The 57,671-nt window shown below is 35.5% G+C and carries 51 protein-coding genes (2 of these 51 cut by a window edge); 37 read left to right on the forward strand and 14 right to left on the reverse strand.

Annotated features, from left to right (window positions below; genetic code table 11):
- The 7 genes from F1003_RS10230 to F1003_RS10260 all read left to right on the forward strand — a co-directional run.
- Positions 1-43: the 3' portion of a VPS10 domain-containing protein gene (locus F1003_RS10230; protein WP_155089329.1), read on the forward strand. 2,951 nt of this gene lie to the left of the window's left edge; the window shows 43 of its 2,994 coding nt (coding positions 2,952-2,994); its start codon lies off the left edge, out of view; the stop codon is at positions 41-43.
- Between the two features lie 85 nt (positions 44-128).
- Positions 129-746 (forward strand): recombination mediator RecR, encoded by a 618-nt coding sequence (gene recR, locus F1003_RS10235; protein WP_155089330.1) that lies wholly within the window; start codon positions 129-131, stop codon positions 744-746.
- Between the two features lie 7 nt (positions 747-753).
- The gene (locus tag F1003_RS10240) at positions 754-1,851 is read left to right on the forward strand and encodes a glycosyltransferase family 2 protein (protein WP_155089331.1); all 1,098 of its coding nucleotides are present in this window, start codon (positions 754-756) and stop codon (positions 1,849-1,851) included.
- Positions 1,852-1,938: 87 nt separating this feature from the next.
- Entirely contained in the window at positions 1,939-3,282 is a 1,344-nt protein-coding gene (locus F1003_RS10245; RefSeq protein ID WP_155089332.1) for a dihydrolipoamide acetyltransferase family protein, read from the forward strand.
- 130 nt (positions 3,283-3,412) lie between these two features.
- The gene (locus tag F1003_RS10250; RefSeq protein ID WP_155089333.1) at positions 3,413-4,189 is read left to right on the forward strand and encodes a 3'-5' exonuclease; all 777 of its coding nucleotides are present in this window, start codon (positions 3,413-3,415) and stop codon (positions 4,187-4,189) included.
- A 110-nt stretch (positions 4,190-4,299) separates the two neighbouring features.
- On the forward strand, positions 4,300-4,911 hold the full coding sequence (locus F1003_RS10255; RefSeq protein ID WP_155089334.1) for a fumarylacetoacetate hydrolase family protein: 612 nt from the start codon (positions 4,300-4,302) through the stop codon (positions 4,909-4,911).
- Positions 4,912-5,253: an Hpt domain-containing protein gene (locus tag F1003_RS10260; protein WP_155089335.1), complete on the forward strand. Its 342-nt coding sequence runs from the start codon at positions 4,912-4,914 to the stop codon at positions 5,251-5,253.
- On the opposite strand, the gene F1003_RS10265 is transcribed toward F1003_RS10260, so the two are convergent.
- Entirely contained in the window at positions 5,254-6,285 is a 1,032-nt protein-coding gene (locus F1003_RS10265; protein WP_155089336.1) for an acetamidase/formamidase family protein, read from the reverse strand.
- Between the two features lie 94 nt (positions 6,286-6,379).
- Here F1003_RS10265 and F1003_RS10270 point away from each other — a divergent pair, with 94 nt between their 5' ends.
- The 7 genes from F1003_RS10270 to rimO all read left to right on the forward strand — a co-directional run bounded on the left by F1003_RS10270 (position 6,380) and on the right by rimO (position 13,083).
- Entirely contained in the window at positions 6,380-7,627 is a 1,248-nt protein-coding gene (locus F1003_RS10270; protein WP_155089337.1) for a competence/damage-inducible protein A, read from the forward strand.
- 68 nt (positions 7,628-7,695) lie between these two features.
- Positions 7,696-7,932 (forward strand): 50S ribosomal protein L28, encoded by a 237-nt coding sequence (gene rpmB, locus F1003_RS10275; protein WP_008271039.1) that lies wholly within the window; start codon positions 7,696-7,698, stop codon positions 7,930-7,932.
- A 26-nt stretch (positions 7,933-7,958) separates the two neighbouring features.
- On the forward strand, positions 7,959-8,141 hold the full coding sequence (rpmG, locus tag F1003_RS10280; protein WP_008271040.1) for a 50S ribosomal protein L33: 183 nt from the start codon (positions 7,959-7,961) through the stop codon (positions 8,139-8,141).
- Positions 8,142-8,190: 49 nt separating this feature from the next.
- Positions 8,191-8,343: a DUF4295 domain-containing protein gene (locus F1003_RS10285; protein ID WP_155089338.1), complete on the forward strand. Its 153-nt coding sequence runs from the start codon at positions 8,191-8,193 to the stop codon at positions 8,341-8,343.
- 287 nt (positions 8,344-8,630) lie between these two features.
- A complete protein-coding gene (ftsY, locus tag F1003_RS10290; protein ID WP_155089339.1) occupies positions 8,631-9,605 on the forward strand; it encodes a signal recognition particle-docking protein FtsY in 975 nt (324 codons plus the stop codon).
- Positions 9,606-10,022: 417 nt separating this feature from the next.
- Complete coding sequence (locus F1003_RS10295) at positions 10,023-11,702, forward strand: amidase family protein (protein ID WP_155089340.1); 1,680 nt, start codon at positions 10,023-10,025, stop codon at positions 11,700-11,702.
- Positions 11,703-11,778: 76 nt separating this feature from the next.
- A complete protein-coding gene (gene rimO / locus F1003_RS10300; RefSeq protein WP_155089341.1) occupies positions 11,779-13,083 on the forward strand; it encodes a 30S ribosomal protein S12 methylthiotransferase RimO in 1,305 nt (434 codons plus the stop codon).
- Positions 13,084-13,141: 58 nt separating this feature from the next.
- On the opposite strand, the gene F1003_RS10305 is transcribed toward rimO, so the two are convergent.
- The 9 genes from F1003_RS10305 to F1003_RS10345 form a co-directional block, all read right to left on the reverse strand.
- On the reverse strand, positions 13,142-14,122 hold the full coding sequence (locus F1003_RS10305) for a cadherin repeat domain-containing protein (protein ID WP_155089342.1): 981 nt from the start codon (positions 14,120-14,122) through the stop codon (positions 13,142-13,144).
- Positions 14,123-14,422: 300 nt separating this feature from the next.
- Positions 14,423-14,965 (reverse strand): DUF4287 domain-containing protein, encoded by a 543-nt coding sequence (locus tag F1003_RS10310; protein ID WP_155089343.1) that lies wholly within the window; start codon positions 14,963-14,965, stop codon positions 14,423-14,425.
- A 122-nt stretch (positions 14,966-15,087) separates the two neighbouring features.
- A complete protein-coding gene (locus F1003_RS10315) occupies positions 15,088-15,414 on the reverse strand; it encodes a hypothetical protein (protein WP_155089344.1) in 327 nt (108 codons plus the stop codon).
- A 3-nt stretch (positions 15,415-15,417) separates the two neighbouring features.
- A complete protein-coding gene (locus F1003_RS10320) occupies positions 15,418-16,128 on the reverse strand; it encodes a flavodoxin family protein (RefSeq protein WP_155089345.1) in 711 nt (236 codons plus the stop codon).
- 64 nt (positions 16,129-16,192) lie between these two features.
- Complete coding sequence (locus tag F1003_RS10325; RefSeq protein WP_155089346.1) at positions 16,193-16,567, reverse strand: VOC family protein; 375 nt, start codon at positions 16,565-16,567, stop codon at positions 16,193-16,195.
- Positions 16,568-16,713: 146 nt separating this feature from the next.
- The gene (locus F1003_RS10330; RefSeq protein ID WP_155089347.1) at positions 16,714-17,175 is read right to left on the reverse strand and encodes a hypothetical protein; all 462 of its coding nucleotides are present in this window, start codon (positions 17,173-17,175) and stop codon (positions 16,714-16,716) included.
- Positions 17,176-17,276: 101 nt separating this feature from the next.
- The gene (locus F1003_RS10335) at positions 17,277-20,111 is read right to left on the reverse strand and encodes a M16 family metallopeptidase (protein WP_155089348.1); all 2,835 of its coding nucleotides are present in this window, start codon (positions 20,109-20,111) and stop codon (positions 17,277-17,279) included.
- A 21-nt stretch (positions 20,112-20,132) separates the two neighbouring features.
- A complete protein-coding gene (locus F1003_RS10340; RefSeq protein ID WP_155089349.1) occupies positions 20,133-20,822 on the reverse strand; it encodes a hypothetical protein in 690 nt (229 codons plus the stop codon).
- A 9-nt stretch (positions 20,823-20,831) separates the two neighbouring features.
- Entirely contained in the window at positions 20,832-23,312 is a 2,481-nt protein-coding gene (locus tag F1003_RS10345; protein ID WP_155089350.1) for a M14 family metallopeptidase, read from the reverse strand.
- 139 nt (positions 23,313-23,451) lie between these two features.
- Here F1003_RS10345 and bshC point away from each other — a divergent pair, with 139 nt between their 5' ends.
- Positions 23,452-25,047 (forward strand): bacillithiol biosynthesis cysteine-adding enzyme BshC, encoded by a 1,596-nt coding sequence (gene bshC, locus F1003_RS10350; protein WP_155089351.1) that lies wholly within the window; start codon positions 23,452-23,454, stop codon positions 25,045-25,047.
- A 2-nt stretch (positions 25,048-25,049) separates the two neighbouring features.
- Here the strand turns inward: bshC and F1003_RS10355 are convergent, their stop codons facing one another.
- Positions 25,050-26,861 carry a tetratricopeptide repeat protein gene (locus F1003_RS10355; RefSeq protein WP_155089352.1) on the reverse strand — a complete coding sequence of 604 codons (1,812 nt, stop codon included), beginning with the start codon at positions 26,859-26,861 and terminating at the stop codon, positions 25,050-25,052.
- A 231-nt stretch (positions 26,862-27,092) separates the two neighbouring features.
- On the opposite strand from F1003_RS10355, the gene F1003_RS10360 reads away from it, so the two are divergent.
- From F1003_RS10360 to F1003_RS10405, 10 genes are all read left to right on the forward strand, one after another.
- Complete coding sequence (locus F1003_RS10360; protein ID WP_155089353.1) at positions 27,093-27,737, forward strand: outer membrane beta-barrel protein; 645 nt, start codon at positions 27,093-27,095, stop codon at positions 27,735-27,737.
- 116 nt (positions 27,738-27,853) lie between these two features.
- Positions 27,854-28,363, forward strand: a complete 510-nt coding sequence (locus F1003_RS10365; protein ID WP_162306958.1) for a T9SS type A sorting domain-containing protein — start codon at positions 27,854-27,856, stop codon at positions 28,361-28,363.
- A 25-nt stretch (positions 28,364-28,388) separates the two neighbouring features.
- Positions 28,389-30,557 carry a hypothetical protein gene (locus F1003_RS10370; RefSeq protein ID WP_155089355.1) on the forward strand — a complete coding sequence of 723 codons (2,169 nt, stop codon included), beginning with the start codon at positions 28,389-28,391 and terminating at the stop codon, positions 30,555-30,557.
- A gap of 28 nt (positions 30,558-30,585) precedes the next feature.
- Positions 30,586-36,234, forward strand: coding sequence for a T9SS type A sorting domain-containing protein (locus F1003_RS10375; RefSeq protein WP_155089356.1), 5,649 nt, complete (start codon positions 30,586-30,588; stop codon positions 36,232-36,234).
- Positions 36,231-36,926 (forward strand): hypothetical protein, encoded by a 696-nt coding sequence (locus tag F1003_RS10380; protein ID WP_155089357.1) that lies wholly within the window; start codon positions 36,231-36,233, stop codon positions 36,924-36,926. Before F1003_RS10375 ends, F1003_RS10380 begins: the two co-directional genes overlap by 4 nt.
- An 86-nt stretch (positions 36,927-37,012) precedes the next feature.
- Positions 37,013-38,548 carry a glutamine-hydrolyzing GMP synthase gene (guaA, locus tag F1003_RS10385; RefSeq protein WP_155089358.1) on the forward strand — a complete coding sequence of 512 codons (1,536 nt, stop codon included), beginning with the start codon at positions 37,013-37,015 and terminating at the stop codon, positions 38,546-38,548.
- A gap of 57 nt (positions 38,549-38,605) precedes the next feature.
- The gene (locus tag F1003_RS10390; protein WP_155089359.1) at positions 38,606-40,510 is read left to right on the forward strand and encodes a LysM peptidoglycan-binding domain-containing protein; all 1,905 of its coding nucleotides are present in this window, start codon (positions 38,606-38,608) and stop codon (positions 40,508-40,510) included.
- 1 nt (position 40,511) lies between these two features.
- Positions 40,512-40,913, forward strand: coding sequence for an OsmC family protein (locus F1003_RS10395; protein ID WP_155089360.1), 402 nt, complete (start codon positions 40,512-40,514; stop codon positions 40,911-40,913).
- Positions 40,914-41,459 carry a DUF922 domain-containing protein gene (locus F1003_RS10400; RefSeq protein WP_155089361.1) on the forward strand — a complete coding sequence of 182 codons (546 nt, stop codon included), beginning with the start codon at positions 40,914-40,916 and terminating at the stop codon, positions 41,457-41,459.
- An 88-nt stretch (positions 41,460-41,547) separates the two neighbouring features.
- Complete coding sequence (locus F1003_RS10405) at positions 41,548-41,775, forward strand: DUF3820 family protein (RefSeq protein WP_155089362.1); 228 nt, start codon at positions 41,548-41,550, stop codon at positions 41,773-41,775.
- A gap of 37 nt (positions 41,776-41,812) precedes the next feature.
- Here the strand turns inward: F1003_RS10405 and F1003_RS10410 are convergent, their stop codons facing one another.
- Positions 41,813-42,376 (reverse strand): hypothetical protein, encoded by a 564-nt coding sequence (locus F1003_RS10410; RefSeq protein WP_235898312.1) that lies wholly within the window; start codon positions 42,374-42,376, stop codon positions 41,813-41,815.
- A gap of 88 nt (positions 42,377-42,464) precedes the next feature.
- Here F1003_RS10410 and pyrG point away from each other — a divergent pair, with 88 nt between their 5' ends.
- Positions 42,465-44,081: a CTP synthase gene (gene pyrG / locus F1003_RS10415; protein ID WP_155089363.1), complete on the forward strand. Its 1,617-nt coding sequence runs from the start codon at positions 42,465-42,467 to the stop codon at positions 44,079-44,081.
- Positions 44,082-44,248: 167 nt separating this feature from the next.
- A complete protein-coding gene (yidC, locus tag F1003_RS10420) occupies positions 44,249-46,150 on the forward strand; it encodes a membrane protein insertase YidC (protein WP_155089364.1) in 1,902 nt (633 codons plus the stop codon).
- A gap of 108 nt (positions 46,151-46,258) precedes the next feature.
- Here the strand turns inward: yidC and F1003_RS10425 are convergent, their stop codons facing one another.
- Complete coding sequence (locus F1003_RS10425; protein WP_155089365.1) at positions 46,259-47,251, reverse strand: fasciclin domain-containing protein; 993 nt, start codon at positions 47,249-47,251, stop codon at positions 46,259-46,261.
- Positions 47,252-47,317: 66 nt separating this feature from the next.
- On the opposite strand from F1003_RS10425, the gene F1003_RS10430 reads away from it, so the two are divergent.
- The 4 genes from F1003_RS10430 to F1003_RS10445 all read left to right on the forward strand — a co-directional run bounded on the left by F1003_RS10430 (position 47,318) and on the right by F1003_RS10445 (position 52,224).
- Positions 47,318-48,025, forward strand: a complete 708-nt coding sequence (locus F1003_RS10430) for a toxin-antitoxin system YwqK family antitoxin (protein WP_155089366.1) — start codon at positions 47,318-47,320, stop codon at positions 48,023-48,025.
- Between the two features lie 190 nt (positions 48,026-48,215).
- Positions 48,216-49,403: a tRNA 2-thiouridine(34) synthase MnmA gene (mnmA, locus tag F1003_RS10435; RefSeq protein ID WP_155089367.1), complete on the forward strand. Its 1,188-nt coding sequence runs from the start codon at positions 48,216-48,218 to the stop codon at positions 49,401-49,403.
- Positions 49,404-49,485: 82 nt separating this feature from the next.
- Complete coding sequence (locus F1003_RS10440; RefSeq protein ID WP_155089368.1) at positions 49,486-51,099, forward strand: S8 family serine peptidase; 1,614 nt, start codon at positions 49,486-49,488, stop codon at positions 51,097-51,099.
- 171 nt (positions 51,100-51,270) lie between these two features.
- Positions 51,271-52,224: an NAD(P)H-dependent flavin oxidoreductase gene (locus F1003_RS10445; RefSeq protein ID WP_155089369.1), complete on the forward strand. Its 954-nt coding sequence runs from the start codon at positions 51,271-51,273 to the stop codon at positions 52,222-52,224.
- An 82-nt stretch (positions 52,225-52,306) separates the two neighbouring features.
- On the opposite strand, the gene F1003_RS10450 is transcribed toward F1003_RS10445, so the two are convergent.
- A complete protein-coding gene (locus F1003_RS10450) occupies positions 52,307-52,795 on the reverse strand; it encodes a hypothetical protein (protein ID WP_155089370.1) in 489 nt (162 codons plus the stop codon).
- Positions 52,796-53,009: 214 nt separating this feature from the next.
- Here F1003_RS10450 and F1003_RS10455 point away from each other — a divergent pair, with 214 nt between their 5' ends.
- The 6 genes from F1003_RS10455 to F1003_RS10480 form a co-directional block, all read left to right on the forward strand.
- Complete coding sequence (locus F1003_RS10455) at positions 53,010-54,317, forward strand: MFS transporter (RefSeq protein WP_155089371.1); 1,308 nt, start codon at positions 53,010-53,012, stop codon at positions 54,315-54,317.
- Between the two features lie 59 nt (positions 54,318-54,376).
- Positions 54,377-55,060, forward strand: a complete 684-nt coding sequence (locus tag F1003_RS10460) for a class I SAM-dependent methyltransferase (protein WP_155089372.1) — start codon at positions 54,377-54,379, stop codon at positions 55,058-55,060.
- 155 nt (positions 55,061-55,215) lie between these two features.
- Positions 55,216-55,725, forward strand: a complete 510-nt coding sequence (locus tag F1003_RS10465; protein ID WP_155089373.1) for a DUF3124 domain-containing protein — start codon at positions 55,216-55,218, stop codon at positions 55,723-55,725.
- A 36-nt stretch (positions 55,726-55,761) separates the two neighbouring features.
- Positions 55,762-57,144, forward strand: coding sequence for an MATE family efflux transporter (locus F1003_RS10470; protein WP_155089374.1), 1,383 nt, complete (start codon positions 55,762-55,764; stop codon positions 57,142-57,144).
- A 117-nt stretch (positions 57,145-57,261) separates the two neighbouring features.
- Positions 57,262-57,489 carry a DUF8828 family protein gene (locus F1003_RS10475; RefSeq protein ID WP_155089375.1) on the forward strand — a complete coding sequence of 76 codons (228 nt, stop codon included), beginning with the start codon at positions 57,262-57,264 and terminating at the stop codon, positions 57,487-57,489.
- A gap of 13 nt (positions 57,490-57,502) precedes the next feature.
- Positions 57,503-57,671: the start of a phosphatase PAP2 family protein gene (locus F1003_RS10480; RefSeq protein ID WP_155089376.1), read on the forward strand. It continues 425 nt past the right edge of the window; 169 of the gene's 594 nt are visible here — the first part of the coding sequence; it begins with the start codon at positions 57,503-57,505; its stop codon lies off the right edge, out of view.

The following is a 57,671-nucleotide window of genomic DNA, read 5'->3' on the forward strand; positions in this document are numbered from 1 at the left end:
TAGCGACAATGGTGAAATCACCAAGAAACTGATCTTAAAATAATAACCAATCAAATTTCAAAAAAGCCCATTTGTAAACCATTTACATTTGGGCTTTTTTTAGTTCTAAAATCAGTAACTTCGCATTTATGGAATTTTCTTCAAAACTTTTGGAAAACGCAGTCAATGAGATGTCGCAATTGCCGGGAATTGGTAAGCGAACTGCGCTTAGATTGGTGTTGCATTTGTTGCGTCAACCAGAGCACCAAACGTTTCAATTATCTGATGCCTTATCTAAAGTTAGAGCAGAAATCAACTTTTGTAGATCCTGCCATAATATTAGCGATAAAGAGCTTTGCGAGATTTGCGCAAATCCAAACCGCAATGAAGCATTAATCTGTGTTGTTGAGGATATTAGGGATGTTATGGCTATTGAAAATACAAGCTCTTTTAAGGGATTGTACCATGTTTTGGGTGGAAAAATATCACCTATGGATGGGATTGGGCCTCAAGATTTAAATATCAATTCCTTAGTAGAAAAAGTAAAATCAGGTCAGGTAAAAGAACTAATTTTTGCCATGAGCCCAACGATGGAAGGAGATACGACTAACTTTTATATCTTCAGACAAATTCAAGATTATGATGTTGAAACATCTACAATCGCCAGAGGTGTAGCAGCAGGTAATGAATTGGAATATACCGATGAGATTACTCTTGGACGTAGTATAATAGATCGCGTTCCTTTTGAAGCGTCCTTAAAATCTTAAGTACAATTTGAAGCTATCCATAATCATACTTAACTATAACGTGCGCTACTTTTTAGAGCTCTGTTTAAAAAGCGTAGAAGCCGCGATTAAGGATGTGGCAGCTGAAGTTATTGTTGTGGATAATAATTCACCAGACGATAGTTGCGAGATGGTAAAGCGATTATTTCCTTCTGTAAAATTGATAGAGAACAAAGAAAATTTTGGTTTTTCAAAAGGGAATAACATTGGAGTAGCTGAAGCCAAAGGAGAGTATCTATGTATTCTTAATCCAGATACGGTTGTTGCGGAAGATACCTTTACGAAGATTCTCAAATTTGCCGATTCAAAGTCACAATTGGGAATTGTAGGTTGCCAGCTTATTGATGGCAAGGGTGAATTTTTACCTGAAAGTAAACGACAAATTCCAACACCAAAAGTAGCTTTTCAAAAGTTATTTGGTAATACCAAAAATTACTATACCAATGCATTAAAGGCTAATGAAGTAGGTGAAACAGATATTTTGGTAGGAGCATTTATGGTCTTAAAAAGAACGATTTACAATGAGGTCAATGGTTTTGATGAGGATTATTTTATGTATGGAGAAGACATTGATTTGTCTTACAAGATTTTAAAGGCAGGTTACAAAAATTATTATTTTGGTAAAACAGCTATCATTCATTTTAAAGGTGAGAGCACATTAAAGGATAAGGTTTACGCTCAACGCTTTTATGGCGCCATGGAAATTTTTTACAATAAACATTTTAAGAATAATTCCTTAATGGCAGTTTTTGTAAAGCTAGGTTTAAAACTGTTCACCAAAAGAGGACGGCCAGTTAAAAAAGCGGATATAAAACCTTTGGGAAGTACAATCATTTCAAACCAAATATTAAAAGAATTAAAAACCAAACTTGTACGGCCTATAACATTTACCAAAAATCTAGAAGAGATAGCGAGTAATACCCAAATTGTTTTTGATTCTGTTGATGTAGATTTTAAAACTATGATTCATTTTATGAAAACTAATGAAGCTTCCAATCAAAATAGCTATAGAATATTAGTAAAAAATAGTAATTTTATCCTAGGAAGTGACAGCAATGAGGCTAAAGGAGAGGTTATTCATTTTTAATTTTTAGTTGAATAAAAATCAACAAAAAACACTATTTTTTATTAATTTTGCAGTCGATTAGCTAATAAAGACCTTCAAATTAAAGATATGGCAAAGTTTGAACTTAAGTTACCTAAGATGGGAGAGAGTGTTGCGGAAGCAACTATAACCTCTTGGCTTAAAGATGTAGGAGATACTATTGAAGCTGACGAAGCAGTTTTGGAAATTGCTACGGACAAGGTAGATAGTGAAGTACCAAGTGAAGTTGATGGAGTTTTGGTAGAAAAATTATTCGAAGTTGATGATGTTGTAAAAGTTGGGCAAACCATTGCTGTCATTGAAATAGAAGGTGAAGCTACTGCAGATGATGAAGCTCCAGCTGCAGAACCAGTAAAAGAAGAAGCTCCTAAAGCTGTAGCAGAAGTAGCACAAACAGTGGTTGCTGCTAAAGAAACTGTAGAACCAGTAGTGTCTTCAGGAGACCGTTTCTATTCTCCATTGGTAAAGAATATTGCCAAAAAAGAAGGTATGTCTCAAGCGGAACTCGATAGTGTTCCAGGTACTGGCAAAGACGGACGTGTAACCAAAAACGATATAAAGAGTTATTTAGAATCTCGAAGTTCTGCACCAGTTTCTTCAGCTAAACCTGAAGCGCCAAAGCAAGAGGCTTCTCAAAATACAGTCCAACCACCAAAAAGTAAAGAGGCAGAAAAACCTGCTCCAGCACCTACGGTTTCTTCAGGTGAAGACGAAATCATAGAAATGAGCCGTATGGGCAAACTCATTTCCAAACACATGGTAGATTCTGTACAGACATCTGCGCATGTTCAGTCGTTTATTGAAGCAGACGTCACCAATATTTGGAACTGGCGAAACAAGCACAAAGACAGTTTTAAAAAGCGTGAAGGGGAAAACCTAACCTTTACTCCAATTTTTATGGAGGCTGTGGCTAAAGCCATAAGGGATTATCCAATGATAAATATCTCGGTACAGGGAGACAGTATCATTAAAAAGAAGCATATCAATTTAGGAATGGCTGCTGCTTTAGCGGATGGTAATTTAATTGTGCCAGTAATTAAAGATGCTGACCAGCTTAACTTGTTGGGTATGGCTAAAAAAGTTAATGATTTAGCTAAAAGAGCCAGAGAAAATAAATTAAGCCCAGATGATATACAAGGTGGAACTTATACTGTGACGAATGTAGGTACATTTGGAAGCATTATGGGAACTCCAATTATTAATCAACCACAAGTTGGAATCTTAGCATTGGGTGCCATTAGAAAAGTGCCAGCGGTTATAGAAACTCCGCAAGGTGATTTTATAGGTATCCGTTACAAGATGTTCTTATCGCATTCTTACGATCATAGAGTCGTAAACGGAGCACTTGGTGGACAGTTTGTAAAAGCCGTTAAGGATTATTTAGAGGCTTGGGATGTGAATAGAGAAATCTAGATAATTGTCATGCTGAACTTGTTTCAGCATCTCACATATAATGAAAAGCTCAGTTTAAGGACTGTGCTTTTTTTATTTGGTTAAATGCTATTCTACTTATTCTAACTACCTTTGCACAAATTAATAGCACATGCAACTCAACCTTAACAAGCCCATCTGTTTTTTCGATTTGGAAACTACAGGAATCAACATATCTAAAGACAGGGTCGTAGAAATATCAATTCTCAAAGTACATCCTGACGGAACAGAGGAAACCTATACAAAAAGGGTGAATCCGACCATTCCGATTCCGCCCGAAGTGACATTAGTGCATGGGATTTCTGATGCTGATGTTGCCGATGCACCAACCTTTAAGGACATTGCCAAAGATGTGCACAACATGATTAAGGACTCAGATTTAGGTGGTTTTAATTCTAACCGTTTTGATATCCCACTATTGGCAGAGGAAATGTTACGTGCCGAGGTAGATTTTGATATGAAAAACAGAGTTGCAGTAGATGTGCAGACGATTTTTCATAAAATGGAGCAGCGTACACTGAGCGCAGCCTATAAATTCTATTGTGACAAAAATTTAGATGATGCCCATAGCGCTGAAGCTGATACTAAAGCGACTTACGAAGTTTTAAAAGCGCAATTGTCCAAGTACGATAATCTTGAAAACGATACTAAGTTTTTAGCGGATTTCAGTTCTCGCAAGAAGTTTGCCGATTTTGCTGGCTTTCTCATTTTCAATAAAAAAGGTGAAGAATGTTTTTCTTTTGGTAAGCACAAAGGAAAGCGCGTTGTTGATATTATGGAGCAAGAACCTGGCTATTTCGGTTGGTTGCTCAATGCAGATTTTCCGTTATATACTAAAAAAGTGTTAACTGCAATTAAGTTGAGACAGTTTAACAATAAATTGGATTGATTAAGCACGAAGCACCAACTTTGCGCCTTTGCGTCTTTGCGAGAAATTAAAAATGTATTTATCAGCAAAAAAGTCTAACCTCTATTATCTAATTTCTTACATCTAAAAAAATGAAACTCATCTGCATAGGTCGCAACTACACAGACCATATTAAAGAACTAGAAAACGAAAAGCCAACAGATCCTGTGGTGTTTTTAAAACCAGATACATCGATTCTATTGAAGAAACAACCGTTTTTCATTCCTGAGTTTTCAGACGATGTACATCATGAAGTTGAAGTTTTGGTAAAAATCAAAAAAGTAGGAAAGTATATCGATAAGAAATTTGCACATAAATATTACGATGAAATTGGTCTTGGAATAGACTTTACAGCTCGTGACCTTCAAGCGCAATTGAAAGTCAAAGGTTTACCATGGGAAAAGGCCAAAGCCTTTGATGGTGCAGCAGTTATAGGGAAGTGGTTGCCTAAAACTCAGTTTCAGAATATAGACAATATCAATTTTAGTTTAAAGAAAAATGATGAGGTTGTTCAATCCGGAAATACGGAATTGATGTTATGGAAGATTGATGAACTCATCGAATATGTGTCAAAATATTTTACTTTAAAAATTGGGGATATTATCTTTACCGGCACACCAGCCGGAGTTGGTAAGGTTTTTGCAAACGATAAATTAATAGGATATATTGAAGACAAAGAGATGTTTTCAATTAAAATTAAATAAATGGCAAAACATTATAAATTAGACCGTGTACGTGAAATGGCCGACAATGACGAAGATTTCGTTATGGCGTTGGCAGCAGCTTTTATAGAAGAAGTTCCAGAAGACGCGGAACGGTTGAGAAAAGCTGTGCCAGAAGGCGATTTCTACGAAACATATCAGGCGGCTCATAAAATGAAACCAACTGTGGATTTGTTTGAGCTTGGTATTTTAGATAAACTTATAGAAGTGCAAGATTGGGGAAAGTTTGAAAAATCTGACGAGAATGTAGATGCACAACTTCAAATCGTGTTGACTGCCGTAGAAAACGCGACGAATGAGATTAAAGCAGATTTTGGTCTATAACTATTTTATCCCTAAGACTTCTTTAGACATGTGCATGGTTACAAGCATGTGTGGTAAATCTACAGTTTCAGCTATTTTAAGATCACCAGCTAAAGAGCATAAAGCATAGGCCTCATGTTCACTAAGTTTGTGTTCTTTCATTAAATAATCTACCATGTAGAGTGTTGCTTTTTTTGCAGCACTATCGATGGTCGTTCCAAATCCTGTGGTGGCATAATAATCTTTGGTTTCATACTGAGGCTCTTTCATTGATTTGTCTTTTATCAACTCAATTTCGTAGATTATTCTTAACGGAACTTCTATGGCAGTACCGCAAACTTCACCTAAACCTTGTACGGCATGTCCATCACCAATAGAGAACAATCCTCCTTCGACAAAGACAGGGAAATAAACCGTAGTGCCAACCGTCATGTTTGGGTCATCCATATTTCCGCCATTTGCTCTTGGTGGAATGGTGCTCAACAGCTCTTGTGTTGCGGGAGCTACTCCCATTACTCCGGGAAATGGATTGAGTTGTAATTGAATGGAATCATTAAAGTTAACTTTAGTTTTGTCATCTTTTAAATCGTATATCCTCAGGTATTCACCCTTAATGGAATCAGCGACAAAGCTAAAGCCTGGGTAGATGGCATTCCAACCCCAATCTCCTAACTCAATCTCATGTAATGTTACCTTTAATACGTCACCTGGTTGAGCTCCTTCAACATAAACAGGTCCAGTTAAGGGATGGATGGGGTCAAAATCAAGATTTGCTAAATCTTCAATAGTAGAATTTAAATTTAACTGTTCATCACTTGCATCTTCCGTATAAGCTTCTATGATAGCACCTGACTTTACTGTAAGAATTGGTGGGATGGAGCTGCTAAATTTATTGTGTGTTTGTTCCTTGGTGATTGTGAAATCTGGTTTTAAGCTGTTTTCTACTTCCGCTATTTCTTCGATTTTACTTTCCTTCTTTTCTTGACATTGAAACAGTATGATGCAACAAAGTACAAGTTTTACTAAAGTTTTATAGGTGAGTTGGTTAGTCATAACTGATAAATTTTGGAATAATTGTCCTTTAAATTTAATGAATAAAATACTATATAGTCTTAAATTTGATTTTTAATTAAAATACCCTTAACCATTGACGGCTGAAATCATTACCATTGGAGATGAAATCCTTATCGGACAGATTGTTGATACAAATTCGGCATTTTTAGGAAAAGAACTCAATAAAGTAGGGATTTCTATTTACCAAATCACATCCGTACAAGACGATAAAAATCATATTCTTAAAGCGCTCAAGGAAGCAGAGGATAATGCTGACATTATAATTGTCACTGGTGGATTAGGACCTACAAAAGACGACATCACCAAACATACCATTTGCGAATATTTTAACGACACCTTAGTTGAAAACAAAGACGTTCTTGCACACATAGAGCATTTGTTTTCAACATATATCAGTACACCAATTTCAGATTTAAACCGCAGGCAAGCGCAGGTGCCTTCAAAAGCAAAAGTATTGATGAACCAGTTTGGTACAGCACCAGGAATGTGGATAGAGAAAAATGAAAAGGTATTTGTGTCGCTTCCAGGTGTGCCTTATGAGATGAAAGGATTAATTACGAATGAGGTTATACCAGCATTAAGAAAGAAATTCAAGTTTCCGTATATAAAACACAGAACACTTTTAACCTATGGCTTAGGAGAAAGCGCTATAGCCAATAGGATAGAAGCCTGGGAAGACGCCTTACCAGATTTTATAAAATTGGCGTATTTGCCAAATTTGGGACGTGTTCGTTTGCGTTTATCTGGTATTACATTAGATAAAGCGATGCTAGATGCTGAGCTCGAAAAACAAATAGCGTTGGTATTGCCTCAGATTGAAGACATTTTTGTGGGTTTTGAAGAGGATATTTCACTAGAAGCTATTGTTGGTAAGCAATTAACCGAATTAGGAAAAACAATTGCCGTTGCAGAAAGCTGTACAGGTGGACAATTCGCAAAAGCGATTACGGCTAATGCTGGAGCATCGAAATACTTTAAAGGTAGTATCGTAAGTTATGCTACTGAGTCTAAGGTAAATATTTTAGACGTTCCTAAGAAAGATATAGAGTCGTATTCTGTGGTGAGTAAGGAAGTAGCTGAGGCTATGGCAGATCATGTTCGAAAGATGTTTAATTCGGATTATGGTATAAGCACTACAGGAAACGCAGGCCCTTCAAAAGGAGATTCTGATGCAGAGGTAGGCACGGTTTGGATTGCTGTTGCCAATGAAGACAAGGTATATTCGGAAGTTTTTAATTTTGGCAATCATCGTGATAAAGTGATTATGAAAGCGACGAATAAAGCCTTTGAAATGCTTCAAAAAGAAATTTTGAAAAAGTAGAGTTTTATGTTTGTTGAAACATAAAGTTTTACTAAATTTGCACCCTGTTTTAAAATAATAAGAGAACGATGTCAAGAGTTTGTGAACTTACTGGGAAAAAAGCGATGGTTGGAAACAATGTTTCTCACGCTATGAATAAAACAAAACGAAAGTTTAACGCCAACTTGGTTAAGAAGCGTTTTTTTATTCCTGAAGAAGATAAATGGGTAACATTAAAAGTTTCTACATCTGCATTAAAGACTATCAATAAAATTGGTATCAGTGCAATGTTAAAAGAAGCTAGAGCAAAAGGATTTTACAAATAATAGCGTAGCGCTTAAGTCAATTTACAATGGCAAAGAAAGGAAATAGAATACAGGTTATCTTAGAGTGTACAGAGCACAAAGCTTCTGGTCAACCAGGAACTTCAAGATATATTACAACGAAAAACAAAAAGAATACGCCAGACCGTATGGAGATTAAAAAATTTAATCCTATCCTTAAGCGTATGACAGTTCATAAAGAAATTAAGTAATAATTAGAGATTTTCACTTAAGTGAAAATGTCAAATAACTCGCAGAGGTATGGCAAAGAAATCAGTAGCGTCTTTACAGACAGGATCAAAAAGATTGACAAAAGCTATTAAAATGGTGAAATCACCAAAAACTGGATCGTATATGTTCGTAGAATCAGTGATGGCACCAGAATTTGTCAATGACTTTTTAAACAAGAAATAAGCTACAATTATATTGTAGATTTACAAAACTGCTTTCGTTTGAAAGCAGTTTTTTTATGGCTATATTTGAGCAAATCTGACAAACTAGCAGTAAACTATTAAAGGCAAGGTTGTTGTGTTGGGTTTTAGGCGTTAATTTAGTATCTACAAGGTTTTATAAACCTTGCAGGAAACAGGTTAGGCTTTTGTGAGTCGCTTCCCGAAAAAAAAGATAGGAAGAACTCAAACATATCGCTTTATCTTTAACGCATTAAAGAACAACTAAACGAAAAACGACTAAACAATAACATGAGTTTTTTTAAAAAAATATTCTCTTCCGAAAAGAAAGAAACCCTAGATAAAGGTTTAGAGAAATCTAAATCCACTTTTTTCAATAAATTAAATAAAGCCGTTGCAGGAAAATCTAAAGTAGATGATGACGTTTTAGATAATCTTGAAGAGGTCTTAGTAACTAGTGATGTTGGAGTCAATACTACGCTTAAGGTTATTGAACGTATTGAAGAGCGCGTGGCTAAGGATAAGTATTTGGGAACTTCAGAGCTCAACCAAATTCTACGGGAGGAAATAGCAGGTCTATTATCTGAAACCAATTCTGGAGAAGAAACAGAATATAAAATTCCAGAATTACCAGCTCAAGAAAATGGGCAAAAAACACCATACGTACTTATGGTAGTTGGTGTTAATGGTGTTGGTAAAACAACGACCATTGGTAAACTAGCATACCAGTTTAAAAAGAAAGGCTTAAAGGTAGTCCTTGGTGCAGCAGATACGTTTAGGGCTGCGGCAATAGACCAGTTACAAGTTTGGGCAGATCGTGTAGATGTGCCAATGATAAAACAGAAAATGGGTTCTGATCCAGCTTCTGTGGCATTTGATGCGGTGCAATCTGGTGTTAATCAAGATGCAGATGTAATTATCATTGATACAGCTGGTAGATTGCATAACAAAGTCAACCTTATGAATGAGCTCACCAAAGTAAAGCGTGTTATGCAAAAAGTGGTGGGTGATGCACCACATGATGTGTTATTGGTTTTGGACGGTTCTACAGGACAAAATGCATTTGAGCAAGCTAAGCAATTTACGGCAGCTACTGAAGTGACGTCTTTGGCAGTAACCAAATTAGACGGAACAGCTAAAGGTGGAGTGGTAATTGGAATTTCAGACCAGTTTCAGATTCCTGTAAAATATATTGGAGTAGGAGAAGGTATTGAAGACTTACAGGTCTTTAATAAGTATGAGTTTGTGGATTCTTTTTTTAAGTAACAAATTCCTTTGTAAAAAGGAATCTCATTGAGTTGAATAATTATTTTCAATCAAATCCAAAAGTAATATTACGTAATCTTACCTGGTTAAGTTTATTCATATCAGCATTGGTTGTTATTAGTAATTCATGGAATATTGTTTCTAATGCGATATCAATGTTTCAAAACCCGCTTATTCCTAGATAGCTATTTTACTACGCTTCATTTGTGCCATTTATAGTTATTATTTTCTTTACAATTATTGCTGTAGTCTGTATTCTATTTTTGAGAAGACAAGAATACAATCTTCAAAAAGTAACCGTGTTGTTTGGTTTAATTATTCTATTCTTCATTTTCACGAGTAATATTCATGATTTTTTGATGTATATTAATCCATTTCAACTTTAATTGTTTTCGTATTTTTATAAAAAATACAACCATGCGTCACATTTATTTTCTATTCATTTTCGTATTCATTTTTTCATGCAAAGATTCAAAGTCCAATGACCCTCAGACTCCGACTGAAGCTTCAAAAACCAAAATTGATAATACTGAGGTTGAAGACGACTCAGACCTAAGTGCCATTTCAACCAAAGACTTTAGGGAGTTTAAAGTACTGGATTCCAGAAACCTCACCAAAGCAGACATTTGGGCAGACATCAATCCACAAATAGAAGACTTTACGGAATCAGACTATAATCGCCTAAAACCTTATATTTTAGAGAAGGACATTACCGAGCTGCAAGTCAATAGAACACGCAATAAGTTTACCTACGAAGAACTTACCAAATTCTATCTCTATCGCATAAGAAAGTTTGATAGAGAAAATCCATTGTCATTGAATTCGGTAATTGCTGTAAACCCTAGTGTTATTGAATCAGCAAAGCAAAAAGATCAAAATTTTAAAGATAGAGGAATAAATAAGCATCCTATTTACGGAATGCCAATTCTGCTAAAAGACAATGTAAATACATCAGATATGCCAACTACGGCAGGTGCAGTAGCTTTAAAAAATAATAGAACTGATGATGCCTTTATAGTAAAGCAATTAAAATCAAAGGACGGTTTAATATTAGGTAAAGCCAATCTAAGTGAATGGGCATATTTCTTCTGTGGTAATTGTCCAAGTGGCTATTCAGCAATTGGTGGACAAACTTTAAATCCTTATGGAAGACGAATTATGGATACAGGAGGGTCAAGTTCGGGTAGTGGTGTAGCTGTTGCTGCCAACTTTTGTGCAGCGGCAATTGGAAGCGAAACAGCTGGTTCTATCTTATCACCAGCGAGTCAGAATTCGGTTGTTGGTTTAAAACCGACTATTGGCTTAGTAAGTAGAAGTGGCATTGTACCAATCTCTTCTACTTTGGATACAGCAGGTCCTATTACCAGATCTGTTAGAGATGCAGGAATAGTTCTCAGTGCAATTTATGGTTATGATAATTCAGACACAAAATCCGTTAACCTCAATACATCTTTTGGTTATTTTGAAAAACCTTCAATGGATGCTCTAAAAGGCAAACGATTCGGCGCTCCAAAACGACTCATAGAAGACACTTTGTATGTAAACGCACTAGAAGTTTTAAAACAACAAGGTGCGGAAATCGTTGAAATTGAAGAAGAAAAATTAGGCTTACCGAATTTTATTCGGCTTTTAAACCTAGATATGAAAAAAGATTTACCAACCTACATGGAAAGTTATGCCAATAAAAATATCAAAGAAAGAACTGTATCTGATATGATGGCTTATAACATTAAAGATTCTTTAAATACCATGCCTTATGGTCAAAAGCTTTTTCAGGGTATAGCCGATGATACAGGAGATGAAAAGTTTTTGGAGCGTATCAAGGATACTTTAAAAACCAATGGCAGACAATATTTTGATATACCTATGAAAGCCCATAATTTAGATGGCTTCTTGTCCATAAACAATTACCATGCTGGTTTTGCTGCGGTTGCGGAATATCCTGCATTGACTGTTCCTATGGGCTACACCAAAAAAGGTGAACCTAAAGGATTAACTTTTATAGCCAAACCTTTTCAAGAAAAGCAATTACTGGAATGGGCTTATGTGTATGAACAGGCTTCTAAGGCACGTAAGGCACCAAAGGATTATAATTAGCAATTTCAACAATCTAAATTCTACAATCGCATATCGTAAATCATTGTGTATCTTTGCAGACTGATTTACAAAAAGCATGCGTACAAAAACCTTAAAGAAAAATAGAATTAATGTCGTTACCCTTGGCTGTAGTAAAAATGTTTACGATAGCGAAGTGTTGATGGGACAGCTTAAAGCTAGTGGCAAAGATGTGATGCACGAACAAGAAGGTAATGTTGTTGTGATAAACACATGCGGTTTTATCAACAATGCCAAGGAGGAAAGTGTAAACACTATATTGCACTACATGCAGAAGAAAGAAGAAGGCGAAGTTGATAAGGTTTTTGTGACTGGTTGTCTAAGCGAACGCTATAAACCAGACTTACAAAAAGAAATCCCGAATGTAGATCAGTATTTCGGTACAACGGAATTACCTGGATTATTAAAAGCCCTTGGTGCAGATTATAAACATGAGCTCATTGGGGAAAGACTTACAACAACTCCAAAGAACTATGCTTATTTAAAGATAGCAGAAGGATGCGACAGACCTTGTAGTTTTTGTGCTATTCCGTTAATGCGAGGTAAACATAAAAGTACTCCAATTGAAGACATCGTTGTTGAGGCTGAAAAATTAGCAGCCAATGGAGTCAAAGAATTAATTCTTATTGCTCAAGATTTAACCTATTACGGATTAGACCTATACAAAAAACGAAACCTGGCCGAATTACTGGAGCACTTAGTAAAAGTTGAAGGTATCGAATGGATTCGTTTGCATTACGCATTTCCAACAGGATTTCCGATGGATGTTTTGGAAGTTATGAAGCGTGAACCTAAAGTTTGTAACTATTTAGACATTCCGTTGCAGCATATATCAGATTCAATTTTAAAGAGTATGCGTCGTGGTACTACCAAAGAAAAAACCACCAAATTACTTAAAGAGTTCAGGGCTAAAGTGCCAGAAATGACCATCAGAACTACACTTATCGTTGGTTATCCTGGTGAAACACAAGAGGATTTTGAAACGCTTAAAGATTGGGTAAAAGAAATGCGTTTTGAACGCTTAGGTTGTTTTACCTATTCACATGAAGAAAATACACATGCTTATAATCTTGAAGACGATGTACCAGAAGCGATAAAGATGCAGCGTGCTAACGAGATAATGGAAATTCAGTCACAAATTTCTTGGGAACTCAACCAAGCCAAAATAGGACAGGAGTTTAAAGTGGTCATAGACAGAAAAGAAGGAAACTACTTTGTAGGTCGAACAGAATTTGATTCTCCAGATGTGGATAACGAAGTATTGATTGATGCCACTAAAACCTATCTCAAAACAGGTGAATTTGCAACCATAAAAGTGATTGAGGCGGAAGACTTCGATTTATATGGTGAGGTTATTGCTTAGAAAAAAGCAGGCTTGCGCCTGCTCTTTAACAACCAACTAAATAACTTGTAAATTAAAATTAGTCCCATTGCTTTACAGTTGTAGTTAAACCTTGATATAAAGCAATGCCTGTCCAATCACTTGTTAGATCTTCGCTATCACCAAACCTATATTTAAAGTTATGATCCGCTAAGTTTACATAGGCTAGTCGTCCAGAGATACCCAAATAAGATGTTGAATTAAAATTTTGCGAATTTCCTTTTAAAACAAAATATTTATCACCAGCATTATGTTCTGGTAAAGTTTGGCCTAAGTCAATAAATCCCTCACTGACGGAATTACTAGAGATCTTAACCTTAGCATCCGTTACATTATCATCATCACCTTTATATTTTATAGCAAATACGTATTGTAAAGGAGCGATGTCAACACCATTATTATTTGAATATGTATAATATCCAGAGTCATAACTTATTGATTCACTAGTGTTATAATGTTCGTCTGAAGTACTCGTTTTTTCAACTAAATATAATGCTGTTGCAAGCAAATTATATTCATCTTCAGTTACTTGTATCCACTCACCATTCTGAGCATTTATATAAGCTTGTTGTGAGGTGTTTAAAAATGAAAATATATCATCAATATTGTTTAATGAGATTAGTACACTCGATGTTGCAGTATCAATAGAATTAGTAACGGAGATTGTAGCTTGTATAAGCGGATTGATTTCATAGTCAAACTTTAAAGGATCATTAACAAATATTTCTCCTGTTGTACTATTTATAGCAAATGCTCCATTTGCTGTTTGGCTAGAAATACTATATAATAATGTTCCTGTTAGATTTGTAGCTACGGTACCAAGAGATTGTCCTTCAGTTGGATTTTCATCTATAGTTTGTAAAATGTCTGAGGCACTTGGAATAAAACTATCGCTGTCTTCATTACTGCATGAAACCATAATAGTCATTAAAGTAATGATAATCAAAAAGCCAATTAAATTTTTACTCACGTATATAATATTAAGCCTTAGGTGCTCGTGATTTTTTTTTGAAAAATTCATAATGTTTGTGTTTTGTGGTTTAACTTTTGTTTTTGTAGCGACTTGCAACTGGACGTCTGCAGCCTAATCCAGAGCAAGGCACCACAAAACTGGTTTGCCATTAATTAATGACACTACAAACTTATAGCAACACTTAGCTGGATTAAAATATAAACTGTGGACATTCAGTGGACAGTCTATTGCACATACTCGGACAAAAGGTGGACATTTTTAGTTAAATAAATGTAAATCAATGCTTTAAGTGTTTTAAGTAAAGACTGTAAACACTTAAATTGAAGACAATTGTGGAATTAAAATGGATTAATTTGCCATTTCGTAAGCCTCGCGCATCCAGCCAATCAATTCATCATCTACATCTTCAACAGAAGTTAGTTGCACTCTATGTGTGCACATGGTGCCAAATGGTCCTGAATTACCAAAGCGGTCTGTAGTTGGTTTATCAGGTAATTTTAAGCCTAAATCAATTCGTGTTTTTGTGGCTGGTTTTATAAGAACGAATTGACGTTTTCTTATAGCACTGACACTTGTCTTTTTTGGAGTGACAGTGACATCATTTCCAAAACCTTTAACAATGGGCAAAAGCTTTTCGTAAATAGGGAAGAGGTTTTCCTTGCCTTTATATTGATTGGTTACCAAATCCTCATTAGAATTATTGTCGTCTTTAGAAAGTGTAACGATGGTATTGGCAAAGCCATGGGTTACACCATGTTCTGTCTTTAAAAATTTCACACCTTCAGAATGTTTGGCAAAGGCTTTTGCTTTTAGAATTTTCTTCCATTCTTCTAATGACTTACCAGTTTTCTCTGGCATATTGTTAATCATGGTTTGTAGTGCGTCGCTCATATCAGTTTACTTTTTATAATCTTGTCATTTCGACAGAGTGAGGAACGAGCGACGAGAAATCTAAAAATTATGAGATTCCTCTTCGTGCCTCATTCGGAATGACAGATTTATATTATAATTTTTTATTTTGGTCTAAGTGTATTAACATAAGCAAAACTCTGTTCAAAATAGTTGACCATTAGTGCTTTGTTTTCCCAAAGTGATTCAGGTACCAAGACATAATCTTTCATTTTAGCACCGTAGGAATAATAATGACCAGTACTATACTGTTCCATAAACTTAGTCGCTTCATCTTTCGGTAAACGAAGACCAATTTCGGCATCCTTGTTTAACAGGGTAAACATATAACCATTAGATGAGGTATAAATCATCGTTTTTCCTTTACGTTCAAAACCGTTACAGGCTTCTGTAATATCATCATATATTTTTAGTGCGTCGTCCCAAGTCATAATTTAACGATATTCTGGGTTTTCAAAATTCCAACGCGTACCATCGTCCCATTCCTCGCGAGAATTTCCGTAAGCAGAATAACCGTTATTTTCCTTTAGCATTTTGGCCAAGTGCAATAGATTGTAAGTCATAAAGGTGGTATTTCTATTGGTAAAATCATTGTCCTTTGCACCAGATTCCTCATCGCGATAACTTGGCCCAGGACCTGCTTCTCCAATCCAACCGCAATCTGCTTGTGGTGGTATGGAATAGCCAATATGTTGTAAGGCATACAAAATACTCATGGCACAGTGCTTAATGCCATCTTCGTTACCTGTAATGATGCAGCCACCAACTTTGCCGTAAAACAGATATTGCCCTTTGTCATTCTGTTTACCGCTCATGGCATAAAAACGCTCTATAAGTTTAGTGGCTACAGATGATTTTTCTCCCAACCAAATTGGTGTGCCGATAATGCAGATATCAGCTTCAAAAATACGTTCAAATAGTTTTGGCCATTCATCAGTTTCCCAACCGTATTCCGTCATATCTGGATAGACTCCTGGTGGCACATCATGATCTACAAACCTTATTTCCTCGACCTGTACACCTTCCTTTTTCATTATTTTTTTTGAAACATCTATTAAGCCTTGTGTATGGCTCATGCGAGGTGACTTTTTTAATGTACAATTAATGTACACAGCCTTTACATCTGAAAAATCTGGTTTTGACATGGTTTTAGAATTTTAAACTTAAGTAAAAAAAAAGGTTTCGACTGCGGTCAACCTGACAATGGAATTATATATGCTGATCTACCAAAATAGCATTACCATCTGGATCGAGCACCACAAAACTTGCAGGACCTGATTCGGAATCGGTTTCAACTTCACTTGCAAACAAAACATCCTTTGATTTTAAATGCTCTTGAATCTTACGCACATCATCGTATTGCTCTAACGTATTGGCATCTTGATCCCAACCAGGATTAAAGGTAAGAATGTTGTTTCCAAACATACCTTGAAACAGACCAATCAATGTGGATTCGTTTTTCATGATGAGGTAGTTCTGTTCTAAACTACCAGCAAATACCGAAAACCCTAAATGTTCATAAAAGGTTTTTGATGCCTTAATGTCCTTAACGGCAAGGCTTACAGAAAATGCTCCTAGTTTCATAATCGTTTGATTTTTAATTAGTTCTTAAAGGTAGTGAAATTGGTTAATCAAAAAAAGTCACATCGCGTAATGTGACTTTTCTATGTATTGGTGAGCCGCTTTCAATTGAGCATTCACCTAACACACTTTCTTACAATGAAAGTAGTTTAACCTGTTTTTATTTGCGAAATACTGATTTGTTTCTCACCGGTAAAGCGTTTTGATATTCCGTAGACAGAAAAATAATGTACTTGATCGTCATCTAAATCGACAATTTTTTTATCGTCGAGCGTAAAAATTAAATTTTTATCTGAATTTTCTAAATGTAAGTAGTTGCTTTTTAAAGTGACATTGTATAGGTCATTAATAAGTGGAGCATTATCTAGTTGACCTTCGTACTGAATCACAAAATAATTAAAGGTTTTTTTATTTTTTTCATTTAATGAAATAACAAGTTCACCTGTATTATGTTGATGAAACTTCACGTCAAGTTTAATTGGGTTTATTTTATCAAAAACAATTTCTTTGGATTTCACGGATTCAAAACTTTCCTTTTCTTGGCCGTATGAACTAATAAAAAACAAAGTGAATACGATGCAAAAAAGGAAACCTTTAAGAATAGTTTTCATAATTTAAATTTTAAAAGTTATACATGTCTCAAAATTAAAGAAGCCTTTTTGAAAAAGTCAAGTTCAAAACTGTTAAAAATTGTTAAGCCATCTATGATTTATCAAAGATTTTTGTGATTTAACAATATAGGCTTACTAAACCCTAAACCTTCCAATTTATCCAATTGGGTAGCAGCATCACCAACAATTAAATAAATCATTTGGTTGGGTTTAATATAATCTTCAGCTAAGGCTTTTACATCTTCAACGGTCATTTCACTCACTATTGCTTGGCGTTGATTGGCATAATCGTCATCTAAACCAAAGTTGCTAATATTGCTAAGCATGTTGAGTTTTGCACCGAGGGTTTCAAAAGCTCTGGCTGTGCTTTTAATCGTAAAGCCTTTAGTGACATCCAAATCCTCTTGATTGTAGTTTTTGCCATAGTCTTCCAAAATTTGTTTCACCAGACTCGTTGCTTCATAAGTGACATTGGTTCTAATACCACTACCTATTCTAAAATAACCTTCGTGAGCAGTGCCATTAAATCTAGAACTGATACCATAAGTATAACCTTTGCCTTCACGCAGTTGCTGTGTGAGTTGCGACGCAAAACTTCCGCCACCAAGTCTGTAATTCATAACCGTTGCAGGATAATAATCCTTGTGCGTAGCTTGTAAAGCAGGATATCCAAAACGGATTACGGATTGCTTAGCGCCTGGCACATCGTAGAAATAAACTATGGATTTTTCAGGATATAACGGCATTGGTAATTCTGGTAAAGCAACATCCCTTACTTCCCAATTGTTATTGATGCTTTGCAGGGCATTGACCACTTTTTCTCGTGAAATAGCACCAACCACATGCATATTGGTCAGTTTTGGTGTGAGATTGGTATTGTAATAGTCTTGCAGATCCATCATTGAAATACTATTGACCGAATCCTCAGTACCATTGTTATTGTATGCCAAAATATTGTTGTCTCCATAGAGCAATTTTGAAAATTCATTATCAGCAATACTGTTAGGATTGGCTTTACTACGTTGAATACCACTGATGGTACTTTGTTTCAATAAATCGAACTCTTTTTCATCCCAACGTGGTTCTAAAAGAATCTCAGTAACCAAATCCATTGTGGCATCAAAATGTTTAGATAAGGTGGTGCCAGAAATGGTAATATTATCGCTTGTAGCATACGCATAAATACTGGCGCCCAAACTTTCAATTGCATTCTCAAGCTCTTCTGGAGTTTTATTTTTGGTGCCTTTGGTCATAAGATTAGCTAAAAGATTAGAGACACCAACTTTATCCTTATTTTCTAATAAAAGACCACCAGCAATCTGCATTTCGAATTGTACTAAAGGCACTTCATCATTTTCAATACCATAGACTTTAATACCAGATGATAGTTCTTCTTTCCAGACCTCTGGAATGTTCAGCTCTGGACTTTCGCCATAAGGAGGCTCTACACTTCTATCAAAACTGCTTGGTGTTTTTTCGTAAGTGGCCACAACACTTGGGTCGAAACTTTCTTCCGCGCCTTCGACTATTTTTTCCTCCACAACATTGGCCAATTGCGAATTGTCCAATACCAGATGTTTCTGATTTTTAGGTACAAAACTGGTTGCGATATAGTTTTTATTCTTAATGTAGGTGTTATAAACTCGCATTACATCCTCTGGAGTCACTGCAAGTATATTTTTTACATCTTGATTAATGAAGCCAGGATCGCCAGCAAAGATTTCATACTGAGCCAATTGAAAACCTTTGCCTAAAACGCTTGAAAGGCCTTGATAAAAGTTGGTTTCTTGCCCAGCTTTGATACGGTTGAGGTCTTTTTCTGAAATACCATTGTTTTCAAAATCCTTAAAACCGTCTTGAATAGCCGAAGCCACGTCATTTAAATCCGTTTGATCAAAAGCAGTAACACTTAATGCTAATTGTCCAGCAATTTCAGATGAATTTTGATACATCCTAACATTACTGGTAAGCTGCTCGTCTTCTACAAGAACTTTATAAAGTGGTGCTTTTTTTCCTTGGGTTAAATATTGTGATAAAACACTTAGTGCATAGGAATCTGGATGATACTGATAAACCGTTGGCCAGGTCATGGTTAATCTTGGTGCTCTTGCAAAATTATCTTCGTAATATAAACGCTTAGACGACTTTAAATTAACAGGCTGTTTTTCAATTTTTGGAATGTCTTCTCCTCGTGGAATTTCGTCAAAATACTTTTTTACCCAAGCTTTGGTTTGCTCAACATCAATATCTCCTGCAATGGTCAATGTTACATTATTAGGCACGTACCAACGTCTAAAAAACTCTTTAACATCGGCTAAAGTTGCGTTTTGTAAATCTTCCAAAGACCCAATCACTTCCCAACTGTAAGGATGCCCTTCAGGATAAAGGTTTTTGTTTATGACATAGGAATTATGTCCATAAGGCTGATTATCTACACGTTGACGTTTTTCATTTTTAACCACTTGTTTTTCCTTTGCCAAAACGGGTTCGGTTACCGTATTTATGAAGTATCCCAATTTATCGGCCTCTGCCCAAATCATTTTTTCCAAAGCATCTTTTGGTACGGTCTGAAAATAATTGGTCCTGTCTCTACTCGTGGAACCATTAGCACCAGAGCCACCAATACGTGCGCTCATTTGGTCTAATCCTCCTTTGCCCAGATTTTCGGATTCTAAGAATAATAAATGTTCAAACAAATGTGCAAAACCAGTTCTACCTTCTTTCTCCCGTGCAGAACCTACGTGAGCCGTTAAGGCTACAGCTGCCACAGGATCGGATCTATCTACATGCAGAATGACTTGCAAGCCGTTGTCTAAAGTAAATTTTTCGTAATCCACTTTAAACTCTGGTGAGGTGTCTTTGGTTTCGTTTTGTTTACAAGAAGAAATAGTAAATAAAACTAGCAAGACTAAAAGTGATGATTTTAAATGTTTCATGATTTTATTCTTTGATTGATTTTAGTTGTAAATAATGTTTTCTAAATCTTTTTTGTCTCCAGTATAGATTTTGAAAAAATCTGAAGGATTATTTGCAATTACTTTTGCAGGCTGTTCGTGGTCGTGAATAAGTCTATAAATTTTTCCTTTTTTGTCCACAGCAATGTAGTTGCCATCTTCTATATCTAAAATTGTATAGAATGATTTTTCGTCTAAATTGATTTCAAAAGTAAAGTCAAGTTCTAGTAATTCAAGCTGATCTTTATTGAGAGGTTTAAGTATCTTTTCTACAATTTTCTGATCTGGATTTTCCCTTTTCAGATGCTCTAAATGAATTTCGTTTACCTGAATTTCATTCAAATCAAACAGTCTGTGAAAATTCTCTGGATGTTCGGTTGTTATTGTACTTAATGCATCATGAGAAAAAGTTAACTTAATCGGTTCAAACTGTTTAGTCTTTCTATTTAACACAGAGACACCCTGTAAATTAAAATAGGTTTTATGATTTTTATTAACTACTGTAAACGCCTTTTCACTATAACTCCTTCCAAGAAAAATACTTTTAGGGTTTTCTAAAAGACTAATATGAAAAAACTTTGAAATACCGAATACTTTCCTCAATTGAGGCATTTGAGATTCCAACGCATTGATGAGATTTATTTCAAATTTCTCGATATGCTTTTTCTTTGTCTTTCTATTGAAAAGTCCCATTTTCAAAGTTTACAGTTCATAAGCATTATTATTAACAAAGAAAACGGAGTTCACTAAAAACAGTTTTCCATTTTCCCAAAAACTTCTAAACATGGTATTATCCACAAAATAGATAAAACTACCGCTTCCCATACGCTCTTCACCAAAAACCAAAGTATTATTCAGTTCACTCAATGCATCTTTACCAGCAAAACCTGAATACACTTTAGTATTGTCTAAGTGAGCGACATTGTAGCCACCATCTAAAAGGCTATAAGCTGAACTTCCTAGTTTTAGCGTAAAGTAATTATCATCATAACCAAATGCCATTGGATGTGTGTTATCGACTTTGGTTTTGAATATAGCACCTGTAATAAGATTGTTGGTGTACTCGCGTTCGCGCTCAGCATAAGGTATTAAGTTGTTTTTATCTGGTGTCTTTTCCGATTCTTTATATTTTAAAGAAAAGCCTTCTTTGCCAGCAAAACTTCTAAGGGCACCATCAATGGCGATGACTTTTCCACCAGCACGTACCCAATCCTTTAATTTTTTCATATTGTCATCATTGAGTACACTTCCATAGTAACCATTAGGCATTATCAATACATTGTATTTGCTGAGATTTGTTCGGCTGAAATCGTCTGTATTTATAGAGGTTAAAGGGTAATGTAATTGTTGCTCAAAGAAATGCCAAATAGCGCCATAACTTAAAGATGACGTTCCTTCACCAGAAAGTATGGCAACCTTTTGTTTGTTGATGAGCTTAATATCAGGCGAACCAATATCTGGAGTGGTTTGGGAAAAGCCAGAATTAATTTGCGTTAAAGAACGTTTATGTTTTTGGGCAATGGTATTGAGCATACCTACAAAATCTTCAATGTGCTTATTGTCGCCTCTGGTGATGATCAAAGAACCACTTTCAAAATTTGAATTGTTTGAACTGAATGGTTTTTCGGTAAACCTCACCTTAAAATCGTGCTTTAGTAAGTCTGCTAAAAACTGGGCGTCGTCTATAGAATTCCATTTGCTCACATAACCATAAGCCTCATATAGAATTTTCAGTGCTTTAGGTTCAAACATTTCGCTACTACTTACTTTAGATGTACTCGCAATGGCATCTAAACCATAAGCGTAAGGTACTGACCATGCCGTAATATCATAGGTGAGTGAATCTGCTAGTTTAGCATTGGGTTCAAACAATACTTTTACCATTTTTCCCTTGGGTTGGTTGGTATGGACTACTACTGCGTCTTTATTAACGTTCATACTACTTTGTTGACCAGAGGCATAATTATATCCTGACACTTTAGAGCCACTAGCATTTTCAAACGTAATCTCATGTTTGTTGAGTAAGTCTTTTAGGCTATTTAATTTGTCAGCGTTACCTTTTACGACATAGCTTTTATATTTCAAGTTGGAATTGTCAAAGAACTTAGCAAATTCCGTATTAAGTTGTTTGGCGTTTTTTGAAGCAATTTCAACCGTTGAAAGTCCTGTTACTGTATGGTGCGTTAAGCGATCTACTAAGGTTAATACCTCACCTTCGTCATTTAAAATACCAAGTCCTGCCATGCCATGTCCACCTTGTTCGTAGGTCATACCAATCGCTCCCATGTATGTTGGATAGGTATCACCATAGCTCGGGTAAAATAAATCAAAGCGTTCTCTGGTAAAAAACAACCAGCCTTCAGCATCAAAATATTTGGCGTGATTTTGACCTATTTGCGTCTGAAAATTACGTTGCCAATCACTGATGATTTCATGAAACGGTTCTGCAGCAGGGGCAAAATAATAGGGTTCGTTTGGTCCTTGTTCATGAAAATCGACATGAATATGCGGCATCCATTTGTTATAGACCTGTAATCGTTGCTGGGTTTCAACCTGTGTTGCCCATGCCCAATCCCTGTTGAGATCAAAAAGATAATGGTTTGGTCGTCCACCTGGCCAAGGTTCTTTATGTTCACTGGCTTGTTGGTCGATGTCGTATGGTTGGCTTGCGGTTTCATTATACCAATTTACATAACGATCGCGACCATCTGGATTAATGCACGGATCAATAATCACAACCGTGTTCTCCAATAAATCTTTACGTTGCGTTAGGAGCTTGTAAAGTGTTAGCATAGAAGCTTCAGTACTAGACGCTTCATTACCATGAACATTATAGCTCAACCAAACAATGGCAACATCAGTAGAACTTGGTGTGCCTTCTAACAAGCCTGTATTTTTTAAGTTGTTTTCTCTTATGGTTTCAAGATTACGTATATTAGCTTCACTCGATACATAAGCCAAATACAATGGTCTGCGCTCATAGGTAGTTCCATATTGCTCAAGCTTTACTTGATTAGGAACCGCTTCAGCAACGGCTTTAAAGTAGTCAACCACTTGATGATGACGACTGAATTGTGTGCCAATCTCATAGCCTAAAAATTCACTTGGTGTTTGAATATTTTGGGCAGTAATAAAAGTTGAAGTAGTGAAGGCAATAAAAAGGATGAAGAATAATTTGCGCATGTGTTTGTTGGTTTTGGTATAAAGCTAGTAAATATAATTAGGGATTTTGAGAATATGATACTTGTTGTTTTGAATTAACTAAAAATTAGCAGTTAAAATTTACAGTTGCCGTATATTTATACTTTGATAATAATTTTTTATGCCAACTGATTGTATTCCTTTTAGAGAAACCAACTATTTCTCTGATTTTATCTGTAATTACCTTGATGAAAAACTTGAATTAAGGCCGCTTTACAATCGATTTCCGACATTAGAAAATTTCAAAGCACAGATAGAAGAAAAAGAACGAAATTATAACCATGCTTACCGTAAAACCCTTGTAGATGTTATTATGAAGCATTATGGAGATCTGTCACTTTCTGCGGCAACTTTAACCAATGTGGATTTACTGAGACACGATAATACCTTTACGATTACAACGGGTCACCAACTCAATTTATTTACAGGTCCATTATACTTTCTCTACAAAATAATTTCAACCATAAACCTTACAAAACAACTCAAAGAGGAATACCCAAAATATAATTTTGTACCTATATATTGGATGGCTTCAGAGGATCATGATTTTGATGAAATCAACTACTTTAATTTTAAGGGGAAGAAGGTTCAATGGAATTCCAATCAAACTGGAGCAGTTGGTCACTTTGAAACAAAGGGGTTGCATGAAGTCTTTGATGTAATTTCCGCCGAGTTCGGACCAGGGAAAAACGCAGAACAATTAAAAGAATGGTTTAAGCAAGCTTATCTAAACCATACTAATTTAGCTGATGCCACACGCTATTTGGCAAATGCATTATTTGGAAAACAAGGCTTAGTGATATTAGATGCAGATGATAAGGATTTGAAGCGTTTGTTCATTCCACAGATGAAAAAGGAATTAGTTAAACAGACCGCTTTTAAAACGGTTTCTGAAACAAATAAAACACTTGAGGATTTAGGGCTTACCATTCAGGTTAATCCGCGAGAAATCAACTTATTTTATATCCATGAAGGTTTGCGAGAGCGTATTGTTGAGGTAGATGGAACCTATTCAGTTTTAGAAACTGACATCACTTGGAGTAAGGACGAATTGTTAAAACATCTTGAAGAATATCCTGAGCGATTTTCGCCTAACGTCATTATGCGACCACTATATCAAGAAGTGATTTTACCAAACCTATGTTATATCGGTGGAGGTGGAGAGATGATTTACTGGTTACAGTTAAAATCTAATTTTGAAGCTCAAGGTGTAACTTTCCCAATGCTGTTGCTTCGTAATTCGGCTTTGGTAAAAACAACAAAGCAGGCCGAAAAACTAAAAAAGCTCAATATTTCTGATAAGGATTTGTTTTTGGAAAGAAGCTCTTTTATCAACAAAAAAGTGAGGAAAATTTCTAATGTAGATATTGATTTTTCTGAACAGATCAAACATTTAGAACAACAGTTTAAAGATTTACATCAACTTGCAGAACAAACCGATAAATCGTTTCTAGGGGCTGTAAATGCACAGGAAGTGAAACAAATAAAAGGATTGAAGCATCTTGAAAAACGTTTGCTCAAAGCTCAAAAGCGCAAGCTAAAAGATCAGATTGAACGTTGTACAGATTTGCAGGAACAACTCTTCCCAAATCAAAGCCTGCAAGAACGTAACACCAATTTTTCGGAATTATACTTAGAGTATGGTGAGGATTTAATTCCTAAGCTGATGGAATCCTTAGAGCCGTTAAAAGGTGAATTTGTGATAATAACTATTTAATATTACAAGGTTAAAATCAATTCCTGTAAAGAATCTTCAGTAGAAAGATCTAGTTTTTTTCGTAATCGGTAACGTGCTTTCTTTACTCCTTCAACAGAGATATTAAGAATATTGGCGATTTCCTTACTCGATAGGTTCATTTTTAATAAGGACATTAAACGCAAATCGTTATTGCTAACGTTGGGATAGTTGCCCATCACTTTAGAGTTAAAGCCTTTGTGTACATCCTCAAAATAGTTTCTAAATTGATCCCAAGTACCATCGTTATTAATGTCTAGGTTGATGGTATTGATGACTTCTTGATACCTTCTGGAGTTGGCACCTTCTGCTTTTAATTCTTTGATCTGCGATTTTAAATCTTGTAGCACTTCATTCTTATGAGCCAAATGCAAGGCATGTGTTGTAAGTTGCTTTTCTTTAAACTCTAAATCTTTATCTAACTTTTCCCGCTCAATTTTATTTCGTTTCATTTTTTGGCGCAAGGCATAGACTATGGCTGCAGCCAAGGCCAAAGCACCAATTAACGAAATGATGAGAAACAATTTCTGATTTTCTGCACGTTGCTTTCGTTCTTCTAGTAGCTTAATTTCATTTTGTTTGATGATGAGTTCTTTTTCTTTCTTTTCGGTTTGGTATTGCACTTCGAGCTCATTCATTTTTTTAATGTTCTCCTCACCTAAAATTTCATCATGTAGCTCGTGATAGTCTGTATGGAACTCATAGGCTTTTTTATAACGACCCAATCCTGCGTAGGCTTTAGACATTTCCAGAAGGTCACCAATCATTTTTTTGCGTGTTCCGGTGTCTTCAGAAATTTGTAATGCATCTTTCATGAACCTTAGCGCTTTTCTGTGCTCTCCTTTTTTGTTATAGAGTTCACCTAGATGCCTAAGATTGAGCCCGATTAAAGAGGTTTCACCATATCGCTTGCTGATTTCTAGGGATTTGTTGTAATAGTCTTCAGCAAGATCTAGGCTATCTTGTTGAGCGAGAATCCAACCAACATTGTCATAGATTCCAGCCAAATCGTTATTGTAGCTTTTTTCAAAATAATAGGGTTCAACTTCCAATAAAAGTGCTTTGGATTCTTCATATTCTTTTTGTCCTTTTAAGTTTAATGCCATATTAACCTTAATACTAGCTAAGTCATCCCTAGAATCTAGTTTTTCATAAATGGTTTTCGCTTTATTGTAATATTGATTTGAGATCTCATAGTTTTCAATATCACCTTGAATGTTTCCAATGTTCCAATAACTCGCTGCAATACTTTCTTCGGTATCTCCAATTTCCTCTTTTAACTTTAGACTTTCCATGTGGGTTTCTAAACATTCGTTATAGCGCCCTAAGCTTCTTAGGGAATTGGCCTTATTGTTCATAGCAGCGCATACTTGCGTCATATCTCCAAGTTCTTTGTACATCTCAATAACTTCATCATAGATAGGAATTGATTTTTCGTATTGAGAAGTCATGTTGTGATATACACCTAAATAGTTGGTGGTCCTAGCAATGAATTCTTTATTTCCCAATCGCTTGGCTAAAACCAATGTGCTATCTAAATAGGGTTTTGAAGCTAAGGGATCTACAAAGAGGTGTTCTGCCCACAAGGTAGCGTAGGTTATAATTTGGGTGGTGTCCGTTTGTTTTGATGCTGCTTGCAACAAACTGTCAACCTTTTTTTGATCTTGAGCGTGACCGATAAGACTACTTAGTCCGAAAACAAAAATGAGTAGAGGTAGCATTTTGTCCACCTTAGCGTGGACATCTGAAATTGTTCTAGAAAAAGGGACATTATTTGACATGGTTGAGATATTCATAGTTTCTAGTTATTAGATGGTCTTGGATAATGTTGTGTATTAATTGAATTTAAAATACTTATAATCAATTAGTTGTAATATTTAAAATAAGTATTGTCCACCTATTATAAATATCATTAAAAATTTAAAATCTCCTTTTTTTTAGGGGTAGACAAAAGGTGGACAGCAGCATTTTTGCGGAAAATGAGGCTTTATTTTATCTAACTTGCTTAAAACAAAACTGGCCTTATAGTGAAAAAGTATGTAATTCTATTATGCATTTTATGTATTGGTAATTGGTGTTTTAGCCAACAACTTTACTTTGAATTTGGTACAACCATTTCATCCTTTGATTATGAAAATTCAGAAGGAAGACCATTGGATAATCTAATGTCTAAATCAAGAACCTATTATGGCTTAGGTTATAGGCAAAATATAAATGATGCCAAGACATTGTTTTTGTCACTAGGAGTGTCTTACAATAATTACGGAGCAATAGGAAGTGAAAGTAGTGTTGACAACTACTTTGAGTGGGATATAAGTTATTTGGGAGCAAAGGCAGGTTTGGGTATAAAGTTATTTCAGCTTAGAGATCTTACGTTCTTGGCAAATGCATCTGTGGCTTCAGAGTTTTTAATACGAGGAAACCAGACCATAAACAATGATGTTTATAACCTTGTAGGAGAAGAAGAGTTTAATAATAATATACTGTTCTTCAGAGGTGGAGTAGAGATGCAATATCCGGTTTCTAGCAGTACAGCAATTTTTGTGGGTTACACTTATGGTAAGTCAGTATTAATTAATAGTGCGGAAAATGCTGAAAAACTAAATCTAAATGCACATCAATTTGGTTTGGGTTTTATCATCAACCTGCCAAAATGTTACTGTAGTTTTTAGATATGGAGAAATACAGTAGACAAAAGGTGGACATTGCACCAATCCTTAGTGTTTACAGGGATTTAATTATAAATTTAGATTGAATATAGAATATGAAAACAATACATAAAAATAATATGAAAGCATTTCTATCAATTTTAGTACTGTTTTGTTTTGCTCAGCACTTACAGGCACAAAGCAATTCTGGCTATCGGATTATAAGATCTAATTTAGGAAGTAGTGGCTCGGCACAAACGGTCGAAACTTCCAATGGTAGCTATAAAATAAGCCAAAGTATTGGGCAGTCTAGTGTTATAGGTACACACTATAATAGTGGATACTATTTAAGACAAGGCTACCAACAACCTATGCATGCCATAAAAAGAATTAGAGACCTAGACATAGAGTTACGTGCTAAGGTATATCCCAATCCGTTTAGTCAAACCTTATTTGTGACATTTAGTGATGTAATGCGCAGTGACATTTCTATCAAAATTTTTAATATAGAAGAAAGAGAGATTCACACTCAAGTGTTTTTACCATCGCAACGATTAGAACTTCAGTTGCAAGATTTCTCTAGTGGTACTTATCTCTTAAAAGTGACCTCTGGTAGAAAACGATTCAACACAAAACTTATAAAGATTTAAAAAAACAATATAAAACCACCTAGTTATGAAAAAAATATTAACACTGACATTCTTTATGTGCTCTATGTTTTATGCCATGGCACAAACAGACGGAATTACCTACCAAGCAGTGATTATAGGTCCTGATGATTTGGAATTACCGGGAGTAGATTCTGAAGGTAATTATTTGCCAAATACAACGATTGCTGTAAGATTTACAATTTATGACAGCACTAATCAAATAGAATTTCAGGAAGTGCAAATCACTGAAACAGATGGTTTTGGTAGAATAAATCTATTGATTGGTGAAGCTGAGCATGACTATTTCAAAGAGATGAATTGGGATGGAACACCAAAGGATTTAAAAGTTGAAATAGATTTTGAAGCTGGTAGCAATTTTGAGGAAATGAGTAGAGAGCGACTCACCTTTTTACCCTACGCCTATCATAGGAATATTACGGCAACAGGAACACTTACAGTAGATGATAAAACCTTTTTAAATGGCGAATTAGAAGTTGAAGGGCCAACAAATTTATTTAGCTCTTTAACAGTTCACAATAATAATCCAACATTACTTACAGGCGACTTAAGTGTTGATGGTATTGCCAATTTAAATAACGCATTAAATGTTATTAATGGAAGCCCTACAAATTTATCAGGTGATTTAAGTGTTGACGGAAATAGTAATTTAGACGGTACACTAGATGTAATAGGATTAACCACTTTAAATGAATTAACGGTTAATGGAACGGCTGGTTTTGGAGAATTAACAGCAGAAAGAATTGATGTTACTCAGGGGCCAAACAATATATTGGGTACTACAGTTATCGATGGTCTAGGAGCTCAAATCAGAATAACCTCAGATATGCCTTATCTTGAAGAGCAATATGCTGATATTAACAATCATCCTCTTTTAATAGATGGAGGTTATAATGGTATGGCGATTAGGGTAGAAGAGAGTAGGGATAATGAGACCAACTTTATAACATTTTATGACGATCAAAGATCTTTACCTTGGGGACGTATTGAAGGAGAAACAACAGAGGAGTTTCCAAATAATGCCGACTGGGAATTTGATCAGGCCTCACTTGATTATGATGTCTTCGATGCTTACGCAGATTATGCATTTTCGTTAATAGACGGAGCTATTGCTGCAGGCGCACTTGGTGCTGCGTTAGCAGATGTTAGACCATGTGCAGGTTTAGGGGCTTGTATTGTAAGTCCTGGTCCAGCAATGATTGCAGCAGCTGTAGCGCAAGTAGCTATAGAAATTGGTAAAATTACTACATCGATAATAGCAATTAGTAAGTCAGAAACAGCTAGAGATACATACAATTTTAATAAGGAGAATTTAAAAGGAGTAACTTATGCTTCTGGAGCTGGAGATTACGCTGAATACCTATTAAGAGCCGATTTAAATGAAAAAATGACTTATGGCGATGTTGTTGGTGTTATTGGTGGTAAGATTTCAAAAAACACTCAAGATGCCGAAAATATAATGGTTGTTTCTTACCAGCCAATTGTTTTAGGAAATATGCCTGAGGTGAGTAAGGAAGACAACTATGAAAAAGTTGCTTTTATGGGGCAAGTTCCTGTAAAAGTTTTTGGTATGGTAAATATTGGTGATTACATTATACCTAGCGGTAAAAATGATGGAATTGGAGTTGCTGTACCAAAGACTAGTATAAAACTAGAGGATGTAAAAAATATTGTAGGAGTTGCTTGGTCTAAAAGTGATAATATTTCTGGTTTTAACATGGTTAATGTAGCGGTAGGTTTAAATACTAATGATAATAGTCCAATCGTTAGCGATTTAAAAAATCGAGTTGATAAGCAAACTTTGGAAATTAATAGCCTAAAGGAATTAATGATGGAATTAATGACAAAAGTTAACAATATGGAAAAAGGAGTTTCATCAAACGTAAGTCTAGCTAATGAAGATGAAGATTTATATAGCCCAAGAGATTATGAAATTGTTGACAATGGACATGGAGAAACCATATACTTTAAGTTAACACGAGAAGATGTTATTGAAGGTATTGCCTTAGCGGAGAAGCAAATGAAAGATAGTGGTGTTAATTTAGAGGAGAATGAGTTTTGGACTAAAATGAATAGTGATGTAGCATTTAAGGAAAAGTTTATTGATGAACTGTTAGTAAAGTTCGATAGAGTAATGCACTACCATAAAGAGATTGATAAGAAGCCAAGACATTAAGATATAGTAACTTATTAATATTATAAAGATGAAGAACTATATTTTATGGCCTTTTATACTAACCTTGTTTTGTAGCAATATTTTATTGTCACAGACTACGGCAATACCTGATTTCGTTTTTGAGGATTACCTAGAAACACATAATGAAGATGGTGAAATAGTAAGTGTTGGTGACTCAGCAAGCTTAGGTGATGGTATTGCCAATAATGGTTTAGTATTTACTGATAGGATAGATGCTATTGTTTCATTAAACATTGACGGAATAGGAGTTTCAGACCTTGCTGGTATCGAAGATTTTCTTGCGCTCGAAACTTTAATCTGCAGTAATAATGATTTAGCGGCGGTTGATATTTCTAATAACACCAGTTTGGTTTCATTTTTATGTGGCTCTAATTTTCTGTCTAATATAGATGTAAGTAATAATTTAAACCTAGAATCATTAAATTGTTCTGATAATCAGATTGAGAGTCTAGATGTATCCAACAATTCTGCGCTAAAAAGCCTTACAGCTTCGAATAATCAGCTTCAGAATATTGATGTTTCTAATAATATTGAACTTACGATACTTAGTGTTTCCAATAATAGAATTGTTGGTGAATTAGTAGTGAGTAACAATGCTAATTTAGAAGGTTTGTTCTGTTCATCTAATCAAATTTCGGTATTAAACCTCACAACTAATACACTTCTAAGAAACCTTGATGTTTCAGATAATGGTTTAACAAGCCTAGACTTAAGCACCATCAATTCTGTGGTTTGTCCTGACCCTCAAACGGACCCAGTTACAGTTTGTCAGGGTACTTCAACAATAAACGTGTCGCGAAATCAGCTAACATCTTTAATTGTTGCAAATGACTTCAATAACTTAATTTCAATTTTTGATGCTTCAGAAAATCCAGATTTATTCTGTATTCAAATCGATAGCGGATTCACACCAAACAGTTGGATTAAAGATGATTGGGCATATTACAGTGATACCACTTGTGTAGATATCTATACCTATGTGCCAGATGATAATTTTGAACAAGCACTGATCAATTTAGGTTACGATGACATTTTAGATAACTTAGTATTGACAGCAAACATTGATACTATATTAGATTTAAACATTTCTAATGCATCTATTTCTAACTTAATTGGGATTGAAGATTTTACCGCATTAGAAGTTTTAGATGTCAGCAATAACAATTTAGCAAGTGCTGACTTATCAAGCAATTTAGTATTACAAGAATTATATGCCACAAATAACAATCTAACAGGTCTAGATTTAAACTCTAATACAGCTCTTGTTACCGTTGATTGTTCTGGTAATAATCTAGATGATTTAGATGTAAGTGCAAATTCAAATTTAACTACATTGAATTGTTCTAATAATACATTAATTAGCCTAGATGTAAGCAATAATCTTATGTTGACAGATCTAGACTGTTCAATGAATCAAATAGAATTTTTAGATATTACTAACAACTCAGTATTGACTGGTTTAGCTTGTAATAACAACAATCTGTTTGCCCTAAACCTTAATAATGGAAACAATACAGCTATTACAGCCTTTGATGCCACAAACAACGCAAATTTGTTCTGTATTGAAGTAGATGATGTTGCCTTTGCTAATGGAGCTGCAGGTTGGCAAAAGGATGCCATAGCAAGCTATGATCTAAATTGCGGAACCTATATACCAGACGATAATTTTGAACAGGCACTCATTGACCAAGGCATCGATTCTGATGGCACACTGAATAATTTTGTACCAACAGCTGATATAAATACTTTGATTGCCTTAGATGTTTCAAGTCTTGATATAGCGGATTTAACCGGAATTCAAGATTTTGTGGCTTTACAAGATTTGAATGTGTCCAACAACATGCTCATAAGTTTAGATCTAGGCAATAACACTGCGCTCGAAATATTGGACTGTTCAATCAATCAAATTGAAAGTTTAGATTTAACAGCAAACGCATCACTAACCTCAGTACTTTGTAATTATAACGCACTTCAAACTTTAAATATTGAAAACGGAAACAACGCATCGCTTACGGTTTTTAATACAACAGATAATCCAAATCTTTTCTGTATCAATGTAGATGATGCTATAGTAGGTACCATTCCTGGAAGCTGGCAAAAAGATACATTTACCGCTTATAATGGTGATTGTGCTAACAATCGATTTACTGCAATTCCTGATGCAATTTTTGAACAAGCACTTATTGATTTGGGATATGATGATATTATAGATGCTCAGGTATTGACGGCGAATATTGAACATGTTCAAAATTTAAATGTGAGCGACCAAAGTATTTCTGACCTCACTGGTATAAGAGATTTTAAATCCTTAATTGAAATAGATTGTAGCGGCAATTTTTTAGAAGCACTAGATGTCAGTGATATGATTTATTTAGAGCGCCTAAATTGTAGTTCTAATTATTTGCTCACCAACGATATTAATAATACCAATGGCTTGCTCAATACCACAGGAACAATTTCATTAACTGAATTATACTGTGCAGGAAATAATTTAGCGGATCTAGATACCTCTTTAAATACCAATTTAGAGGTATTAGATTGTGCTGATAACAATTTAGATGTTCTAAACGTTTCAGGTAACACAATGCTAAAAGAATTGAACTGCTCTAATAACAATTTAACGGCTCTTAATGTTAGTAATAATGCTGTTTTAGAAGGCCTAAATTGCAATAGTAACGCGCTCAACAACTTAACCACTTCTACAGTAAGTAACAATACCTTAGTTAGTCTGAGTTGTGTCAGTAATAATTTGCCTAGTTTATTAGTTAATAATTATGTTGCGTTAACAACATTAAATTGTGGTTCAAATGAACTGACACAGCTTAATATTACTAATAATTCAGCATTAGAACTTTTATCTATAACCAACAATCAAATTTCAACGATTAATCTTACCAACAACGTGAGTTTAGTTGAGGCACAATTATCTCAGAATAGTTTAACGGAACTTGATGTAAATGCTAATGCTCAGCTAGAATATTTAAGCTGTAGTTTTAATGAATTAACAGAATTAAATTTAGCTGCAAATACTGTTCTTCAGTCATTGTCTTGCGCAAGTAATCAATTAACAAATTTAGATTTAAGCAGCAGTATCAATTTAATAGAAGCCAATTTCAATAGCAATTCAATAGCAAACCTAACTTTATCAACCAACTTAAGTCTATTGAAAAAGTTAGATGCCAGTAATAACCTTATTGAAGGCGATATTGATTTAACGACTATGGCAATTTCTGCTTGTGTATATGACGTCAATCAAACAGAATTTTGTCCAGAGTCAATAACCATAAATCTATCTAATAACTTGTTTGATTTTGTCAATATCCAAAACGGAATCAATTCAGATATAGCAAACTTTAATGTATCAAGCAATCCTAATTTGGAATGTGTACAAGTTGATGATGTAGATAATGTTCCTGTAAATTGGATTAAGGATGAAACTACAGCGTATAACATAGATTGCAATTTTGGTGAAACTTATGTGCCTGACGATAATTTTGAGCAAGCTTTGATTAATTTAGGTTACGATTCCGGTCCACTTAACGATTATGTATTAACCGTTAATATTGAAGCATTAACGGATTTAGATATTAGCGGAAACAATATTGCCAATTTAACAGGAATCGAGGATTTTTTAGCTTTAGAGAATTTAAACTGTTCAAATAATACAATTACTGAACTAGATTTAAGCTCCAATATCAATTTGTTAAACATAGATTGTTCTGGTAACCAACTTACGGGTTTAGATGTCACTAGTAATATCTCATTAACGACAATTAATTGCTCAGCCAATGTAATAAGTACGATAGATTTGAGTAATAATATAAATCTATCAGTTTTAGATATTTCAAATAACACATTCACGTCTTTTCTACCAAGTGATGTGCTGTCCTTACAAGTTTTTAATTGCGAGAATAATGAGATTGTTGAGTTAGATTTTCAACAAAATCAAAGTTTAACAAGCATTAGTTGCCAATCTAATTTTTTAGACACACTGAATATTAGAAATGGACAAAACGCAATTCTTACAGATTTAAATGCACAAATCAATCCAGATTTAACCTGTGTTGAAACAGATACTGGAGCAGTGCCGTCTGGTGCCACATGGTTAGTAGATGCCACAGCGCAGTTTGCTATAGAATGCTTTTTTGGCGAAACCTATGTGCCAGATGACAATTTTGAGCAAGCTTTAATTGATTTCGGTTATGATTCTGGCCCTTTAGATGACTACGTGTTTACTGAAAATATTGAAGATATAGGTTTTTTGGATGTGAGTGGAAGAGACATAACTGATTTAACAGGGATAGAGGGCTTTATTAGCTTAACAAACTTAAATTTTGAAGATAACAATGTAGCGGTATTAGACATAAGCACTAATGTTTTATTAACCAATTTAGACGCTTCAAATAATATATTTTCGGATTTAAATGTATCTAACCAGCCAGATTTAATAGACCTAGATGTATCTGGTAATAACTTAACGGAATTGAATTTAGATAACAACTTAAATCTTGTAGATATTAATGTATCAAGTAATATGCTAACAAGTTTAAACGTAGGTCTGTTTTCAAATTTAGAGGAACTTAATTGCGCATCTAATCAATTAAGTAGTATAGATGTTAGCCAAAACCCTAATTTAACGTTGTTGTTTTGCCAATCTAATATCTTAATTGGTGACCAACTCAATCTTCAGAATGGAAATAATGAAAATTTAGAGTTATTTAATGCAACTAATAATCCAGATTTAGGCTGCATTTTAGTCGATGACCCAGTTGCCGTAATCAATAATACAGATGGGCTTTATGATAATTGGTTTAAAGACGAAACTTCGAGCTATCAGGCGATATGCGAGGACGCAGATAATGATGGCGTACCAAATGTAGATGACTTATGTCCTGGCACTGAGTTTGGTGCAACAGTAGATTTATTTGGTTGTGCCGTTATAGACTTACCAATAGATAACTTTACCATATCAATTACAGGAGAAACCTGTTTAAACAGTAATAATGGTAAGATAAGTATTGAAGCCCTAGAGGTTTACACATACACCGCTACACTTGTTGGAGAGGGTTTTAATGAATCTTATAACTTTTTTGATGATGTGGATATTTTTAACCTATTGGCAGGAACCTATGAAATCTGCATTACAATTGCAGAATGGCCAGATTATGAGAGTTGTTATACTATTGTAATTACAGAGCCTAATCCGCTCGAGGTCTTTGCTAGCAGAATGGCATCAGGAGATAAAGTCGCTTTAGATATGTATGGCAATACAAGTTTTAATGTAGAATTTAACGGTGAAATATTTACAACTCATAATGCAAACTTAGAATTGCAATTACAACAAGGAGAAAATATTTTAAAAGTAACCACTGATTTAGAATGTCAAGGCAGTTTTGAAAAACGCATTTTCTTTGGAAATCACTTCTTGGTTTATCCTAATCCCTTTGAGAATCAGTTTTATGTCTTCAATGGTTTAGAAAATGATGACATCTCAGTTGAGATCTATTCCACCTTTGGACAGCTCGTTTTAAGTAAAAATTTAAAGAACAATGGAACTGAAATGAAAGTGGATACAAACCAACTAACATCAGGACTATACGTGGTAAAAGTTAAGTCTAAATCGAATACATCATCCTGTAAAATTATAAAAAAATGAAGAATTTAATAGTCATACTTTGTTTGTCAGTAGTTTTATTTAGCTGCAAAGACACCACAGATGATGGACCAGTAATTCCTGATGGACAGGATACTCCAACAGGTGTTATGTTGGTTTTTCCTCATGAAGATTCTTTATGTAACGAAGGCGAAAACCCAACACCTACCCAAAGCACGGTTTTCTTTGAGTGGATGCCAAATAACAATGCAGAAAACTACACACTTCATATCGAAAATTTATCAACCGGTACTATGTCGCAATACGAAACGGTAGATTTTATTTATCCTGTAACCATTCAGCGACCAGAATCGTTCAGGTGGCATGTAACCTATGAGTATCAAGGTGAGACAAAAGAAAGTGCACTGTGGAACTTCTATAACGCTGGTCCTGGTGTACAGACTTATGCGCCTTTTCCAGCAGAGTTAATCTCACCAAGTATGGCGCAAAATATCGCATCGACTAATACGGTAACTCTTCAGTGGAGCGGGAGCGATGTGGACGATGATATTGCGAGCTACGATGTGCACTTCGGAACTGAAAATCCGCCTGGTTTAAACACAAGTGATATTTCAGCTGAACAGCTAACAGTTGCTGTTGCTCCTGGGAATATTTACTATTGGAGCATAGTCACTAAAGACGCAGAAGGTAACTCATCAAACTCTGGAGTGTATCAGTTTAGGGTTTTAGACTAACCTTTTCCTTTTCAATTGTTAAAAAAATATCCAAAAAAACCCTAGACCTTAAATCCTGAATCTGAAAGCAATTGTTATTTTTGCACATGCAACATAACAAAGTCCTAATTTTAGATTTCGGTTCGCAATACACGCAGTTAATAGCACGACGTGTAAGAGAGTTAAACATCTATTGCGAAATCCATCCATTCAATAAAATTCCAGCAGATTCCGACAGTTTTAAAGCGGTTATTTTATCTGGTAGTCCAAATTCCGTTAGAGGAGAAGACGTACTTCATCCAGACCTTTCAGAAATCCGTGGTAAAAAACCATTATTAGCGGTTTGCTACGGAGCGCAATATCTGGCACATTTTTCTGGTGGAGAAGTAGCGGAATCCAATACACGAGAATACGGAAGAGCAAATTTAGGATTTGTTAAACCCGATGAAGATTTCCTTGAGAATATTCACGAAGGCAGCCAAGTTTGGATGAGTCATAGCGATACCATTAAAAAGTTACCGACTGGAGGTGTTTTGTTGGCAAGCACCAATGATGTTGAAAACGCAGCCTATAAAATTGAAGGGGAAGCAACTTATGGTATTCAGTTTCACCCAGAAGTATATCATACAACGGATGGTCATCAACTTTTACAAAACTTCTTGGTTAAAATAGCAAAGGTTGAACAAGACTGGACACCAAATGCCTTTGTTGAAGAAACCGTTGAAGAATTAAAAAATAAGCTTGGTAATGATAAGGTTGTTCTGGGTTTATCTGGTGGAGTGGATTCGTCTGTAGCCGCAATGCTACTGCACAAAGCAATAGGAAAAAACCTCTATTGCATCTTTGTAAATAACGGTTTATTACGAAAAAATGAGTTCGAAGATGTACTGCATCAATACGAAGGCATGGGATTAAACGTTAAAGGTGTAGATGCTTCGGCACGCTTTTTGGATGCCTTAGCAGGAAAGAGCGACCCAGAGGAGAAAAGAAAAACCATTGGTCGTGTGTTCATTGAGGTGTTTGATGACGAAGCTCATGAAATTAAAGATGTGAAGTGGCTAGCTCAGGGAACTATTTATCCAGATGTGATCGAAAGTGTTTCAGCAACAGGTGGACCAAGTGCAACGATAAAAAGTCATCACAATGTTGGTGGTTTACCAGACTTTATGAAGCTGAAAGTTGTAGAGCCATTAAAGGCATTGTTTAAAGATGAGGTAAGGCGTGTTGGGAGGTCCATGAATATGGATAAACAGTTGTTAGGGAGACATCCATTTCCTGGTCCAGGTTTGGCCATTAGGATTCTTGGAGATCTAACACCAGAAAAAGTGCGTATATTACAAGAGGTGGACTTTATTTTTATTAATAACCTACGTTCTTGGAATCTGTATGATAAAGTATGGCAGGCTGGCGCAATGTTGTTACCTGTAAATAGTGTCGGTGTAATGGGTGATGAGCGTACGTACGAAAAATGTGTAGCACTTAGAGCTGTAGAGAGTACGGATGGTATGACGGCAGATTGGGTGAATTTACCTTATGAGTTTTTGCAAAAGACCTCAAATGAAATTATAAATAAAGTGAAGGGTGTTAATAGAGTTGTTTACGATATCAGTTCTAAGCCACCAGCAACTATAGAATGGGAATAACAGGTGACCTTTTGGTCTTATTTGTTTCTTAAGTTTAGATAAGCTAAAATAAAGTACATGAAGAATTTTTTAACCATAATATTATTTGCTTTTGCAATGAGTATTAATGCTCAAAATTATATTGAGCACAAAGTAAAAGCTGATGAGACAATAGAGAGCATAGCAAAGAAGTATATGGTAACACCTTTTGATATCTATGCGCTCAATCCTGATGCAAAATCAAAATTTAAGCCCAATACAATTTTAATTATTCCGAATTCTAAAGTCAAAAATGATGAAATTGAAGAGGAAAGTAAAGAGCTTATCGGTTACAAGACCCACAAAGTAAAGCGCAAGGAAACTTTATACGGAATCTCAAAAAAGTACAGTGTTACAGAGGAAGAAATTAAAAAAGCAAACCGTCAATTATATTCAGAAAACCTTAAAAAAGGTGATCGAATCAGAATACCAAAGTTCAAGACGTTTGTTTCTAAACAAAGCTATAAGAATACTATAAGGAAATATAAAGTTCAACCCAAGGAGGGAAAATGGCGAGTTGCTTACAAGTTTGGTATTACCGTAGCTGAACTCGAAGCATTAAACCCTAACATGAAGCCTATTCTACAACCAGGTGATGAGCTTAATGTGCCAAATATTGAAGATAAGGAAGAAAAGGCAATTGAAACTCAGTACAACTATTACGAAGTATTACCAAAAGAAGGCTTTTACAGAATAAAAGTAAAAACAGGCTTAACGCAAGAAGAACTGGAAAACTTAAATCCAGAATTAAAAGAAGGAGGTTTAAAAGAAGGAATGGTATTAAAGATACCAGATTCAATTAATACTACTGCTAACCTCTCTGATATAGAAATTACAAAATTAGGATCTAATCTAAAGAATTTTAGAACTAAGAAATTAGCGTTAATGTTGCCATATCGCTTAAATAGAATAGATACAGATTCTGTCGAAGAAGCAAAATCCATGATAAAAAACAATAAGCTTTTGTCTATAGTATTAGATTTTCATATTGGAGTTAGAATGGCATTGGATTCAGCAAAGCAATTGGGAGTTTCAACAGATCTAAAGGTGTTGGATACACGTTATCAACCGTCAACTACAAGTAAATTATTAGCTGACAATGATTTTTCAGACTATGATGCTGTTATAGGTCCAATGGAAGAAAAAAGTTTCGATAGAGTGGCAACAGCTTTAAGACGAGATAGAGTTCCTGTGATTGCAGCTTTAAATAAACCCAAAGAGGTTTATGCTAATGTGTTTCAAACCATTCCAGATGACAAATTGCTAGAAAAGGCAATGATTGATTTTGTGAAAAAAGATAGCCTGAAGACTAAAGTTGTTGTCATAGCTGATCAGTCTCATCGCTCAGAGAGTGAAATGATAAAGAAAGAATTCCCTAGTGCTAGTCTTATCTATTCCCAAAAAAATAAGAAAACCGGTGAAGATGCTCATTTTATTTATCCAGTTCAATTAGAAAACGTTTTTCCCCTCGGTAAAACCATAGTGTTTTTAGAAACTGATAATGATGCCTTTGCGTCTAGTGTTATTAGCATGCTTAATGGCTTAATGGTGGATAATACAGAAATTGTTTTGGTGACTTTAAATAAGAGTAAAGCCTTTGAAGGAAAGGATATCGATAATAACAATTTATCTAATCTCAAATTTCATTATCCATCCGTCAATAAGGATTTTGATGAGATGAACTCCAACGGTTTTGTTGAAGCTTATAGAAAAGAATATGGAGTATCACCTAGCAAATATGTTGCTCGAGGCTTCGATATAACCTTAGATGTTTTATTACGCTTAGCAACAGAGGATAACTTATATGAAGCGTCTAGCGATGTAATAGAAACCGAATACATTGAGAATAAGTTTAGGTACAATAAATCTTTATTTGGCGGTTATACAAACGAAGCGGTTTACATCGTTAAATTTGACGATCTAAGAATTGTAGAAGCCAATTAATATGACGTCTAAAGTAACTTATCTCGGCAACCTCAGAACGGAAAGCGTCCATATAAAATCCAATAATGCTTTTTTAACGGATGCACCAATAGACAATAATGGAAAGGGAGAAGCGTTTTCTCCTACAGATACTGTTGCTACAGGATTGGCAAGTTGTATGTTAACGGTTATGGGAATTAAAGCTCGGGACATGGATATTGATATGTCTGGTACAACAGCTGAGGTGACTAAAACTATGGCTAGCGACCCAAGACGCATCTCTAAGATAAAAGTTGTTCTTAATTTTCCTTTTGAGGCTGATAAGAAGACTAGAGTCATTTTAGAACGTACCGCAAATACATGCCCTGTGCATTACAGTTTGCATCCAGATATCGAAAAGAATGTGACGTTTAATTGGCAATAAATGCAATTTAAATATTTTATAATAGGACTTCTTTTTTTGTTTGTTGGAACAACTTCCAACGACGAAACCATGATCTGGAATGAGGCACGCAAACTCTCATGGGCAGATTTTAAAGCAAATCCTGATCCAGCTTCAGATGCTGTAGCACTCACTGCTTCTGGTATTACGTTTGGGTATTCCGTAAAAACATCCAATCGTAGAATTGTAGATTTTTCAACGACGGTAGAAGCCCATTTTTATCCCGCAAAATCTTGGTATATAAAAGAAAAAGGGGATGATCATGTCTTAGGCCATGAGCAATTACATTTTGATATCACAGAGCTCTACGTACGCAAATTCAGAAAGCAATTAGACCGTTTGGTAGTGAACCAAAATATTAAGAAACAGATGGAGCAAATACATGTGGCAATTAATAAGGCATTGGAAGAATCCCAAAAAACATACGATGCACAAACCAATCACTCCATAAATGTTGAAGCACAAAAATATTGGGAAACGTTTATTGCTGAAGAACTCAAAAAATTAGATAAATACAAGTCGCAATAAGTTGTGAGTCAATTTTGTCATTCCTGCGTTGGTCACTGAGCGAAGTCGAAGTGAGGCAGGAATCTATTTAAAAATTAGGAATTAATTAATGCAACCAGACAAAAAAGCTCTCATAGAACTAGCGCATTACAAAATGCCCTTTGGTAAATACAAAGGCCAATACTTGGTTGACATCCCAGAATATTACTACACTTGGTTTAAACAAAAAGGCTTTCCGGAAGGAAAATTGGGAAGAATGATGACCCAAATGTATGATATTAAAATCAACGGCCTTGAAGAATTGATTTATACGATTAAGCGGGAGTTTAGGAAGTGAGTTTTGAGTTTTGTTGGCCGAAAAAAAAGTCACAAAGTCAAGAACTCAAACTCGCAATACATTTCTCTCTAATTTCCCATATCTCTTCAAAACTAAAAGGAATAATGTTGTTTCTTATCCAATCCTGTAAATAGCTTTTATGGAAATCGACCTTAAACTCAGCAACTTGTTGCGGTTCAATTATTTTTTCCAGTAAGATATCATCTTTAATCCTATTAAAGTCAGAAGTAGGAGAGGTGTAGTCAATTCGCTCACCATTTATTTTTAAATAACAATGTGCTTCTGGTATATAATCTAACTGATAATCAGATAAGGCTTTCCCAATTTTAGATGTATTAGTACTGTTCATTTTATACATGCCAAGTATGAGCTCCACATTTGGAATTTGGTTTAAATCGGCAACATGTTTCAAAAAGGCATGTTTAGAACTGCATGTTCCTTTTTTTTCCTTCCAGACTAAGCTTAAATCAGTTCGATTAGAATTTCTATTATAAGGCAGAGCTTTAACAAGCGAAACTAAATCTAACCAATTGTCAATGTCTTCGGACTTTATAAGCTGTGTTAATGTATCGTAAGATCCTAAAGTTTGGTTAGGTAACATGTTCTAAAAGTAACATATAAACAAAGCATAAACAAATACAGAATAAGTCATTAAATTTCGTAAATTTGCCTGCGTTTAACAACGCAATATGACCACAGACCCTAAGTATATTTTTGTAACAGGCGGAGTGTCTTCCTCTCTCGGAAAAGGCATCATAGCAGCATCTTTAGCTAAACTCCTACAAGCACAAGGTTACAGAACGACCATTCAAAAATTAGACCCTTACATTAACATTGACCCAGGAACATTAAACCCATACGAGCATGGCGAATGCTATGTGACGGACGATGGTGCAGAAACCGACTTGGATTTAGGACATTACGAGCGGTTTTTAAACGTACCAACATCACAGGCAAATAATGTTACTACTGGTAGAATTTACCAAAGTGTAATTGACAAAGAGAGACGTGGTGAGTTCTTGGGAAAAACAGTACAGGTGATTCCTCATATTACGGATGAGATTAAAGACAGAATTCAAATTCTTGGGAATTCTGGTGATTACGATATAATATTAACTGAGATTGGTGGAACCGTTGGTGACATTGAATCCTTACCATACATAGAAGCTGTACGTCAGTTACAATGGGATTTGGGAGAGCACAATGCCTTGGTGATTCACTTAACTTTGATTCCATTTTTGTCTGCTGCTGGTGAGTTAAAAACAAAACCAACACAGCATAGTGTAAAGACATTAATGGAAAGTGGAGTACACGCCGATATTTTAGTGTGTAGAACAGAGCATGAACTGCATGAGGGCTTAAAAGAAAAATTGGCTCGTTTCTGTAATGTAAAGAAAGAAGCTGTTATCCAATCTATTGATGCATCAACAATTTACGATGTACCTAACCTGATGTTAGAAGAAGGCTTGGATAAAGTGGTATTGGAAAAACTAAACCTTAAAAGTGATGTGCCAGATCTAAACCGCTGGAACGAATTTTTAAAGCGTCATAAAAGCCCTAAGAGCGAAGTCACTATTGGGTTGATAGGTAAGTATGTAGAACTTCAAGACTCTTATAAATCTATATTAGAGGCCTTTATTCATGCAGGTGCAGAAAATGAAGTGAGAGTTAATGTAGAATCTATTCATTCAGAATATCTCAATGAAGACAACATAGACTTTAAACTGAACCATTTAGATGGAGTATTGGTCGCACCTGGTTTTGGTGAACGTGGTGTCGAAGGAAAAATAGAAGCTATTCGCTATGTGCGCGAAAACAATATTCCGTTTTTAGGTATTTGCTTAGGTATGCAGATGGCAGTGATAGAGTATGCCAGAAATGTGTTGAACTTAAGTGATGCAAATTCCATTGAGATGGATGAGGATACAGAACATCCTGTTATCAACTTAATGGAATCTCAAAAAAATGTAGTAAACAAAGGAGGAACTATGCGTTTAGGTGCGTGGGATTGCAACATTATAGAAGATAGTATCGCTTACAAAGTTTATGGTGAAAAAAATATAGAAGAACGTCATAGACATCGATTTGAATTTAACGATGACTATAAAACACAAGTTGAAGCTGCAGGTATGAAGGCTACGGGATTAAACCCTGAAACCGGACTGGTAGAAATTATAGAAATTCCAAAACATAGCTGGTTTGTTGGCGTACAATACCATCCGGAGTATAAGAGTACAGTTGCCAATCCACATCCTTTATTCGTGGCTTTTGTCGCTGCCGCTTTAAAGTATAAGAAGAAAAAATAATGAATCAATGTGCCACTTTGGCGTAAAATGATTTTTTGGATAGCTTTTTGGGATAAGCAAATCACTTATCTTAAATTTCACACTGAGCGCAGTCGAAGTGCTTTTTGAGACTTTTGATAAGTACCAAAACTTACTAAATTAGATTACCGTTTACACGGCAAATACATATGGAAGAAAAGAAACTAGACATCAACTCAATTATTGGATTTATTCTAATATTCGGAATCTTGGTGTACATGATGTACCAAAGTTCACCTTCACCAGAGGAAGTTGAAGCACAGAAACAAGTAGAACAAGAACAGGTTGAAACTGAGAAAAAAGAGAGCAAACAAAATGAAGCAGTTGTAACTACTGCTGCAGATTATACCAACACACAAGCCTTAGACTCTACTCAGCAAGCTGCACTTCAAAGCAAAGTAGGCTCTTTTGCCTATGCCTTAGGTTTACAGGGCGAAGAACAAACTACAGTAACTACAGACGTTTTTGAATTAAAGTTCAATAGAAAAGGTGGTCATTTAGCTCAAGTGAAGCTACGTAATTTTGTAGATTACGATTCAGTGCCAATTTATCTCGTTAAAGACGAAAACAGCGCTTTTAATATCACTTTCGGGACTTCAGACAACAGAACACTCAATACACAGGACTTCCCATTTCAGCCTAGCGTAAGTAAGAGTGGTGAGAATACAGTGGTTTCTATGAAACTTAAGGTCTCTGAAACCGCATTTTTGGAATATAGATACGAGTTGAAGCCTAATGATTATATGATTGATTTTTCAATCAGGTCACAAGGCTTAAGTGGTGTATTTAACACATCGCAACCGATTACTCTAGATTGGAAGCAGAAAGGTATTCGTCATGCCAAGAGTATAAGCTACGAAAATCGTTACACACGTTTAACCTATATGTATGATGGTAGGGTTGACAAGTTATCTCAAATGGGTGACGATGACGAAATTGCTGAAGATGTAGAATGGCTATCGTATAGACAACACTTTTTCAGCTCAATTCTGGTGTCGGATGACAGCCCTTTCAAAAAGGTAGAAATGACTTCTGCTGATCTTGTAGAAGATGAAGACGTAGATTCTTTATATACAAAACTCTACACGTCTAAAATGCCTTTGGCATATAGTGGAGGGGAGATCAATAAAAATCTTGGTTTATATTATGGCCCTACAGATGCAAAGACGCTAAAGGCCTATGATAAAGATTTAGAAGAGAGTATCCCATTTGGTTGGGGAATTTTTGGCTGGATCAATAAAGCCATATTCATTCCATTGTTCGGTTGGTTGAGTGGTATGCTGCCTTACGGTATTGCTATAATTGTGATGACTATCTTGGTTAAAATAATGTTGTCCTTTGTACAGTATAAGCAATTCTTGTCTCAAGCGAAGATGAAAATCTTAAAACCAGAACTCGATGCCATCAGAAAGAAGCATAAGGATAACAAGATGAAGGCGCAACAAGAAACTATGGCTTTACAGAGTAAAGCAGGAGCTAGTCCGTTAAGCGGTTGTTTACCTGGTCTAATGCAGATTCCAGTGTTTTACGCCTTGTTTATGTTCTTCCCAACGGCTTTTGATTTAAGACAGAAAAGTTTCCTTTGGGTAGATGATTTAAGTTCATATGATTCTATTGCGGATTTACCATTTAATATTCCATTTTATGGAGATCACGTGGCATTATTTCCAATTTTGGCTGCAATTGCAATCTTCTTTTACATGAAGATGACCACAGGCCAGCAAATGGCACAACAACCTACACAAGAAGGGATGCCAGATATGGGTAAAATGATGAAGTATATGATTTACTTCTCACCAATTCTTATGTTGGTATTCTTTAACAATTATGCTTCAGGATTGAGTTTGTATTACTTTATATCTAACTTAATTAGTATCGGAATTATGTTGGTAATTAAGAATTATATCATTGATGAAGAGAAGGTGTTAGCAAAGATCGAGACGCAAAAGAAGAAGCCTAAGAAACAAAACAAGTTTCAGAGAAAAATGGCTGAAATGATGGAGCAAGCAGAGCAACAAAAGCAAGCACAGCAGAAAAGAAAAAAGAAATAATTGTTATAACAATATTAATAGGAAAACCCAGACTTTTGTCTGGGTTTTCTACTACTAACTAAATCAATCAATATAAAATCGGGTAATCAGCCTCGACTTTTCTTTTATTTAACTTTGTGGTGGTAATAAAACAGTGTCTATTACGTGTACCACACCATTAATGCCTTGTATATTTACCAAGGTTGTAACGATATTGCTTACACGACTATTAGGGTCTGTTAAAGTGAAATTATTGGTATCGGCAGAAATATTGCCTCCGAGTGTTGTTACGGTACCTGTAGCTAATTCATCAGATTGTACGTTGGCATTGTTTACAATATGGTAAGTTAATACAGCATCAACCGTTGCAGTATCCAAGTCGCTTAGGGCGTTAATGTTTAGTTCTGATAATAGAGAAACAAAGGCATCATTGCTTGGTGCAAAAACAGTAAATGGGCCTGCCTCAGCATTTGAAACCGTACTGATATAAGGTACAGTTGGGCTGCCTGTATCAGCATAAGCCAAAGCATCTACTAATATAGATAGCGCATCGTTTGATGTCGTAAAAGTTGCAATGGTTGGTAAGTTAATAACAGTATCAACAATATGCACTATACCATTGGTTGCGGTATTATCCGCACTTGTAACATTAGACATGCCATTAAGCTCTACACCGTTTGAAGTCGTAAAATAAAGACTAAGATTTTCACCATTTGGTCCAGTCGCTGCTGTATTGGTGTAACCAGAACCTGTGGCTACTAAGTCGCTAGAAGAAAGATTGACACCAACAATAACATGATTAAGAAGTATGTTTCTTACCAAAGCTTCTTCTTCTGTAGACAAGTTGTTTAAATCTAATCCTGTAGCATTCAGTAAATCAGTAAAAGCTGCATTACTAGGTGCAAAAACAGTAAAAGGTCCTGTACCTTGCAAAGTGCTAACCAATCCTGTTGCTTCTAAAGCTGCAGCTAGGGAAGTAAGATTATTTTCCAGAGCAACATCCACAACTGTAGTGGTCTGTACACCTGGTCCGTTGTTGTCATCATCATCGCTACAGGCAGTAATGCCTAAGACCATAATAAATACTGCAATTAATTTGAGAGTTTTCGAAATAATTTTCATTTTTTTGAGTTTTAAAATTTGTTCAACATTGCTCAAACATTTAAGTTTGTTTAACAATATTACAAAATGATTAAACAAAAAATAAAACTCGTATTTTTTTTAACACTAATTTTAACACTAGGTTATGCTCAAGAACCCGTAAATCAGTTCGATAAAGACGGTAAACGTCACGGTTTGTGGACAAAAAACTATCATAAGACTGACCAGAAGCGCTACGAAGGGCAGTTTGTTCACGGCAAAGAAGTCGATACTTTTAAATATTATACGTTATCTAGCGGAAAAAGTGTGTTGAGTGCTACTAAGGTGTTTAGATTAAAGGATAGTTTGGCAGATGTAAAATTCTATACATCAAAGAGAAATGTGATAAGCGAAGGAAAGATGAACGGTAAGCGTTACATAGGTCAATGGATATTCTATCACAAAAACTCTACAGCCAAAATGATTGTAGAAAACTATAATGATGATGGTAATCTCGAAGGAGATAGAACTGTATTTTATAAGAATGAATTGGTTGCCGAAGAAGCACATTATAAAGACGGAAAACTTCACGGAGAGTCTAAATGGTTTTCAGAAAATAATATTTTATTGCGCCACTCTATGTATAAGGATGGAAGCTTACACGGAAAAACGATTAACTACGATTCTGACGGAAATATAACCTCAGAAGGTGACTATACAGAAGATAGAAAATCGGGTATCTGGAAATATTACGAATCCGGAAAACTCAAAAAAGAAATTGATCACACCAATCAGGTTGTTATTAAGAAATATTGATAGCTAAATGCTATGGATAGCATAATTATTAGAAATGGCAATCGATATAGATTGCCTTTTTTATTTGTAATTTTGCCGAGGTTTTTCAGACAAAAAGTAATCTATTCGAGTTCCCTTCCAGGGAAGGGCTAGGGATGGGTTTTAATAAAAAAATTAAAAAAGGAGATTCCTGCCTTCGCAGGAAATAAACATGAAACGTGTCATAGTAGGACTTTCTGGTGGAGTGGATTCGAGCGTTGCAGCCTATCTTTTAAAGGAGCAAGGCTATGAGGTTATAGGTCTGTTTATGAAAAACTGGCACGACGATTCCGTAACCATTTCAGACGAATGTCCTTGGTTAGAAGATAGTAATGATGCTATGTTGGTCGCCGATAAATTGGGAATTCCGTTTCAAACTGTAGATTTAAGTGTGCAGTATAAAGAACGTATCGTGGATTATATGTTTAACGAATATGAAAAAGGACGTACACCAAACCCAGACGTATTATGTAATCGTGAAATAAAATTCGATGTCTTTATGGATATCGCTATGGAGCTTGGTGCAGACTATGTCGCTACAGGTCACTATTGCAGAAAAGCAACAATCGAAAAAGATAGCAAGGAAATTCATCAGCTTTTAGCGGGAGTTGACAATAATAAAGATCAGTCGTATTTTTTATGTCAACTATCACAAGAGCAATTGGCAAAAGCCTTATTTCCTATTGGAGAATTAACCAAACCAGAGGTAAGGGAAATTGCTAAAGCGCAAAATTTAACTACTGCCGAAAAGAAAGATTCACAAGGGCTTTGCTTTATTGGTAAGGTACGTTTACCAGATTTTTTACAACAACAACTAAAGCCTAAAGAAGGAGTTATTGTTGAAGTTGAGGATTCTTTTGAAACTTATAATCAAACAGTTCCTGAGTTCAATTCCAAAGAAAATGAATTAGCGTTTCTTGCCAAAAAACCAGAATATTCTATTTCAGACGGAAAGGTTGTGGGTAAGCACCAAGGTGCACATTATTTTACCAAAGGACAACGAAAAGGTTTAGCAGTTGGTGGTACAAAAGAACCATTGTTTGTTATTGAAACTGACGTTGAGGACAATGTGATTTATACAGGTCAAGGTAAAAATCATCCTGGTTTGCTGCGAAATGTATTATTTGTCACAAACGACGAATTGCATTGGATTCGTGAAGACTTGGCTTTGTCTGAAGGTGAAACCATGGACGTTATGGCCAGAATTCGTTATCGTCAACCTCTTGAAAAAGCAACACTTCACAAAGTTGCTTCAGGATTGTACGTGGAATTTGAAAATAACCAATCAGCTATTACGGAAGGACAGTTCGTTGCATGGTATGATAATGAAGAGCTATTGGGTTCTGGAGTGATTTCCTAATGTCATTCCTGCGTAGGCAAGGAATCTTTAAATGATTTATAGAATTCATTTCAAATCCTTAAATTGCAATAAAAGAAAAGCCATGATAAGAAAAATTACCATGCTTTTATTGCTCCTCTTTACAATAAGCTATGCACAAGAAGATGCTTGGGTTCACCTCACTGATAAGCCTAACGAAGCAGCAGCCTTAGCAGATCCAATTTCCATTCTAACGCAAAAGGCCATAGATCGTAAACAAAATCATGGTATAGCAATAGATGGAAGAGACGTGCCTGTTCACGAAGCTTATATTTCAGATTTAAAAACCCAAACAGGCATTACTGTTTTAGCAAAATCTAAATGGCTTAACGCGGTTCATGTTAGAGGTTCTGAAGTAGATATTTCAGCATTAAGCAGTTTACCTTATGTAGAAACGATCGATTTTGCTAATAATAGTTTAGATGTATCATCACGCTCATCTCATAGTCAAGTCAATTCAGATATAGAGGATGAAACCGTTGATTTTACATACGGAAACACACAGAATCAGGTAGAAATGATTAATGCAGACAATCTGCATGTTGATGATTTTACAGGTGAAGGTATTACTATTGCTGTAATGGATTCAGGATTCCCAAATGTGAATACCATGGCAGCTTTTCAGCGCTTACGCGATAATGGAGATATATTGGGTGGATACGACTTTGTCACCCGAAACGCAGATGTTTATGCCAACACAGCGAGTTCCCATGGTACACGTGTTTTGAGTACTATGGCTGGTTTTATTCAAGATCAATTTGTTGGTACAGCACCAGATGCATCCTATTATTTGTTCTTGACTGAAGATGCCACTAGTGAAAATCCTGTTGAGGAAAGTTATTGGGTAGAAGCTGCAGAACGTGCAGATAGTTTGGGTGTAGATATGATTAACACGTCATTGGGTTACAGGGTTTTCGATAATTCTAATTACGATTACACGCCAGCTGATATGGATGGAGAAACCACATATATCACTAAAGGAGCTTCTATTGCTGCCGAAAAGGGCATTTTGGTTGTGGTAAGCGCAGGAAACTCAGGAGCTACAGCTTGGCAAACGGTTGGTGCGCCAGCGGATTCACCAGATGTATTATCTGTTGGAGGAGTAGATGAAAATGGAGACTATGTAAGTTTTAGTTCCCAAGGCGGAGCAGCACAGATTGGTTATCAGAAACCAGATGTGGTTGCCAGAGGAGGTTTGGCATTTGTGGTGGATGAAAACAATGCTATTGTACAGAATAATGGCACGTCTTTTAGTGCACCAATCCTTTGTGGTGGCATTGCATCCCTATGGCAAGCAATTCCGGATGCTACTCCAACAGAAGTGATGGACTTTGTTAGGCAATCGGCTTCACAATTTACTATGCCAAATGATATGTTGGGTTTTGGTATTCCAGATTTGGCACTGGCAAGAAGTCTAGGTTTGGGAGAAACATCAATAGAGAATATAAACATATATCCAAATCCTGTAAAAGATAATTTATATGTAGAATTGCCAACGCAGCTTGTACACTCAGAGGTAATTATCTACAATCAATTAGGACAAAAGGTTTTACAAACAGTGCTCAATACAAATAGTGAAGCCATTAATGTCGAAAGTTTAGAGGCTGGATTCTATGTTTTGAAACTATCATCAGAAACTAATTTCAGAACATTTAAGTTTGTTAGATGTTCAAACTAAACTCATACGTCAGTTCGAGTGATTTTAATCCCGAAAGCCTTCGGGATTAAAATCGTATCGAGAACCGTGTCTAGTTGAAATTCTCATTCTCGATACAAATTTCACTCATTTTCAATCGTTAAATTCACTCGAATTGACGAATTTTATAGACAAATATAATTTTTTCATATAATGACCAACAGCATAACAAAACTCTTCAACATAAAATACCCAATTATACAAGCAGGAATGATATGGAATAGCGGCTGGAGACTAGCCTCAGCTTCAAGCAATTCTGGGATTTTGGGTTTAATAGGAGCAGGTTCTATGTATCCGAATGTGCTACGTGAGCATATCCAAAAATGTAAAAAAGCTACGGATAAACCTTTTGGAGTTAACGTTCCATTGCTATACCCAAATATTGAAGAGATAATGGATATCATTGTTGAGGAAGACGTTAAAATTGTGTTCACTTCAGCGGGAAATCCAAAAACCTGGACGAAGTGGTTACAAGATAAGGGCATCACTGTAGTACATGTAGTGAGTAGCGTAAAATTCGCTTTAAAAGCTCAAGATGCTGGAGTGGATGCCGTTGTTGCTGAAGGCTTTGAGGCAGGAGGACATAATGGACGTGATGAGACTACTACCTTAACTTTAATACCTATGGTAAGGGAGCAAATAGAAATTCCTTTGATTGCCGCAGGAGGTATAGCCACAGGAAAAGCTATGCTGGCTTGTATGATTTTAGGTGCCGATGGAGTGCAGGTTGGTAGCCGTTTTGTAGCTAGTGAGGAATCCTCGGCACATCAGGCATTTAAGGAAGTGGTTGTTGATGCTAAAGAAGGAGCTACCCAGCTCACCTTAAAAGAATTGGCACCAGTTCGTCTTATAAAAAACAAATTCTACAACGAGATACAAGAATTGTATAAAACCGCACCAACACCAGAGCAACTTAAGGAATTGTTAGGTAGAGCTAGAGCCAAACGCGGTATGTTTGAAGGGGATTTAGACGATGGAGAGCTTGAAATTGGTCAAATAGCAGGATTGATACACGATATAAAGCCCGTTGCCGAGATTGTTGGGACTATGTTAAGCGAATACAATGATGCCATAAAGGATATAAATTCTAAAAATTTTTCGTTTTAGTTGTCGAAAAATTTAAATGTTTTGGAGAAAAAAAGCCGTAAATGTTATTTACGGCTTTTTAAAGTTGTTTTATTTACTTAGACTAATTTTCAGAATCTAAGTTCTCAATATGTTTTTCAAGCACAGCTAAATGTTTCTCCATACTCTCATGCTCTTCTTTAAGCACCTCATGATCTTCTTTCATTTGTTGGTGCCACTGTTTCATTTTTTCTATTTTTTCGTTTAAACCATAAGTATCAAGAGATTCATAATCTGGCTCTGCGTTTTTATGAGATTCAATTATTTTACTATGACTTCTAACTATAGCATCATGACGTTCTAGTATTTTAGCCTGCTCTTCAAAATCTCTTAAAATAGTAGAATCATTTATGTTCTTATTTTTATAAGACTCGTAGAGTCTATCATAAGTTGACGACATGTCGCTCAGTGTATTCTCAAACGAATTGTGTACTTTTAGAATGCTGTCACTTTTTTCTGTGAAGGCATTAAACTCTGCCATTAATTCTTTTTTTTCATTATCGCACGTAAACAATAGCAACGGCATTAATAGTAATAGATATATTTTTTTCATAATAAGTTATTTAATGAGTTATAATTTTTTTTTTAAAAATACCATATCTATTGTTAATCTCTTGTCGCAGATGATATTTTCAGTAACCCAATTGATAAATTTGATTTTAGAAATTAATTCAATTTCAAATGTCATAAATCCTCATTTGGATATGATTTTTTAAAGTTATCTTGCTTTTCAAAACAAATAATGTCATTGATTTTAATTTAAAAAAATGTCTAAAACAGCTATAGAAAAACTATATCGGTTTCTCAATAACGAAGATGGTGAAAGGGTTTGCACGGATATTTCTGATGAAGCATGCGAACATACTGTCACTAATTTTTTCAGGATACTGTTAACGCATACGGTTACCAAATTGGGAGATACGCTTAGTAACCCAAAAACGGTATTGACTTGGTTGATGAGCTACGTTAACGCTCCAGTCTATCTTATCAGCTTAATAGTTCCAATTCGTGAATCAGGAGCTATGATTCCGCAGATAGCCATTTCAAAATACATAAGTCAAAAACCCATAAGAAAATGGATCTGGATTTTTGGTTCCGTATTGCAATTTATATCTATTGCAGCTATAGGTTTAGTAGGTTTGTCGTATAAAGGTGTTTTGGCAGGATGGCTTATGGTGGGTTGTTTGGTGGTGTTTAGTTTTGCACGCAGTTTATCCTCCGTTACTTCAAAGGATGTCATTGGTAAAACCATTGCTAAGACCAGACGAGGTAAACTTGGTGGTTACACAGCCGCTCTGTCTGGTGTGTTGGTGTTGGTGGCTGGTTTGCTCATTACCTATAAATCTGAAACAGATGCATCAGTGGATTTTTATACCAACCTTATGTTTTTTGCTTCAATCATGTGGTTAGTGGCAGCATTGATTTATGCTTCGGTTAAGGAATTTCCTGGTGAAACCGAATCTCCATCAGAAGATGAAAACGTTGTGGTAAGCAAGCTTGAGTTATTAAAGACCAATACGCAGTTCAGAAATTTTGTAATAGCAAGAGCCTTACTATTGTGTTCGTCATTGTCTGCACCATTTTACGTTTTGCTGGCACAGAAACATGCTGGTTCTGAAAGTTTTTTATTGGGTCTGTTGATTGTTGCCAATGGTATCGCTTCGATTATCAGTTCACCTTTTTGGGGAAAACAGGCCGATAAATCTAGTAAAAACACAATGGCCAGAGCCATAACAATTGCAGCAACTATGGGTATTGCTTTATTTGTAATAGTTACTTTTTTTGAGAGCTTCCGAAACCAACTTTGGCTATATCCAATTGCGTTTTTCATTTTGGGAGTAGCGCATGGAGGTGTGCGAGCAGGTAGAAAAACTTATGTAGTGGACATGGCAAACGGTAACGAACGCACCAATTATGTTGCGGTTAGTAATACTATTATTGGTGTCATTTTACTTATTACAGGCGGTTTAAGCGCGTTGGTTTCGGTGTTATCTATAGAAGGTGTCATCCTAGGATTATCTCTATTAGGGCTTTTGGGTGCTTACCGTAGTTACAAATTGCCTGATGTGGAATAGTTAGTATTGGCATTAATTATCATAATATTTTATCTTAGCTAAAATTGCTTTATATAAGTATGAAAATAAAAAAGAACATAGCATTAGAATTCAATGATTTTTCTAAAAATTACACTAATGATATGATTGGTTGTGTGCCGCATTACGCAGAGTTAATATCGAGTTTTGTAGAGCATCTACCTAATGATTTTTACCCTAAATCAATTCTAGATTTAGGATGTGGTAACGGGAATGTTTCAGCGCAACTTATGCCACATTTTCCTGACGCTACTTATACTCTTGTAGATGCGTCTATTGAAATGATAAACCTTTGCAGGAAACAGTTTAGTTCCTATAATGTTATTTATGCTAATAATTATTTTAAAGACTTTGCCTTTAAAAAAGACGAATATGATTTGGTTGTAGCTGGCTTTAGCTTACACCACTGTGATGAAGTAGAGAAGCAAAGTATTTTTAATAGTATATACAATTCTCTAAAAAAAGGAGGGATATTCTCGTATAGTGACCTAATGATCAGTAAAACTAATCCAGACCACAAAAAACTAATAAAAAGTTGGGAAAAATTTGTAAACATAAGTTTTCCAGATGGTGAGAAGTGGGCCTGGATTATGGAGCATTACGAGGCCTTTGATAAACCTACGGATTATGATCTTCAAATTGAGTATTTAAGTAGGGCAGGTTTTGAGAATATACAAACACCATTTAAAAAAGCCTATTGGACACATATACAGGCCATAAAATAAAACAGCTCAACATTGGTAATTCATCCTGCAGATGTTACTTTCAATATTATATAAATAAAACTCTTTGTGTGACTTCAAAGCACGTTCAAAATTTAATACCACCATCTATTACTAAACTCTTATTTTTGTAATAATTGATTTTAAAATCTCCCTGTATGAAAAAGATAATTATTCTACTCTTCTGTGCCTTTGGTTTTTATTCTTGTGAAGAGGTTACAAGTGAAGATGAAATCCAAAAAATAAATTGGAGCGCAAGAGTGACAAATGTTCTTGAGTTAGACTCATTAGAAACAGGTAAATCATATTTATCCGTGTATTCGCAGATTTATAGCTTATCACAGCATAGAAAATACAACCTAACAGCTATGGTAAGTCTCAGAAACACAAGTGAAACGGATACAATTTATGTTCTAAAATCAGACTACTACAATACACATGGTGAACTTATAAAGCATTATGTAGACAAACCTGTGTATTTATTACCGATGGAAACCTTAGAGATTGTTATTGATGAGGCGGATGTGTCTGGTGGTACAGGCGCAAACTTTATTTTTGATTGGGCAACACCAAAAGGTACACCTGAGCCAATTTTTGAAGGTTTAATGTCATCGACCGCAGGTACACAAGGGCTTTCATTTACAACACATGCAAAACGGATAAATTAATTCGTACAACTAAAACCTAAGCACTACTTTTGCGCCATGGTTTTAAGTAACTACACCAAAGAATTTAAGTACAACCTTAAACTGGCATCTCCGGTTATTTTGGGTATGCTTGGACACACGTTTGTGAGCTTTGTAGATAATGTGATGGTTGGGCAATTAGGTGCTGCTGAATTGGCAGCTGTGTCTTTGGGCAATAGTTTTATTTTTATTGCCATGTCCATTGGCATAGGCTTTTCTACAGCAATAACTCCTTTGGTAGCTGAAGCTGATTCTGAACAAAATTTCGAAAAAGGAAAATCCGTTTTTAAACATGGTTTTTTTCTTTGTACGGTTTTAGGTTTGATATTGTTCTTAATGTTGTTAGTGGCAAAACCTTTAATGTATGTCATGGATCAGCCTGAAGAAGTGGTTGAGTTGGCGATCCCATATTTAGATTTGGTAGCGTTTTCTTTGGTGCCTTTAATTGTATTTCAGGCATTTAAACAGTTTAGCGATGGACTGTCTCTAACCAAATATCCGATGTATGCTACTATTGTTGCCAATATTTTAAATGTTGTGATTAACTATGTTTTGATTTTTGGGAAGTTCGGCTTTCCTCAAATGGGCATTGTAGGTGCAGCCGTTGGTACTTTGGTGTCGCGTTTTGTAATGCTGTTTTTCTTATGGTGGTTGCTTGCTAAGAAAAAGAAATCTAAGGCCTATGTCACTAATATTAAATTCTTCAAGCTAAGTAAACAGCCCATTAAAAAGCTGGCAAACTTGGGTTTACCGAGCTCTATGCAGATGTTTTTTGAAGTTGCCATTTTTACAGCAGCGATTTGGTTGAGTGGTACACTTGGTAAGAATGCTCAGGCAGCCAATCAAATTGCTTTAAACTTATCTTCAATGACCTTCATGGTCGCTATGGGATTAAGTGTAGCTGCCATGGTTAGAGTAGGTAACCAAAAAGGGTTAAGGGATTATGTGAATCTAAAACGTATAGCAGAATCCATCTTTTTGGTCGGGTTTGTTTTTGCATTTGTATTTGCTTTACTTTTCGCTATTTTTCATAAGGTTCTGCCGGACTTGTATGTAGATCTAGACGACCCTACCAATGCTGTGGACACCATGGAGGTAGTTAAAATAGCAGCAACCTTATTATTGGCTGCAGCGGTATTTCAGATTAGTGACAGCCTTCAGGTTATTGCACTAGGTGCTTTACGTGGACTACAGGATGTAAAGATCCCAACAGTAATTACGTTTATTTCATATTGGGTCATTGGCTTTCCTATAAGTTATTTTTTAGGAAAAGAGGACGCTTATGGTAGTTTAGGTATATGGCTTGGGCTATTGGCGGGTTTAAGTGCTGCAGCCATTCTTTTATTCATTCGTTTTAACTACTTAACTAAAAAGCTCATTGCTAATAAAATAATAACCTGATTAGATGATGAATAGTTTGATTTCTATAGCTTAATTGAAGAGCTCAATCAAAATCTATATATTTGCATCTATATTGAAAATCTTCAAGCTTTGTGCTTCAAACTTCAAACTTAACAAATGGAACTACCCAAATTTATATTAGGCGACAACACGGATTATCCTGATGCTATATTTATTATTCATACAGAGTTTCCGCGATTTATCATTAATCTAGAAAATGACGAAGTAGAGTGGTTTGAGGAATTTGATCAACACGACCAAAAAGAATTGGAAACCGAAGCCGAAAATTATATCAAACAAGCTACCGAATTTTACGATAGGGAAGTAGCAAGATATGATGATTAACTAAAAAAGAGGTATGCTAGAGCAACTTGTAGAGCTAGACAAAGAACTTTTTTTGTATTTAAATGGTCTAGGTAACACATCTTGGGATGGATTCTGGATGGCTTATACTACTAAATGGAATTGGATACCATTGTACGCTGTTCTATTAATTTTATTATACAAGCGATTGGGAATAAAAATGG

This window comes from Winogradskyella ouciana (assembly GCF_009709615.1).
Classification (GTDB): domain Bacteria; phylum Bacteroidota; class Bacteroidia; order Flavobacteriales; family Flavobacteriaceae; genus Winogradskyella; species Winogradskyella ouciana.

What these genes read in the sequence shown, in the direction of transcription:
- recR (WP_155089330.1), top strand. Translation starts at nt 129, where the DNA reads ATGGAATTTTCTTCAAAACTTTTGGAAAACGCAGTCAATGAGATGTCG.
- F1003_RS10245 (WP_155089332.1), top strand. Translation starts at nt 1,939, where the DNA reads ATGGCAAAGTTTGAACTTAAGTTACCTAAGATGGGAGAGAGTGTTGCG.
- F1003_RS10250 (WP_155089333.1), top strand. Translation starts at nt 3,413, where the DNA reads ATGCAACTCAACCTTAACAAGCCCATCTGTTTTTTCGATTTGGAAACT.
- F1003_RS10255 (WP_155089334.1), top strand. Translation starts at nt 4,300, where the DNA reads ATGAAACTCATCTGCATAGGTCGCAACTACACAGACCATATTAAAGAA.
- F1003_RS10260 (WP_155089335.1), top strand. Translation starts at nt 4,912, where the DNA reads ATGGCAAAACATTATAAATTAGACCGTGTACGTGAAATGGCCGACAAT.
- F1003_RS10265 (WP_155089336.1), bottom strand. Translation starts at nt 6,285, where the DNA reads ATGACTAACCAACTCACCTATAAAACTTTAGTAAAACTTGTACTTTGT.
- rpmB (WP_008271039.1), top strand. Translation starts at nt 7,696, where the DNA reads ATGTCAAGAGTTTGTGAACTTACTGGGAAAAAAGCGATGGTTGGAAAC.
- rpmG (WP_008271040.1), top strand. Translation starts at nt 7,959, where the DNA reads ATGGCAAAGAAAGGAAATAGAATACAGGTTATCTTAGAGTGTACAGAG.
- F1003_RS10285 (WP_155089338.1), top strand. Translation starts at nt 8,191, where the DNA reads ATGGCAAAGAAATCAGTAGCGTCTTTACAGACAGGATCAAAAAGATTG.
- ftsY (WP_155089339.1), top strand. Translation starts at nt 8,631, where the DNA reads ATGAGTTTTTTTAAAAAAATATTCTCTTCCGAAAAGAAAGAAACCCTA.
- F1003_RS10295 (WP_155089340.1), top strand. Translation starts at nt 10,023, where the DNA reads ATGCGTCACATTTATTTTCTATTCATTTTCGTATTCATTTTTTCATGC.
- rimO (WP_155089341.1), top strand. Translation starts at nt 11,779, where the DNA reads ATGCGTACAAAAACCTTAAAGAAAAATAGAATTAATGTCGTTACCCTT.
- F1003_RS10305 (WP_155089342.1), bottom strand. Translation starts at nt 14,122, where the DNA reads ATGAATTTTTCAAAAAAAAATCACGAGCACCTAAGGCTTAATATTATA.
- F1003_RS10310 (WP_155089343.1), bottom strand. Translation starts at nt 14,965, where the DNA reads ATGAGCGACGCACTACAAACCATGATTAACAATATGCCAGAGAAAACT.
- F1003_RS10315 (WP_155089344.1), bottom strand. Translation starts at nt 15,414, where the DNA reads ATGACTTGGGACGACGCACTAAAAATATATGATGATATTACAGAAGCC.
- F1003_RS10320 (WP_155089345.1), bottom strand. Translation starts at nt 16,128, where the DNA reads ATGTCAAAACCAGATTTTTCAGATGTAAAGGCTGTGTACATTAATTGT.
- F1003_RS10325 (WP_155089346.1), bottom strand. Translation starts at nt 16,567, where the DNA reads ATGAAACTAGGAGCATTTTCTGTAAGCCTTGCCGTTAAGGACATTAAG.
- F1003_RS10330 (WP_155089347.1), bottom strand. Translation starts at nt 17,175, where the DNA reads ATGAAAACTATTCTTAAAGGTTTCCTTTTTTGCATCGTATTCACTTTG.
- F1003_RS10335 (WP_155089348.1), bottom strand. Translation starts at nt 20,111, where the DNA reads ATGAAACATTTAAAATCATCACTTTTAGTCTTGCTAGTTTTATTTACT.
- F1003_RS10340 (WP_155089349.1), bottom strand. Translation starts at nt 20,822, where the DNA reads ATGGGACTTTTCAATAGAAAGACAAAGAAAAAGCATATCGAGAAATTT.
- F1003_RS10345 (WP_155089350.1), bottom strand. Translation starts at nt 23,312, where the DNA reads ATGCGCAAATTATTCTTCATCCTTTTTATTGCCTTCACTACTTCAACT.
- bshC (WP_155089351.1), top strand. Translation starts at nt 23,452, where the DNA reads ATGCCAACTGATTGTATTCCTTTTAGAGAAACCAACTATTTCTCTGAT.
- F1003_RS10355 (WP_155089352.1), bottom strand. Translation starts at nt 26,861, where the DNA reads ATGAATATCTCAACCATGTCAAATAATGTCCCTTTTTCTAGAACAATT.
- F1003_RS10365 (WP_162306958.1), top strand. Translation starts at nt 27,854, where the DNA reads ATGAAAGCATTTCTATCAATTTTAGTACTGTTTTGTTTTGCTCAGCAC.
- F1003_RS10370 (WP_155089355.1), top strand. Translation starts at nt 28,389, where the DNA reads ATGAAAAAAATATTAACACTGACATTCTTTATGTGCTCTATGTTTTAT.
- F1003_RS10375 (WP_155089356.1), top strand. Translation starts at nt 30,586, where the DNA reads ATGAAGAACTATATTTTATGGCCTTTTATACTAACCTTGTTTTGTAGC.
- F1003_RS10380 (WP_155089357.1), top strand. Translation starts at nt 36,231, where the DNA reads ATGAAGAATTTAATAGTCATACTTTGTTTGTCAGTAGTTTTATTTAGC.
- guaA (WP_155089358.1), top strand. Translation starts at nt 37,013, where the DNA reads ATGCAACATAACAAAGTCCTAATTTTAGATTTCGGTTCGCAATACACG.
- F1003_RS10390 (WP_155089359.1), top strand. Translation starts at nt 38,606, where the DNA reads ATGAAGAATTTTTTAACCATAATATTATTTGCTTTTGCAATGAGTATT.
- F1003_RS10395 (WP_155089360.1), top strand. Translation starts at nt 40,512, where the DNA reads ATGACGTCTAAAGTAACTTATCTCGGCAACCTCAGAACGGAAAGCGTC.
- F1003_RS10400 (WP_155089361.1), top strand. Translation starts at nt 40,914, where the DNA reads ATGCAATTTAAATATTTTATAATAGGACTTCTTTTTTTGTTTGTTGGA.
- F1003_RS10405 (WP_155089362.1), top strand. Translation starts at nt 41,548, where the DNA reads ATGCAACCAGACAAAAAAGCTCTCATAGAACTAGCGCATTACAAAATG.
- F1003_RS10410 (WP_235898312.1), bottom strand. Translation starts at nt 42,376, where the DNA reads ATGTTACCTAACCAAACTTTAGGATCTTACGATACATTAACACAGCTT.
- pyrG (WP_155089363.1), top strand. Translation starts at nt 42,465, where the DNA reads ATGACCACAGACCCTAAGTATATTTTTGTAACAGGCGGAGTGTCTTCC.
- yidC (WP_155089364.1), top strand. Translation starts at nt 44,249, where the DNA reads ATGGAAGAAAAGAAACTAGACATCAACTCAATTATTGGATTTATTCTA.
- F1003_RS10425 (WP_155089365.1), bottom strand. Translation starts at nt 47,251, where the DNA reads ATGAAAATTATTTCGAAAACTCTCAAATTAATTGCAGTATTTATTATG.
- F1003_RS10430 (WP_155089366.1), top strand. Translation starts at nt 47,318, where the DNA reads ATGATTAAACAAAAAATAAAACTCGTATTTTTTTTAACACTAATTTTA.
- mnmA (WP_155089367.1), top strand. Translation starts at nt 48,216, where the DNA reads ATGAAACGTGTCATAGTAGGACTTTCTGGTGGAGTGGATTCGAGCGTT.
- F1003_RS10440 (WP_155089368.1), top strand. Translation starts at nt 49,486, where the DNA reads ATGATAAGAAAAATTACCATGCTTTTATTGCTCCTCTTTACAATAAGC.
- F1003_RS10445 (WP_155089369.1), top strand. Translation starts at nt 51,271, where the DNA reads ATGACCAACAGCATAACAAAACTCTTCAACATAAAATACCCAATTATA.
- F1003_RS10450 (WP_155089370.1), bottom strand. Translation starts at nt 52,795, where the DNA reads ATGAAAAAAATATATCTATTACTATTAATGCCGTTGCTATTGTTTACG.
- F1003_RS10455 (WP_155089371.1), top strand. Translation starts at nt 53,010, where the DNA reads ATGTCTAAAACAGCTATAGAAAAACTATATCGGTTTCTCAATAACGAA.
- F1003_RS10460 (WP_155089372.1), top strand. Translation starts at nt 54,377, where the DNA reads ATGAAAATAAAAAAGAACATAGCATTAGAATTCAATGATTTTTCTAAA.
- F1003_RS10465 (WP_155089373.1), top strand. Translation starts at nt 55,216, where the DNA reads ATGAAAAAGATAATTATTCTACTCTTCTGTGCCTTTGGTTTTTATTCT.
- F1003_RS10470 (WP_155089374.1), top strand. Translation starts at nt 55,762, where the DNA reads ATGGTTTTAAGTAACTACACCAAAGAATTTAAGTACAACCTTAAACTG.
- F1003_RS10475 (WP_155089375.1), top strand. Translation starts at nt 57,262, where the DNA reads ATGGAACTACCCAAATTTATATTAGGCGACAACACGGATTATCCTGAT.